The organism is Rhizobium pantanalense, from assembly GCF_030182525.1.
Lineage (GTDB): Bacteria > Pseudomonadota > Alphaproteobacteria > Rhizobiales > Rhizobiaceae > Rhizobium.
On sequence record NZ_JAQJCH010000010.1, the window covers coordinates 114,244 to 171,914 of the forward strand.

Genomic DNA, 57,671 nt, shown 5'->3' on the forward strand with positions numbered 1-57,671 from the left:
TATCGGGATGGCCGGTGAGCGCCGTACCGGTGGCGGGTCCGTCGCCGAGAACGACGTTGAAGAGGCCGGCGGGCAATCCGGCCCTCACGGCGAGCTCGGCCAGGTAGACAGTCGAAAATGGCGTCATTTCCGAGGGTTTGAGGACGACGGCATTGCCTGCAGCGAGCGCCGGACCGAGTTTCCAGCCGGCCATGGAGACTGGAAAGTTCCAGGGCGTGATCGCGCCGACGACGCCATAGGGTTCGCTGAGGATCATGCCGAAGGTCTTGTCATCGGTCGGGACGACATCGCTGCCTTCCTTGTCGGCGAATTCGGCAAAGAAACGGATCTGCTCCGCGGTGACCGCTATGTCGCCGGCCGGCAATTGACTGATCAACCGGGTGGAGGACAGAGCCTCTATTCGAGCGAGCGTCTCCGTCTCCGCTTCGATCAGATCTGCCCAGGCATGCATTACGCGGACACGTTCGCGCGGCCGCAGGCCGCTCCAGTTGCTCGCCTTCAATGCCGCCTTGGCCGATTCGACGGCGCGGTCCACCATCTCGGGGCCTGCAATCGGACAACCTGCATAGGGCTTGCCGTCGGAGGGCCTTTTCATGTCGATCTCGCCGGGAACTTCAATGAGCTCCCCGCCGATGAAATGGCCGATCGGCAATGGCAAAGTGTCAGGATTGAAGCTCAAGCTCATGGGAAGCTCTTTCTTAAGGCTTTGCCAAAGCCTAGCGCCGGCTTACGAGCAGCTTGCTCCGTATGCCGGCGGGCGGGCCGACGAATCTTGCGTTTTGGTGAGGGCGAACAGTGATTTCTGTTGCGGCAGCAAGCCGCTTTTATCCCACTGTCACATAGATCTTGCGAACGGTCTCGATCGTCTTCCACCTGCCCACGAAGCCCGGCTTCATCACAAAGCTGTCGCCGGCCCTGTAGACCATCGGCTCCCCGTCATCAGCGGTGATTTCGACGACACCCGAGAGGATGTGGCAGAATTCGAAGGTCTCGCCCTTGATCGACCGGGTCTCGCCGGGCGTTGCTTCCCAGACACCAGTGCGTACCGTACCGTCCTTCGCCTCATCCTGCGCCCAGGTCTTGAACGAGGGATCGCCGGCAATCAGTCTTTCCGGCAGGGCCTTGGATTCACGCGGGGCCGTACCGGGATTGGTTACGACGGTCTTGAGGAGGGTCATGGCGAGCCTTTCATTGCTATGGATTCAATATCCGCGCTGCCGGTCGACGAGCCCGATGGGATCCTGGCCTGCGCGATAACGACGGATGTTTTCGATGACCGCGCGTGCGGCGGTATCGGGCTGTGTCACGCTGGCGATATGCGGAGTGAGCATGATTTTCGGGTGTCGCCATAAAGGGTGATCCGAGGGCAGGGGTTCTGGGTCGGTCACATCGATCACCGCCGCTGCCAGACGGCCGCTATCGAGCGCTTCGATCAGCGCGTGCGCATCGAGCTGTGGGCCGCGACCGGCATGCACGAGCATCGCCCCGGCCGGAAGGCCGTCAAGAAGCGTGTCGTTCAGAAACCCTGTAGTCTCTTGCGTCAGGGGCAGCAGGCAAATGAGAATGTCCGTCGCCGCAACCATGGTTCTGAGGCCGATTTCGCCGTGGTGACATTCGACACCCTCGATCGTCCGTGGCGATCTGCTCCAGCCGGCGAGCGGGAAGCCGAAGGGCTTCAGCCGCTCGAGTACGGCTGTTCCGAGAAGCCCCAATCCCAGAACACCGATCCGTCTTTCATGCGCCTGGCGCTGGGGCAGGCCGCGCCATTCTCCGGCCCGCTGTTGGGCAAGATAGGAAAGAAGGTCACGATGCAGTGCGAGCACCGCCAGCGTCACATATTCCTGCATCATCCTGACGATGCCATCCTCGACCATGCGGACGATCTTCACATGCTCGGGCACGAGATCCGTCTTGAACTGGTCGACGCCGGCACCGATCGAAAACAGGATTTCCAGATTGCGATAGCGGGCGAGGTCGTCCGGCACTGTCCAAGTGATCAGGAAGCGAACCTCGTCCGGATCGACGCTTGCCGCATCCATGGAAAATGCCAGATCAGGGAGTTCCTCGGCGAAGGCCCGAGCAAAGATCGCTCCGCGCTTGGCATCCGAATTGAAGAGAAATGTCATGGCAATCGCTCCCTCAAGACCGTGTGCATCGCGCAGCCAAGGCCAATATCATTTGGCGGCATTCCTCGAGTTCGTCCTCCAGAATGTATTCGTCGGGCTTGTGGGCGCGCTCTATATCGCCAGGCCCGCAGATGATCGCATCGATCCCGGCTGCCTGATATAGGCCAGCCTCGGTCCCGTAGCTGACCGCTGCAAGCGACGGCCTGCCGGTCATTTCTTCCAACAGGGCCGCAAGTGGCGCGTCCTTCGCAAGCGACAGCGCGGGATAGGCGCTGAGCGGCGTCCAATCGACGGAAAAGCCCTGTTCCCTGAGCATGTCAGCGCTATGCCGGATCGGGACAAGCAGTTCCTCAGGGGCCACGTCGGCGATAGCGCGTGCCTCGAGGTCGAGCCGGCAGTTGTCGGGAACGATGTTCAGCGCCAGTCCACCGGACACAATGCCTGCCTGAAGCGTTGAGTACGGAGGCTCGAATACGGGGTCGAACGGACCAAGCGTCAGCCTCCGAGCTTCATCGACCGCCGAATTGAGCACCCGCGACATGGCATGAATGGCGTTGAGTGCCAGATCCGGACGAGACGAATGGCCCGCCCGCCCGCCGACGGTGATGCGAGCCGCCGCTTTCCCCTTATGAGCGCGCACGGCCTGCATGCGGCTGGGCTCGCCGATGATAGCGCCTTGCGGGGGCGCGCAGAGTTCCTTCATCCGCGCCAGTAGATACGGCACCCCCCGGCATCCCGCTTCTTCGTCATAGGAGAATGCGAGATGAATGGGGCGGGCAAGATTTGCCCTGGCAAGTTCCGGCGCCGCGGCAAGCGCTGCGGCAAGAAATCCTTTCATGTCGGTCGTACCGCGCCCGTAGAGCCGGTCTGCTTCCTTTCTGAGCGCGAAAGGTTCCGAGGTCCAGCCCGGCTCTCCAGCGGGAACGACATCCATATGCCCGGACAGGATATAACCTGCGGCATCCCTGGGGCCGATCGTGGCAAAGATGTTGGACCTGTCGCCTTCGGGCCCTGGAAGCACGGTGACGTGGATTCCGAGGCCTTGCAGATACGCCTGGACCCAGCCGACGATCCCGTCATTCGGCGTGCCGACGACGCTCCGAAAGGCGACAAGACGGGCGAGGATTTCAACAGTGTCCATATGCTCCTCGGCGGCTGCGGCAATTTGCCGATATTTCTAATAGCATTGGCGCCCGCTTTCATAATTGCATGCCGAATGTCGAAGTGTTTCAGTCGATTGTTGTGCAGGCACACGCAATTCGAGCTAATTGTATCGGCGGGCGTCGCCTATCCTTGCTGACGGGGAGCGCCTCTGTTTTGGCGTATGGGTATAGGTAGCAAGTTTTGAGGTGGTCCAGTGAAGGTATCTGACAGTTTGCGGGTCGATGCTTTCTCCATGCATGTCGGCGACATCAAAGATGTAGAGCTCGATCAGTTGCACGCGCTGTCGATCTCGGTCCGGTGGCCGCATCGAGCCGAAGACTGGGAATTTCTGCGGCAGACGGGTAGTGGCATCGTCGCACTCGACGAGATCGGTCGCGTCATGGGATCTGCCATGTGGTTTCCGCACGGAGACGAGTTTGCCACCGTCGGCATGGTGATTACCTCTCCGCGCTTGCAGACCAATGGCACCGGCCAATGGCTGATGAGCCGGATCCTCGACAAGGTTGCGGGACGCCGCCTCAGCCTCAGCGCGACACGGGCGGCGCGGCGTCTGTATCTTTCGCTGGATTTCAAGCCGGAAAAGACGGTCTACCAATGTCAGGGGGAGGCGCGGATCGCAAAGGATTTTGCACCGTTGACTTCGGAGGGCACGGTACGGCAGCTTCGCGCCGACGATCTTGCTGCGATCCTACGGCTCGATGCCATCGCCTTCGGTGCCGATCGCTCGGAGCTGGTCAGGCGTCTCAGCGGGCAATCGATCGGTTACGGTCTGTTCCGGGGAGCGGATTTGCAGGCTTTTGCCTTGTGCCGGCCCTTCGGACGCGGCCATGTCGTCGGGCCTGTGGTTGCGTCGAGTGATGCCGATGCGATCGTCGTGGTCGAGCCGCACGTGGCGCATCATGCCGGCCAATTTCTTCGTCTCGACACGCACATGGAGAGCGGCGATTTCGCCTCTTACGTGTCGCAGTGCGGAATGCTTGTCTACGATACCGTCCTGACCATGTCGTTTGGAAATCATCCCTCCAATAGAAACAAGGCGAGCGCCGGTATGGCGGTCACATATGCTCTTGCCAGCCAGGCGCTCGGCTAAAACCTCGGCACGGCCTCACCGCGGCAGGCCTTTCGCGTGTCGGCCAGATGTTATTTAGCCAAACCGAGGAGGTGGCGCGGCGTCATCGTCAGCCGCCTTCCGCCCTCCGGCGTAACGACTACCGTCTCGCTGAATCCAAGTCTGGCGGCTGTCGCGTAGACATGGAAAACCATGCCTTCCTCCAGCGGCCAATTCGCACCCGGCAGAAAAACCCGGGAGAAATCGCTGGTGCGCGGCGTGCGGGTATAGAGACCAAGCGTATAGGCCGTTACATTGTCGTAACGCTGTCTCAGTCCTGACGACAAGAGACCCTGACGGACAATGGCATCCACATCGCAGGCAGTAGCGCCCGGCTTCATGGCTTCGATTTGCCGATCTTGCAATGCGATAATGCGCGAGGCGATATCCTGGAGCCTTGCCGATGCAGTGCCGATGACGATCGGCCGCATGAGACGGGCACCATAGCCGCCCACGCGCGGAATAAGCTCCACGTGCAGAATATCGCCTGCGTCAAGCAATTCACTCTTGAAAGAGCCGTGCAGGAATTGGTGGTCGCCGCTGGCCTTGACGATCGGACCGGTTTCGCCGCTATCAGCACCTTCAAGCAGGAAGGTGGCGGCCGCGGTTGCAGCAGCCGTACGGGTCGAAGAGCCGGCCCGCGTGTTCTGCGCTATCGCCAGCATGGCCCTGTCGGCGATGCCTGCCGCTTGCTTCAGAACGGCAATCTCGCGAGCCGATTTGATCCATCGCAGACTGTCGCTGATACCGGGAAGAGCGACGAATTGCGCTTGGGGCAGGTACGCCCGAAGCTTGGCCGCCGTATCGGCGCTGAAGCTGTAGGAGGCGAAGTCGGCGCCGATGCGCGCGCTGGCGAAACCTCGAGCATGGATGCTGCCGGCGATCGCCTCGTATGGATTGGTCGTATCGCCAAACCCGATGATATCGGAAATCCAGGTTTTTCCCCTGCACGGTGCTTCGTCGAGCTCGCGCAGGACGAACCAGGGCGCACCGTGTCGCGGAAGAAGGGCGGCACGGTACATGGTTTCCGAAACGGTATAGCCGGTAAGCCAGGCAAGGAGCTCACCGCTGTCGATCAGGAGGAGATCGACGGCGGCAGCGTCCATGGCGGCATGTGCCTTGGCGATACGCCAATCATATTCGTCACGAGGAAACATGCGGTCTCAGGCAACCTCGCAAATGTCGAGAATGGTGAGCATGTAGACGCGGATCATGTCGAGATAGTCGACGATGTCGACGCGTTCGTCCGGCATGGTGTTGTACCGACCGCCTGGTCCGCAGACGATGCCTTCCATGCCGAGCTCATGGTAGAGATGGCCGGCATCCGTTCCGTAAAAACGTGTGGGCGTAATGGCGCCCGTCGGCTGCGTCTCGCCGCGGACAGTCTCATAGGCGGCGTTGATCGAGGTCACGATGCGTGAGGTCGGCGAGACTTCGAAAGGAGGCATCAGGGGACGGCCTTCGATCATCTCAGGCACCAGCTTGGCTTTCAGGCCGGGAAAGCGCTTTTCGAGCTCGACCAATTCCGCCGCGAGATCGGCAAGGACGCCATCCTGTGTCTGGCCGGGTGCATAGCGGGCCGAACCTCGGATGCGAACGAAGTCGGAAACCTGCGGCGGGCGCCATTCCTCCAGCTCACGCCCGAGCGCACCGTGGACGACGCCGACATGGCCGCGATTGATCGAGCGGTGCACGTCGCTTCTCGCGCCGTTGAAGGTCATGGCGTTGATACGCGGGATGAGATCGCAGGCGGCGGCGATGGCGTCGACCGATTGTTCGCGTTTGGACAGGTGCCGCGTGTCGCCGGTCAGCTCGATCACGAAGCTTAGCGCGGCGGCATGCATCGTCACGGCGGCAAGATCGCTCGGCTCACTGTTGATGAAATAGTCGGCCTTGACGCCGTTGCGGATGGCGGCAAGCGTTCCGACGCCGCCCTGAAGTTCGCCGACGACATAGGTCAGGATGACGTCGCCCTTCAATTTGACGCGGGCGTCGAGCAAGGTCTTGACCGCGCAGAAATAGGCGGCGTCCCCTGCCTTCATATTGGAGACGCCGATACCGTAGATGAATTTGTCGTCGACGAGGCCGCCCCACGGATCGACGGTCCAGCCCTCGGTGACCGGATTGGTGTCGAGATGGCCGTTGAAGAGCAGGCTCTTGCCGCCGCCGGTTCCCTTCAGGCGTCCGATCGCATTGAAACGCTCGCCATTGTCGAAGGGTTGCAGTTCGGACTGAAGTCCGATCGCCTCCATCTGGCGCGCCATGATGCGCGCAAGCTCGCGTTCACCTTCGGTCTGGGAATGGCTCTTCTGACGAACCATCATCGACAGGAAGTCGAGGCAGCTCTTCTCATCGATTGCTCCGATGAGCGATTTCGGGTCCATTTTTGATGCTCCTTAGAAGTCTCGTTCTGTAGGTGCGGTGCCGGCAGGCGTCGGAACTGCAGCAAGCAGCCGGCGCGTATAGTCGGCCCGCTCGGGGCTGGTGATGTCTTCCGCCGGCACGACTTCGAGGAGATCGCCGCGATACATCACCGCGATGCGGTGGGCGATCTGGCGAATGAGGTTGAGGTCGTGGGTGATGAAGAGAAAGGCGGTGGAATGCTCGCGATGCAGTTCCAGCAGCAGCTCGATGATGGAGGCCTGCACCGAGACGTCGAGCGCGGAGGTGATCTCGTCGCAGATCACCAGCTTCGGTCTGGACGCGAAGGCGCGCGCGATCGCGACGCGCTGCTTTTCGCCGCCGGAGAGCTGATGCGGATAGCGATCGGCATGGCTGCGCGGCAGGCGCACCTGCTCGAGCATGTCGCCGATCCGTTGGGCGATGGCGCCGTTTTCGTCTTCGCCATAGAGTTTCAGCGGCCTCGCCAGGATTTCGCGGATCTTCTGGCGCGGATTGAGCGAGGCATCCGGATGCTGGAAGATCATCTGGACGTTCTTGCGATAGGCCCTGTCCATGTCGGCAAGGCTCGCAATCGTCCGCCCGGCGAACGTCATTTGGCCCTCGAACGGATTGAGCCCGGTCATTGCCTTGGCAAGTGTCGATTTGCCGGAGCCGGATTCGCCGACGATGCCGAGGATCTCCCCCGGCTGCACGCTGAGGCTAACGGCACGATTGCCAGCGAAGCGCTCGAAGGAGCGGCCGGTCAGCGCCGACAGGAACGGCTTGCGGCCGTAGTGCACGCTGACATTCTCGACCTTCATCAACGGCTGGTCCCGATAGGACGGGCGCGTCTGCGTCCGGCGGTCGCTCGGTCGAGGGGCTGCGGCGATCAGCTGACGCGTATAATCATGCTGTGGCGCATTGAAGATGTCATCGACCGTTCCCTCCTCGACGATTTCGCCGTGGCGAATGACGGCAACGCGTTTTGCGGTGCGCGACAGCAAGGCGAGGTCATGCGAGATATAAAGCGAGGCGACGCCGGTTTCGGCCTGCAGATCCAGGAAGAGGTCAAGGATCTGACGGGAGGTGATGACGTCGAGTGCCGTGGTCGGCTCGTCGAAGATGATGCATTCCGGATTGCAGGCAAAGGCGGTGGCGATGACCACGCGCTGCTTCTCACCGCCCGATGCTTCATGCGGCATGCGCTTCATCATCTCCGCGGGGTTCTTGAGGCCGACGCGATCCAGCATGGCTTCGCCCTCACTCCACGCCTGCCTTGCGGTCAGGCCGCGATGGCGCCTCAGCGTTTCCGTGAGCTGCGTGCCGAGCGAGAGCGTCGGGTTGAGCGAGGTGCCGGGGTCCTGGAACACCATGCTGATCCGCTTCCCCCGTATGCGATGGACCTCGGCCGGCAACTTTGCCGTCAAGTCCTCGCCGCGAAGCCGGATGTCGCCGCCGACCTCACGGGCATTTGCCGGCAGATAGCGCATGATCGACCAGGCCATCGAGGTCTTGCCGGAGCCGGACTCGCCGACGAGACCGAGAATTTCGCCGGCACCGACTTGGAGATCGATATTCTTCAGCGCATGAAATACGCCGCCCGCCGTCAGATAGTCGAGTGAATAATTGCGGACCTGTAGGACGGTATTGGTTGCCGTTTCTGTCATCTCAGCCTCCGGTGCGCGGGTTCAGCGCGTCGCGCAGGCCGTCGCCGAGAAGATTGAAGCCGATGGCGACAATGGCGATCGCGAGGCTCGGCCAAATCAGGATGCCGGCGCTGAGGTGCATGTATTGTCTCGCCTCCGAGACCATCAGGCCCCATTCGGTGGCGGGCGGCTGGGCACCGAGCCCAAGGAAGCTCAGCGTCGCGAACAGCATGACGGCGAAGGAAACGCGAATCGTCGTTTCCACCACGATGGGTGCCACGACATTTGGCAGCATTTCACGCAGGATGATGTAACGCGAGCTTTCGCCGCGAGCGATCGCCGCGCTCACATAGTCCTGCTTGCGCACGGCAAGGGCTACGCTGCGAGTGATGCGCGCCATGCCCGGCGCGAAGGCGACGGCAACGGCGACCAGTGCATTGATGCTGCTGGACCCGAGCAGATTGACGATCAGCAGCGCGAACAGGAGGTTCGGGATCGCCATGATCGCGTCGATGGTGCGCATGATGAATTCATCGGCGCGGCCGCCCAGGAAGGCGGATACCGTGCCGATGAAGGCTCCGGCAATGGTGCCGGCAAGCGTGGCGAAGACTGCCATCGTCACGGTCGAGCGCGCACCGAGCAGCAGGCGGCTCAGAATATCGCGGCCATACTGGTCCGTGCCGAGAAGAAAATTCGCGCTCGGCCCCTTATAGCGGGCAAGTATCGACATGGCTTCCGGATCGCGTGGAGCAAGCCACGGACCGAAGACGACGACGATGAAGACGAGGACGACCAGGATAAGGCCGACTGCGCCTTGCGGCGTGCGCAGCAGCCGTTTGAGAAGCTCAATCATACTGGATCCTCTTGTCGAGCCATGCGTAGAGAATGTCGGCGGCGAAATTGACGATGGAATAGGTCGCCGCCATGAGCAGCACGCCGGCCTGAATCGCGGGAAGGTCACGCGTCTGGATCGCGACGATCAACTGCCTGCCGATGCCGGGAAGGGCGAAGATTTCCTCGACGACGATGATGCCGCCAAGGAGATAGCCGACATCGAGCGCGACGACGGTGATGGTCGGCAGCAGGGCGTTGCGCAGCGCATGACCGAACAGCACTCTTGATGTGGAAAGACCCTTGAGCCGTGCCGCGCGGATGTAATCGGTATGCAGCACATCGACGAGTTCGGAACGCACCATGCGGGAAACATGCGCGATGAGGATGATCGACACCACGCAAACCGGCAGTACCAGGTGGGCAAGCCCGTCGAGAAAATTCTCGGTCAGCGGCACATAGCCCGTTGGCGGCAAAAGCTTCGCCCAATCGGCGACGAAGAGCACCGCAAGCGTCGCCGTCACGAATTCCGGCAGCGATACGCCGGCATAGGAGATGAGGCTGACGATCATGTCGGCGAGCTTGCCGCGCCGGATCGCAGCAAGCACACCGAGCGGTATGGCAAGCGCCAGCATCAAGGCGATGGAGAGCACGGCGAGCAGAAGCGAACGGCCGAGCGCCTGGAGCATGGCCGGCCCGACGGGCTGGCCGGTGCGCAGCGACTGGCCGAAATCGCCATGCAGAACACCGCCCAGCCAGTGCAGATATTGCAGCCAGACGGGATCGTTCAACCCCATCTGCTGGCGCAGTGCCTCAAGCGCCTGATCGGTAGCGTTCTCGCCCAGCATCATGACGGCGGCATCCGCCGGCAGGACCTGGGTGATCGCGAAGACGACGAGCGACACGATGAAGAGCGTGTAAACGATCATCAAAAGCCGCTTCAGGAGATAGTTCGGTGACAAGGGCCATTCCCTGGCGTTGGAGCGACCGGTCGCTTCAACATAAGCGCCGATCTTCTTGCTATGGGATGCGCCGCGAAGGTCGTTGGCCTCGCGACGCTCATTCAGCTCGTAGGTGCCGTCAGCTCCGCTTCGGCGCCTTGTCGGTCAAGGAGACGTAATCGAGACGGAAGACGGAAGCGCGCGGATGGACCTCGAAACCGGCGACCCAATCTCGCTTGGCGGCGAGAACATCGAAGAAGACCGGAATGATGGAAGGAACGTCCTCATTCATCAGCTTCTGCGCCTCGGCATAAAGCTCCTTGCGCTTGGCTTCGTCGGTGATGCCGCGGGCTTGGTTGACGACCTTGTCGAAGGCGGCATTGTTCCAGCGCGTTTCATTCCAGGCGGCATCGGAGGTGTAGAGAAGCTTGAAGATCGCATCCGCCGTCGGCTGCATATTGTAGAAACCGACATAGAAGCCACCCTTCTTCCACACCTGTTCCAGATAGGTCGCGTGCGGCATCGTCTGGACGTTGATAGTGATGCCGGCTTCCTTCGCCATCTCGCGCAGGGCAACGGCGAACTGGGTGCGCTGGCTCGGCTTGTCCGATGCAATCAGCGTCGCCTCGAAGCCGTTCGGATAACCCGCCTCGGCGAGCAGCTTCTTGGCTTCCTCGATATTGGCCTGGCGCAGCGGCAGGTCGGCATAGAAGCGATAGGAGGAATTGAGAGCGGTATCGTTGCCCGGCGTGCCGAAGCCTTCGGTGACGAAGTCGACCATCGCCTGCCGGTCGACGGTGAGCGCCAGTGCGCGGCGCACGCGCGCATCGTTGAAGGGCTTTGTGTCGCAGCCGAAATTGATGTTGCAGAACTGGCCGGAAGGGACGCGCAACGGATTGACGCCTTGCGCATCCTTCATCCGCAGATATTCGGTCGGCTGCACGGTCGAAATGATGTCGATATCGCCGGCAAGCAGGGCCGAGGTCTGCGCCGAGGTATCCGGAAAGACCTGGATTTCGACGCGATCGAGATAGGGACGCTTCGGATCGTAATAATCGGGATTGCGCTCGACGACGATCAGACGGTCGGGTTCGTAGGAGACAAGCTTGAACGGGCCGGTGCCAATGGCTGTCGTCGACAGCTTCTTGAAGTCTCCTGTGGCGATGGAGGCCGGGATGATGCGCGCGACTGTATAGGCTGTCGCCACTGGGAAGTCGGCGTAAGGGGTCGAAAGCTTAAAGACGACCGTCAGCGGATCGGCTGCGATCACATCGGCGATGGGGCCGACATTGTTGAGTGCCGGCGAAGCATTTTTCGGATCGCGGATCGCCTTGAAGCTCTGGACGACATCGTTGGCGGTCAGCGGCGACCCGTCATGGAACTTGACGCCGCTGCGAAGCTTGAAGGTCCATTCCGTCAGCGCATCATTGGCGCTCCAGCTTTCTGCGAGATCCGGCTCAACCGACATATCGACCTTCAGCCGGGTCAGATTGCTGTAGAGCAGCTCGGTGACCATGTATTCCGGGTTGACGCGTGTCAGCAGCGGATGGATCACGCTTGCGGCCTGATCGACGGAAATGCGCAATGTGCCGCCCTTGGCTGGAGCGGCGGCTTGAGCAAGGCCGATGGCAGGCGTTGCCAGAATGGCGGCGGTGCTCGCCAGGAAATGACGGCGATTCAGCTTCAGCATTGGAATGTTCCCTTATTTTGATGGTGCGTGTTCTGGAATGAGGCCGGTCTCAAAGTCGCGGGCGAGATAGGCAAGGATGCTCTGTGCCAGCGCGATGATATCCGTGGTCGTCGTATGTTCGTCGGCGCTATGGATGCAGCTCTCCGGACGCCCAAGGCCGCCGAGCAGGACTTCCTGCATCGCACCCGTTTGCTGCACGTAGCCAAAGTCCGAGCAGCTGGCGGCACCCCATTTTCTGAAATCGGAATCCTGATAGCCGAAGCCGAGACTGAGAGCCTTCTGCCAGCGCGGCCAATGCGGACCGTCCGGATCTGAGGTCGGAATGAGATGGCCGACAAGATCGATCTCGACGTGCAGCTCGGGCGATCTTGCCATGACGGTGCGCACGAGCTCTTCGATTTCAGCCCTTGCCGTTTCGTAACTCTCCTCGGGCGCGTAACGACGGCTGACGAGGATCTTCAGCTCCGCAGGAACCTGTCCTCCTGACGTGCCGCCATTGATGGCGGCGATGGAAAGCTGTGGCCGCAGCGGTCCGCTCGCATGCGGCGGCGCCGGCAAGGCGGATGCGAAGGCGGCCACTTGTGGCTTCAGGGCATGCAAGGCATTCAGAAGAGGAAGGGCTCCGTCAATGGCGTTGATGCCCGAGCCGGTGCGATTGCCTTCGCCCGCGTGAACGGCGTGACCGCGAATAGTGATCTGAAGATTGAATACGCCGAAGCAGCCCGCCCAGATGCGCGGTGCCGCCGAACCGTTGAAATTGACGATGTGTCCCTTGAGCATACCCTGTTCGGCGAGATATCGGATTCCCGGATAGAGGCCGCCTTCCTCATCGGTGCAAAGGAGCAGCATCGGATCGTAGGCGAGCTCGACCCCACAAGCATCGGCGGCACGCAGCGCAAGGAGCGTCGCCGCGATGGTACCTTTCATGTCCGCAGCTCCAAGCCCGAAGAGGCGTTCGCCTTCGCGGCGCAGACGAAGTGGATCCTGTTGCCAGGCAGGGGCGGCCGGAACCGTGTCGACGTGGTAGTACAGCCCGCAAACCGGCTTGTTGCCGGATCGCTCGGCGATGAGATTGACCCGCGCCCCTTGGGCTGGGCCATTGCTGACCTGCCACAGCTCTTCCGGCAGGGTGACCTGCCGGCAATGAAAGTCCATGGGTTCCAGCAGGCTCGACATCAGCTCTGCAAAAGCCGGATAGCCGTCGCCGGGCGGAAAAGAGGTGTCGATCGCGATCATTCGTGCGAGGTCGCCGACAGCGCTTTCGACGTTCTCTTCGATAGCTTTCAATGCGCTTGCAAATGGCTCCTCGAAAGATGACAAGATTTGATTGCGCATGATCGAATTCCGAAAAAGACGCGCAGAAACACATGGAGGTCCCGCACTCGCATTTATATAAACTATATAGTAATGATGCTGCCGCTCCGGCTTCGAGTCAACTCCAAATAAGAGGCAAATAATTGCGCGAAATGCCCAAATTTTCAGCAGATGCGCCGCGTGCATCCGAGCTCTCCGTTCCCCTTTACGAAATCGTGAAACGTCAGATTACGGAGGCGATCATGATGGGCAAATGGTCGGCCGGGACCGTGCTGCCGAGCGAGATCGCGCTGTCGCAGAAGTTTGGAGTTGCAGTCGGTACGATCAGGCGTGCCCTCCAGGACTTGACCAATGAGGGCCTGCTCAGCCGCAGGCGCAAGACGGGAACCGTAGTCACCGGCCGCACCCCGCAGCACAGCCTGCGCTTTTTCTTCCAGTATTTTCGGCTGCATGGGCTCGACGGTTCGCTGCAAAACTCGACATCCGACATTCTTTCGCTGAAACGTCGTGGGGCAAACGAAGAAGAGCGAGCCGGACTGCGGCTTGAGGATGAGGCTGAAATCATCTCGATTCACAGGCTGCGCAGCGTCGGAGGCAAACCGGTCATGCATGAAGTCATGGCACTTCCGGCAAGCATGCTGCCGGAGTTTCCCGACAAGAAGGAGGAGATTCCCTCCCTTCTTTATCTCTTCCTTCTCGATCGCTATGGGATTCGCATTTCCGCCGTTAGAGAGCAGATTGCCGCCGATATGGCGACAGAGGAGGATTGCCAGCTGTTGCAGTTGAGCATGCCCAGCGCCGTGCTGACGATCGACGAAGTGGCCTATGATCAATCCGCGGTTCCGGTTCTCGTCGCAAAACATCGCGCGACGACCAGAAGCCATCGCTATGTGCACGAGGTTCAATAGCAGGCAAAAGCGTAGCTCTCCGGCACTGCGTTCCGGAGACCACGCCGCATTATCCCGCTGCGGGTGCACGCCATCTGTGCAAAATCGGAAGGCCCACCTGCGTTCCTGGCTGGAGAATCACTGAAAGACCGGAGTTGCCGGCGGCATCCTAGCGGCCGACGATAGGGCTGCGCTCGGTCGCGGTTTGAGTGTCTTAATGTGCAATTTGCGATTTCAAAGGCATAGGCCTCTTCGCTGGTATTCCCACCTGTCGATCAGCTTCGAAGATTTGCTCGGCATCTTGCAGCTCTTCCGCCAGGGTAGCAGAATAACTTCCGGTTTCTTGTATCACTTGCGGCTCACTGGACGAGTTGCCCAATGATATAGAGTTAATGGTTGTAATGAAGTTTGGCTTGATTACAGCATAGCGATAGTGTGACTAGGTGCGGGGCTATTAAAATCTCGGGGCGTCCTTACGGATTTATTTTATGTTGGGAATGTGATAGCTGACATATATTAAGGCTGCGAGAGTGAGAATGGTAGAATTCAAATTTAGTGAACCACCTGTAGGAAATGGTGCGGACGACATTTCAAGCGAGTGCCAACGCCAATTGCAGCCTATTGTTAGTGAAATCGTTCGGGCCGCAGCGGCAGCTGGATGGAATCAGAAAGATGTTCTTCTCGCGATGGTGGATGTCGCTTGGGACTTATATGAAAAGCGTCGAGGCGATCTTTAACGGTCGCAACGCTCCGCCGCGAACTGCCTCCATATCCTCTACGATCAGGTACCGAAGGCCGCAGGATCCGTTCAACCGGACTAGAAAGTGACGCGCCCTGCCGGCTCATACTTTCTTTACCATCCGCATATCTCCCCTTCCCAACTCGGTAAATTATACTATTTAATCTTGCGCAATAAGCTGGTTTGCGGCGGTATCCGGCAGGCAGTGTTGGGAAAATGAGATCTCAAATGACGTTGGGATCAAGTCTGCTTGTTAGTATTTGCATGATTTCGTTCGGGCGGGGCGATGAAGAATGGACTACGCGGTTGAGGTACGGGAACGTACCGATCGATACGTGTTCGATATAATTCCTGAAAGTGCAGGTCCGAGAAAGGCCACCATGCGCGGGAGCGTTATCAATTCCGTGCGCGAGCCCGGATCACAGACGTTCTTGGCCAAAGAACATGCCGTCGGAATTGTGTTGAGCCCTATGCGCAAGTTGAGAGCCTCTCTCGGCAGCGACAGAATCACGGAATATGATGCACCTGTCGGATGTATCGTGATTAACCCCGCAGGCGTGGACAGCACTCTTGCCTGGTCGGAAACCAGGGAAAATCTGGTCGTCGCAATTCCCCCCCAAATTCTGTCCGAGCTGGCACTGCAGGAGTTTGATCTTGCCAACGTCGAACTCGAGCCTCCAGCATTCGGCACCGTCGATCCTATCGCCCTCGGCATAGCGCAGAGGATTTCCGTCGAGCTAATCGGGAAAGCAACTCCGAATGAACTCTATCTGGATTCATTGGTTACGCTGTTCAGTACACATCTTCTCCGTACCTATGCGAACAATATGAGACAGCTTCCGTCGCCCAGGGGAGGGCTCTCCGCCAAAAGCGCTCGACGCGTGGAAGAGTATCTTCGCGAACATTTCACCGAAAAGGTTCACGTTGCTGAACTTGCGGCGGTCGCTGGCATTTCGCCTAACCATTTCATCGTGAGGTTCGCCAAGACCTTTGGCATGCCTCCACACCGGTATCTGATAAATCTGCGCCTGGATCTTGCGGAAAAGCTGCTCGCCGAAGGTGAAATCGCGATTGCGGAAATTGCCTATATGGCGGGATTTTCGGATCAAAGCCATCTGGCGACCACGATGAAGAGATATCGGGGACGGACGCCGACAGAGCTTCGATACATGCGATAACTGCACGGGTTTGAACGCAAGCCCCGAATCGTCCCAAGCTAACTCGAATATTCCGAGACTTATGGTTTTCCGCGCGCCAACCGAGAGGTGCATCGCGGGGGACCGGTGTTTTTCCGCTCATGCGGCAGAAGAGATTTTTCGAAATGGAAAGAACCGTTTGATGCCGATCATCAGACGGTTCGCCTCTTCTTGCGGAACAGCCTTAGGTTAAGTGTGGCAAAGTGGTTACACCTGCAACCGGCTAAGCAAAAAACCGTAATTTCCTAAAAAAAATCCGGAATTTTCTAAAATACCGTTGTGCTGAAATAAGGCCATGTTCGTGGTGGTAACCATCCGGTGCTCTATGGACATTCAATTCCCTGAATTTGAAATCTTTGCTCCGAAGATCGAGGTAGCCTGGACTGCCTTGCAAGACCGATATGCAAGCCGCCTGAGCGGCGCGGAGGTCGATTATCTATTTGCTTGCCTGGTCTTCGGTTTGACCTCTCCCGCTTATGGGGAAGGCGAGCCGCTATTCCATTTCGATGTCTGCCGCGCCTTGGTGACGATGAAGCTCCCTCCCGATCGGGCCGACGCAGCATTGTATTCCGTTCCGGTATCGACGCAGCCATGGGTCGATACCGTCCGCGAACAGCTCGAAAGCCAGGCGGCGAAAATGGGTCACGCGCTTCAGCAAGCGCACAATTTCAACGACGACGCAGCCGCAGATGCGGGTTCACGCGTGCTCGGTCGTCCAGATAGCAGCGAGGAGAAAGCAGCATGAACGAGTGCGTTGGGGAACATCTGCAGACTAAATCTCGTACCGGATTTGTTGAAAGCTTCGTTTCAGCCGATCGCACCGATCGGTCGCTTCGCCGTCGCCTGATGGCCGTACTGCGGATGGCCTCTCTTATTCTCGGCATGCGCCGCAAGGACATAGGCCTCGGGTTGCTAGGTGCCGGCGGGAGCTTGCGTTCGGCAAGCGTGATCGGCGGCCTCGCCGCGCTCACCGCGTTAAGCCTTTTCTCGCCTGCGCAGGCGCAATATGCCGCCGGCGGCGGAACCGCGACGGGCGGCAACTCCGTCGCCATCGGCAACGCTGCTAAAGCGAATAACCCGAACAGTATAGCGTTGGGCACCTCCAATAGCGCAACGGGCGATGCTTCGATCGCCATCGGCTATTCGATGAGTGTTAATGGTCTCAACGCCATAGGCATGGGCGTCTTCGCGAACGCGACCGGTGTCAATGCCCTTGCCGTGGGCGGGAACGCTCGCGCATTGGCGGACGGAGCTTCGGCTTATGGTGTCAACACCACTGCAAACGGAGCCAACGCGCTTGCTCTCGGCTCGACAGCCACCGCTTCGGGTGGCGCCTCGATAGCAGTTGGGTTGTCCTCTAACGCCTCATCGTCAAACGGTGCCGCCATTGCCATGGGCGTAGGCTCTAAGGCTAACGCTGGAACAGGCGGCGGCTCTCCGATTGCCATCGGTACGAATGCCAATGCAAGCGGCACCGCTCCTTCCGGCTTCACGTTCGAGTCTATTGCGTTAGGCTCCGCTGCGACCGCCACGGGAGCATGGGCGAATGCGGTTGGTTCGAGCTCATCTGCGACAGGGACCGGAGCCAGCGCCTTCGGTACGTCGGCCACTGCGTCGGCCAACCAGTCCACAGCGGTCGGAAACGGGGCAACTGCTTCCGCCTTAAGGGGCTCGGCGATGGGCTATCTCGCCGCCGCCTCGAACACCGATACTATCGCTCTCGGCACGTCCGCCGCTGCATCGGGGACCAACTCAATCGCCATTGGCCCTACCACTGTTGCCTCGGGAGCCTTTGGTGTTGCCTTGGGTAACCAGGCGCAGACGCTCGCTGACGGCGGCGCTGTTGCGATAGGCTCGGGCGCAGTCGTCGCAAGCGGAGCGACCTCTGGCGTTGCTCTCGGTAACAATGCAAATGCCGCCTCCAACTTATCCACCGCGGTCGGTGCCGGGGCGAATGCCTCAGGGACTGGGGCCGCATCCCTGGGATTCAATGCACGGGCGACTGCCATTAATGCGGCGGCGTTCGGTGCGAATGCCGCCGCGAGCCAGTCAAACACCTTGGCTTTGGGCGAGTCTTCCGCCGCTAGTGGTGTGAGCAGCACAGCAATCGGCGGCGGGTCGGTCTCCAGCGGGACTCAAGCGATCGCTTTGGGCATTAATGCGAACGGAGGAGCCGCCAACGCAATGGCGATCGGAACAGCGGCCCAAGCAACCGGCAGCCAATCGACCGCCACAGGCTACCAGGCCGCAGCTTCGGGACCAGCAGCCACGGCTCTCGGCAGCACGGCCAATGCCTCCGGGCAAAACGCAACGGCGCTTGGCGCCGAAACCGTTGCAAGCGGCAACCAATCGGCGGCGGTCGGCCGCAATGCGCAGGCGACCGGCCTTGCTTCCAGTGCATTCGGCAATCTGGCGCAGGCGCAGGGCGATTACACGATTGCGGTAGGATCGGGCGCCGTGGGCGCGGGTCAGGCTTCGGTTTCCGTCGGTCAGGGCGCGGGGTCCGGTTCGACGACAGCTAACGCCAATTCCGTCGCCATGGGCACGGCGGCGGGCGGTCTCGTGAGCGGCGCACAGAACACCGCTATCGGTGGTGGTGTCGCTGGCAGCATGAGGGGCGCCGGCTCCGGCGTTACGGGAACGCGTAACGTTGCGCTCGGAACCGGGGACGGCACCGTTGCCTATGATGCTTCGGTGAATGCGGCCGCGGGTAATTTGGTGACGGGCAACGATAACGTCGCGATCGGCACCAATGCCGGTATCGGCGTTGCCAGCAACAAGACGACCTCGATCGGCTACAACGCCAATGTTACGGGAGACAACGGCATCGCCATCGGTTCGCAGGCAGCAGCCGGCTCTGCAGATGCCATCGCTATGGGCACCAATGCGGCGGCGTCTGGCGGCAAGGCGGTCGCCATCGGCGCGGGCAATTCCGCTTACGGTGACGGCGCGGTCGCGATCGGCGATCCGAGCTATGCGAGCGGCACCGGCGCCTTTACCGGCGGTGCCAACAATATCGCCAATAGCGATGGCACGGCGACCGCCACCAGCGCCAACCAGGCGGCCGGCGCAGTCGCGATCGGCAACAACAACAAGGCGATCGGCCAGGGCTCCGTCGCGCTCGGCAACGGCTCCACCGCAGGCGCTTCCGGCTTTGTCGGCAACGTCGCATTGGGTAACGGTGCAGCGGCGACGGCCAGTTCCGGCGACGTGGCGCTCGGTTCGGGCTCGTCGACCCTCGCGGCGGTCGGTACCGCCAGCGCCACGATCGGCGGTAATACCTACAACTTCGCCGGCACGACACCAAGCTCGACGGTCAGCGTCGGTGCGCTGGGTGCCGAGCGCACCATCACCAATGTCGCGGCGGGCCGGCTCAACAATGGTTCGACGGATGCCGTCAACGGCTCGCAGCTCTTTGCGACCAACCAGCAGGTTGACCTGAACACGACCGCGATCAACAACATCAACGCCGGTGTTGGCATCAAGTATTTCCACGCAAATTCGACGGCGGCGGACTCGTCGGCAACGGGTGCAGAATCCGTTGCGATCGGACCTCTCTCGACTGCGGCGGGGGCAAACGCCATCGCCGCCGGCAACAACGCGACCGCTTCCGGCCTCGATGCAGCGGCGTTGGGATACATATCCAAGGCCACGGGCGACTACAGCACCGCCATCGGCCCCAATGCCAATGCTACGGCCACATCGAGCACTGCGATCGGTCAGAACGCGTTTGCAACCGGCGTTCAGGCGAGCGCTCTCGGCGCAGGCGCGAATGCCGGCGGCGCAAATGCGCTGGCGCTCGGCGCTCTCTCTTCAGCCGGCAATGCAGGCGACGTCGCACTCGGCTCCGGCTCGGTGACCGATGTAGCGGTCGGCACCGCCAGCACCACGATCGGCGGCAATACCTACAACTTCGCCGGCACGACACCGGCCTCGACGGTGAGCGTCGGCGCGGTGGGCGCCGAGCGCACCATCACCAATGTCGCGGCGGGCCGGCTCAACAACGGTTCGACGGATGCTGTTAATGGCTCGCAGCTCTTCGCGACCAACCAGCAGGTTGACCTGAACACGACCGGCATCACCAATCTCAATAATACGATCACCAACATCACCACGGGCGGCGGCATCAAGTATTTCCATGCCAATTCCACTCTGCCGGACTCTCAAGCCCTCGGCACGGATTCGGTTGCCGTTGGTCCGAATGCGGTCGCCAACAATGCCGGTGACGTGGCCATCGGCCTGAATTCTCAGTCTGGTGCGACGACGGCGGTCTCGGGTGCCACCGTGGGCGGTACCGCCTATACCTTCGCAGGCACCACCCCGGCGGGCGCCTTCTCTGTGGGATCCGCCGGTGCGGAGCGTCAGATCCAGAATGTCGCGGCCGGCCAGCTCAATGGCGGCTCGACCGACGCGGTCAACGGCTCGCAGCTCTTTGCCACCAACCAGGCGGTCGACAGTCTCAACACGACGGTGACAACGATCGGCGGCAATCTGACCAATCTCGGCAATACGATCAACAACATCGCCGGTGACACCTCGACGACCTATACCGATGCAAACGGTAAGGGTATCCGGTATGTGCGCACTAATGACAGCACCCTCGCCGTCAGCGATTCCTCGGCTCAGGGCGTCGGTTCCACTGCCGTCGGCTATAACGCCACCTCTGTCGCCGACAATTCGCTCGCACTTGGGATGAATAGCCAGTCGACCATCGTCGGCGGTGTGGCCCTCGGCTCCGGATCGGTGGCCGATCGCGCCCTGGCTCCGGCCACCGGCCAGATCGCTGCTGGACCGACGAACTTCATTCAATACAACACGACGGACAAGACACTCTTGGGTGCTGTCTCGGTCGGTTCGAGCACGTCCTACCGGCAAATCATCAATGTCGCTGATGGTACCAGCGCGCAGGATGCTGTCACCGTTCGCCAGCTCCAGGGAGCCATCGCTTCGGTCGCAACGACACCGAGCAAATACTTCCATGCGAACTCGGCTGCCGGTGATTCTCTTGCTGTCGGTGCCGAATCGGTGGCGGTCGGTCCGACGACCGTCGTCAACGGCGACAACGGCATCGGCATCGGCAATGGCGCGGTCGTCGACCAGGTTGCTCCGGGCGGCACGGCTATCGGCCAGAATGCCCATGTCATGCTGGCTGATGGCGTTGCCCTTGGCACAAACTCGCTGGCTGCGGGCGTCCAATCGGTGGCTCTCGGCGCCGGCGCGCAGGCCAACAACATCAACAGCGTTGCTCTCGGCGCGCAATCCGTAACCACCGTGGGCGCTCAATCCGGCTACGCCGGCTTTGCGCTTACGAGCCCGCAAACCTCCGTCGGTGAAGTGTCGATCGGTTCGGCTGGATCGGAGCGCAAGCTGACCAATCTCGCAGCCGGTTCAGCCGATACGGATGCGGTGAATGTCAGCCAGCTCAAGGGGCTCGGCACCAACGTTACCAACCTGATCGGCGGCAACACGACGGTCAATCCGGATGGGTCGATCACCGGTCCGACCTACAATATCCAGGGCAACAACTACAGCACGGTCTATGATGCCTTCGGTGCAGTCGACAGCACGCTGACCAACATCACCAACGGCGGCGGCATCAAGTATTTCCACGCCAACTCGACGCTGGCGGACTCTCAAGCATCAGGCACCGATAGCGTTGCGATAGGTCCGCAGAGTGTCGCCAGCGGCGTGAGCAGCCTGGCAGCAGGACTTGGATCTACGGCGACAGGGCAGGGCGCGGTTGCCCTCGGCCAGGGGGCCCAGGCCAACAATGCCAATGATGTGGCCTTGGGCTCCGGTTCGTCAACGCAGGCTGCTGTCGGCACGTCCGGCACGGATATTCAGGGTCAGCACTACGACTTTGCTGGTACCACGCCAGTCGGAACAGTGAGTGTGGGTTCTCAAGGGGCTGAGAGAACCATCACCAACGTCGCTGCCGGCCGTATTTCTTCCGACAGCACCGACGCCATCAACGGATCGCAGCTTTATGCGACCAATCAGGCGATCGACAGCCTGCAGACGGGTGTCGGAACGATCACCAAGAACGCCGTCACCTATGACCTCAATCCCGACGGCAGCAAGAAGAACAGCATCACGCTGCAAGGCGGTGACGTGAATGCGCCGGTGGTCATTTCCAACGTCGGCAAGGGTGTCGCTCCCACGGATGCCGTGAACGTCGCTCAATTGGGTGATAGCATCACTCAGGTCAAATCCTATACGGACACGGCCGCCGCCACTACGCTGGCTTCTGCCAACAACTATACGGACCAGAAGTTCGGCCAGCTGAACCAGGAACTTGGGGACGTTCGTTCCGAGGCAAGGCAGGCGGCCGCAATCGGGCTTGCAGCGGCATCGCTTCGTTATGATGACCGTCCGGGCAAGGCGAGCGTGGCTCTCGGTGGCGGTGTCTGGCGAGGCGAGGGCGCGGTGGCCTTCGGCGCCGGTTACACTAGCGAGAACGGCCGCGTCCGGGCGAACTTGTCAGGTACGGCCGCCGGCGGACACGTGGGCGTCGGCGCTGGCGTCAGCTTCACCTTGAATTGAGGCCGTCATGGTCAAAGGAGCGCTCTTCGGCGTCCCGACTTTTATGGCTTGCATGCTCCTGTTCGGCTCGATCGCAGCCGGACAGGATGCGGCCTCTCCCACGTATCGCATAAAGCCTTCCGAAGTCGTTGCTCCTCCGGAAGTGAAGCCTGGCGACTATCAGCGGACCATTCGTCCCTTTGAAAACTGGACGCTGATCTGCGACGAAAATCTCAAAATTCGCCAGCGGGTCTGCAACGTTACGCAAATCATCGAGAACGCTGCCGGACAAATTGCATTCAGCTGGTCGCTTGCCGCGACGAAAAAAGGCGATCCCTATATGATCCTGCGTGCGGCTCCGGTTGCCAAAAGCGACGGCGGCATCCAGTTGCAATTCGAGGGACGGAAAGAACCGATACAGGTCCGGTTCAGCGGCTGCAACAATACGGTTTGCGTCGGCATGCTGCCGGTCGGCCCCGCCATGCGCGAGCAGATTTCCAAAAACACGGCGCCAACAATCTCCTATCCAACCTCGGATGGAAGGACGATCAGCTTGACTGCAAACCTCAAGGGCCTTTCCACAGCCGTTAAGGCGATAAAGTGACGGACGGATTTTCAATGAGCCAACAATCGATCCACGATCGCATCATGTCCCGAAACGCGAGTGAGGCGGTAATTCGGAATTTAGCCGACGAGCCGGCCAGGCCGCGGCGAAGCTGGTGGAAGGTGACTTCCTTATCGGTGCTGGCCATCGCAATCGCCGGCGCTATCGGTTATGCCGCCTTCCGATATGATGTCTTGGGCAATCTTCTCTCCCAGCCGGCGGTTGCGGCGGCGAACGACGCTAATCAGGCGCTGCCCGATACGCCGTTCCTGCAGCATGCCAAGCAGGCCGGCTTGCACTCTTGTTCGACGATTTTCCCGGTTCTCGGACAGCTGCTGACCAATGGCACGCAGTATAATGTCCAATCGGTGTGGAACAAAGAAGCAGCCGACAAGCATGCAGTACAAGCGCTTGTCGGCATGAACTATGCCACTCAGGGCTATAGCGGTCCGGCCGCCGGCATTGTCTTTGCAGCGCCCGTCGCATCCGGCTGCGAAGGATCAATGGTTCGTGTCGCACCGTTCACAATGTCTTGCCCGGAAGTTTCGGCCAAGTTCCCGAACGGAAGCAAGCTCGTCAACAATCTCGACCAGGTCGGTGTCTACCAGCTCGGCAACGATGGTGGTGATGCAATGCTTTTGCCGACAGGAAGCGGCTGCGTCGTCATTTCCGTGGCTTCGGCAGCAGGAAAGCAAGGGAGTTAAAAATGAGACTGAAATCCGCGATTGCCGCGATAGGCATGCTTCTAGTCTCCGCCGCCCATCCGTGGGCAGCCGATCTCTTCCCGACAGAGCAGCCGCCGGCTCCCCCGCCTGACGAGCGCGGCATATGGGCAGCGATCGCCTATTCTGCCCCGGATGAAAAATACGGCTTCTTCTGGGGGGCCGACAAACGCCAGGAAGCCATGGATATCGCGCTCAAGCATTGCGAGCGGGATAAGGGCAAGAGCTGCGTCGTCGTCAGCGTATTTCGCAATCATCGGCATTGGGATGACGACGACAAGACCGGCTTTCCCTACAATCATTGCGGCGCCCTTGCCATCGGCAAGGAAGGCGGGAAGCGCGTTACGCCGTGGGGCTCGAATTCGGCGCCGACACGCCGCGAGGCCGAAGACCTCGCACTCAAGGCATGCGAGGGCTCCGGCTCCCACTGCAAAGTGCGGGAGTGGGTATGCACCTGACCAACCCCGGTCACGGCAATCATAAACAACGAACTTCGTCCCGACGGCGATCATCATTGACCTTATTTCGTTGCCTTCGCTCCCAATGGAACCGACCGCGGAAGGTCGTACTTCAAGTCGAGAGATTTTATCCCTTGTCAAATTTCAAGTTTACTTCATTTCGGATAGTTGGCCGCATATCTTACACGGTGCTCGCCCTTGTCGGTGCGGGCTTTGCTTCTTCGGCCTTTGCCCAATCGGCTCTGCCGAATGGCGCTTCGAGCCTGCAGGAGACATACCAGGACTGGCGCGTTGCCTGCAGCCAGCGCGACAAGACGTCGGCATGCACGATTTCGCAAGATCAAACCCAGCAAAACGGCCAGAGGCTGCTTGCCGTCGAAATGCAAATACGTCCCGACGGCGGCGCGCTCGCAACGCTGCTGCTACCCTTCGGAATTGTCCTCGACTCGGGCGTGACGCCGAATATCGACGATCAGCCGCCTTTGAAGCCGGTGCGTTTTCGCACATGTCTGCCTAACGGCTGCATCGCCTTGCTTCCGGTCGATGCTGCAACACTTGGCAAATTGCGAACCGGATCGCGCCTGAACCTCAAGGTCGTTGCCGATGGCGGCAACCCGCTCGGCTTCCAGATATCCTTGCAAGGTTTTTCGGCGGCCGCCGATCGCGTTGCCTCGTTGGGCGCACGATAGAAGCCGCATCTTCTCACTGCGCGGATGCGCCGTCAGGCCGATTTGTGCGGCAAATCCGGAGGTCCGGCCCAGTAAAGCTGCGGTTTCCAGCATCTTCGGGAGCAGCAATTTGCCGCTCTCGCAATAAGGCTGCCCCTTCGATACCGGATACCTGCGCTAGCGAGGCTCCTTCAAGAGCAGCCCGTGCAAAACAAGGTCGATGTGGGCCGTCAGATAGCTTGCTTTGTCCAGAGTTCGCCGCTCATCGAAAAGCAGCTTGAAGAACAGAAAGGCGATTGCGGGCGCAACGATGGCATCGGCGAACGCGGCCGGCGCCGCTCGAAACTCTCCGAGCTTTACCCCCTCATCAATAAGCGACTGCATTTGACGCTCGAGAGGATCGATGAATATGTCGTGATGCCTGTCGACGATATGTGGAAACCGCGAACCTTCGGCAATGACGAACCTCATCAATTCGCGCAACTTGCGATCATGAATTATGAGATCGTAGATCAGCTCGATATTTTTCCGAAGCCGCTCCGTAGCGGTTCCCTTCAGCTCATTTCCGCTTATCAATAAATCTTCGAGGGGCGTCGAAATGTGCCGGATCATTGCTTCGAAAAGCTGCTCCTTGGTCTCGAAGTAGACGTAGATGGTTCCCTTCGTAACTCCAATCCTGGTGGCTATATCTTCGACGCGAGTCGCGACGTAACCGCGTTCGACGAACTCCTCAAACGCAGCATCCAGGATCTGAACGGGGCGGCGGGCTTTCTGCTCCGCGCGCGTCAGCTTTTTCGTATCAGGCATATCGCACCTTGAGCGTTATTCGTCGTTTGGCGTCAAGACAATTTCCATTGACTTCCTAGTCAGTCAATAATATTCGTCTGCCGAACGGATGCAAGAGGTCAAATTCATGAAAACTGTCCTTGTCGTCGCCTGGCTCGGTGTCAGCGCCGTCGCGCTTGCCTCATGCGAAAAGCAAGGTGCGAGTGAGGCCAAGCCGAAGAACGTGGAGACCGTCGTGGCCAAGCTCACGCCGGTCGTCGAAAATAACAGCATCACCGGCGAAGTCAGTGCCCGGGTCGAGAGCGATCTTTCCTTCAGGGTCAGTGGGCGCATTGTCGAACGCCTCGTCGATGTCGGCTCGTCGGTGAAGGCGGGGCAGGTGCTTGCGCGCATGGATGCCGAAGAACAGAAGGCCGATCTGGGCGTAGCCACGGCGAACCTGCAGTCGGCGCTCGCCCAGCAGACCCAAGCCCAGTTGGCCTTCGACCGGCAGCAGAACCTCTTCAAAACACAGGTTACGACCCGCGCCGCGCTTGACCAGGCCCAGGAAACCCTTCTGACGGCCCAGGGAAGTGTGAAATCGGCGCAAGCGCAGCTCGACACCGCCCAGGACGCGCTTTCCTATACGGAACTGCGCGCTGATGCCGACGGTGTGATCACCGCCAGAAACGCCGAGGTGGGTCAGGTCGCGCAAGCGGCGCAGCTGGTCTTCACCCTTGCGCATGACGGTCCGCGCGACGCGGTCTTCAACGTCTTTGAATCCCTTTATCTGGGCCGCAATCTTGAAAACAAGGTCGCCGTCAGCCTCCTTTCGGCGCCGTCTCACAGGATAGAGGCCTCCGTCCGGGAAATCTCGCCCACGATCGACTCGTCGACCGGGACAATCAGGGTCAAGGTGGCGCTCGAAGGGGCGCCGGACATGCCGCTCGGCGCTCCGGTAGTCGGGCTGTTTCGATCCGCAGCGCGGGACGCAATCGAACTGCCGTGGTCGGCGATGGCGTCGAAGGGCGGCAAGCCGGCGGTCTGGATCGTCGATCCCGCCTCATCGAGCGTCTCTCTTCGCCAGGTCGATGTCTCCGGCTATGAAACCGGCCGTTTTGCGGTGCGGGCGGGCGTATCGCCGGGCGAGACCGTCGTCGCTGACGGCGCGAAATTCCTGCGATCGGGCCAGGCCGTCACATATGATAACGGAGCTGCAAAATGAATATCCGCATCACAGCCGGCCTGGCGATCCTCGGGTCATTGCTGCTGACTTCTTGCGAAAAACAGGACGAAGCCCATTACGAGCCGCCGCGTCCCGTACTTTCCGTCGTCGCCCAGTCCACCGCTGCCTCCGCGCTGACCCTTCCGGGGACGGTCGAGGCCAGGATCGAGACCCAGCTTGCATTTCGGGTCCTGGGACGGGTCATCGCGCGCAAGGTCAGCGTCGGCGATATCGTCAGGAAAGGCGATGTCGTTGCCGCCATCGATCCGCTTTCGCTCGAGCTTGCGGTCAAGAGTTCCCAGTCCGAGCTTTCGAATGCTCAGGCGCAGTTGGCAAATGCCGCATCCACGGAAGAACGCCAACGGTCCTTGCTCGAGAGCCGGTCGGGAAGCGAAGCGGCCTACGAAGAGGCCGAACTTGGCCGCAAGAGCGCGAGTGCGGCGGTTGCCAAGGCGCAGGCCAATCTGGACAAGGCCGAGGAACAGCTGGGCTATGCGCAGCTACGCGCGGAATTCGATGGTGTCGTGACCGCAACTTCCGCCGAAGTGGGCCAGGTCGTCTCCGCCGGCCAAAGCATCGCCACCGTTGCGCGTCCCGATCAACGCGATGCGATCATCGACATACCGGTGGCAAGCTTCGACGGTCTCAAGGTGGGCTCGCCCTTTGAAGTGGCGCTCCAGCTCGACCCGACCATCCGTGCGAGCGGTGTGGTCCGAGAGATTGCTCCGGAAGCCGAGGCCACCACCCGCACGCGGCGCACGAAAATCACGCTCATCAATCCGCCCGCGGCATTTCGCCTTGGCTCCGTTGTTACCGCGACCGCGACCGTTGTCGCGGATCCGATGATCCTGCTGCCGTCCTCATCCGTGTTGGTGAAAGACGGAAAGCCGAACGTCTGGGTGGTCGATACCGCGGCTCGCAAAGTCTCCATTCGCACGATCAAGATTGATGGGGACCTCGTCGAAGGCGGTTCGGTGAGGATCACCGAAGGCATCAGCCCCGGCGAACGCATCGTCGTTGCCGGAGTTCACAAGCTTGCGGACGGCCAGGCCGTCAGGGTAGACTAAGGAAAGATTCCCGTGAAAAAATTCAATCTGTCCGACTGGGCGCTCGAACATCGTTCGCTCGTCTGGTACTTCATGATCGTCTTCATTCTGGCCGGCGCCTTTTCCTATATCGGTCTCGGTCGCGAAGAAGATCCCGCCTTCACCATCAAGACCATGATCATTCAGGCCCAATGGCCTGGCGCATCGGCCGAGGAGGTGACCAAACAGGTCACCGACCGCATAGAAAAGAAGCTGGAGGAGCTGGATTCTCTCGACTATACGAAGAGCGAGACGGTTGCCGGCCAGACCACCATTTTCGTCGAGCTTCTGCCGACGACCAAGGCCAAGGATGTCAACGCCATCTGGATGCGTGTCCGCAATATGGTCGGCGACATCAAGGGAGATTTTCCAAGCGGCGTCGTCGGGCCGTTTTTCAACGATAACTTCGGCGACGTCTATGGCAATATCTATGCCTTCACCGGTGATGGGCTGACACAGCGCCAGCTTCGTGATCTGGTCGAGGATGCGCGCGCGAAAGTGCTGACGGTCCCCAATGTCGGCAAGGTCGATATCATCGGCGCGCAGGACGAGGCCGTCTATCTCGAATTTTCCACGCGAAAGATCGCCGCTCTCGGCCTTAACCAGCAATCCGTCATCGACACGCTTCAGGCACAGAACGCCGTGACGCAGTCCGGTTTCGTCGATGCCGGCCCCGAGCGCATCGCCTTGCGCGTCAGCGGCCAGTTCACATCCGAAGACAGCCTCAGATCGATCAATCTTCGCGTCAACGATCGCTTCTTTCCGCTGACCGACGTTGCGACGATCAAACGCGGCTATGTCGATCCTCCTTCATCGCTGTTCAGATTTAACGGGCAGCCGGCCATCGGGCTTGCCATAGGCATGAAGACCGGGGCAAATCTGCTTGAGTTCGGCAAGGCGCTCGACAAGGAGATCGAGCAGGTCACGGCCGATCTTCCCATTGGGGTCGACGTTCAGCGCGTGTCCGATCAGCCCGCCGTCGTCGACGAGGCCGTATCGGGCTTCACACGCGCGCTGTTCGAGGCGATCGTCATCGTGCTTGCGATCAGCTTCATCAGCCTTGGCGTCCGGGCGGGACTCGTGGTCGCCATTTCCATTCCGCTCGTACTGGCGATCACCTTTCTCGTTATGGCATATACCGGCATTTCCATGCAGCGTATTTCGCTTGGAGCGCTGATCATCGCTCTCGGCCTTCTCGTTGACGATGCCATGATCGCCGTCGAGATGATGGTAGCCCGGCTGGAAGTGGGCGACGACCTGAGAAAGGCGGCGACCTACGTCTACACCTCGACGGCCTTTCCGATGTTGACGGGTACGCTTGTGACGGTGGCGGGCTTCATCCCAGTCGGCCTCAACACCAGTGCGGCCGGCGAATTCACCTTCACTCTCTTCGTGGTCATCGCCGTTTCGCTCCTGGTTTCATGGATCGTTGCGGTGTTGTTCACGCCGCTTCTGGGCGTGACGATCCTTCCGAAGACCATGAAATCGCACCATGATCAGAAAGGCCGTTTTGCGCGCGTCTTCGCCTGGCTCCTGGGCCTCGCCCTGCGTTGGCGCTGGATAACCATCGGTGCGACCGTGGCCGCGTTCGCCCTTTCCATCGGCGGAATGGGCTTGGTGCAGCAACAGTTCTTTCCTTCCTCCGATAGACCCGAACTGATCGTCGATTGGAACCTGCCACAGAACAGCTCGATTTCCGAGACGAACAAGCAGATGGCCAAGTTCGAACGCGAGATGCTGGCGAACAACAAGGATATCGATCATTGGACGAGCTATGTCGGACAGGGCGCTCCCCGCTTTATTCTGTCCTTCGATGTGCAAACACCCGACGTCTCGTTCGGCCAGACCGTGATCGTCACCAAGGGGCTCGACGTTCGCGACAAGGTCAAAGCCGAACTGCAGGATTACCTGACGAAGACCTTCCCTGGAACCGACGCATTCGTGAAGCTGCTCGACATCGGCCCTCCGGTCGGCAAGCCGGTACAGTATCGGATCAGCGGACCCGATATCCAGAAGGTCCGGGACATCGCCCAGCAATTTGCAGGCATCGTCGGTCAGCATCCCTTGCTGTCCAACATGACCTTCGATTGGAACGAACCTTCGCGTGTCGTCAAGGTCGACGTTCTGCAGGATAAGGCACGGCAATTGGGCGTCTCGTCTCAAGATATCGCAACGGCTCTAAACGGCATCGTCGAGGGAACGGCCGCAACGAACATTCGTGACGACATCTATCTGATCGATGTGATCGGTAGAGCCCAGACGACCGAACGCGGCTCGATCGAGACGCTGCAGAACCTTCAACTGGGCGGCTCAAATGGCAAATCCGTGCCCCTCTCGGCGGTTGCGAATTTCCATTACGAGCTGGAGCAACCGACGATCTGGCGGCGGACGCGCATACCGACCATCACCATCAAGGCTGCGGTGGTCGGATCGACGCAACCGGCGACGATCGTCAGCGAACTGCAGCCGAAAGTCGACGAATTCCGCAAGACGCTTCCAAGCGGCTATCATATCGTAGATGGCGGCTCGGTCGAGGAAAGTGCCAAGGCGCAGGGGCCGATCGTGGCGGTAGCGCCGCTGATGCTGTTCGTCATGGCGACGATCCTGATGATCCAGCTGCAAAGTTTCAGCCGGCTCTTTCTGGTGTTCGCTGTCGCTCCTACAGCGCTTATCGGCGTCGTTATCGCACTTCTCTTCAGCAACGCGCCTATGGGGTTCGTCGCAATCCTTGGCGTACTTGCTCTCATAGGTATCCTGATCCGCAACTCGGTGATCCTTGTCGTGCAGATCGAGCATCTTCGAAGCGAGGGCGTGCCGGCCTGGCAAGCCGTCATCGAGGCGACGGAGCATCGAATGCGGCCCATCATGCTGACGGCCGCTGCGGCAACGCTTGCGCTTATACCGATCTCCAGAGAGATATTCTGGGGTCCGATGGCCTATGCGATGATGGGCGGCATCGTCGTCGGCACGGCTTTGACGTTGCTTTTCCTTCCCGCCTTGTACGTCGCCTGGTTTCGCATTCCCCGTGATGGCGCGCAGCACGAGGTGATCTGATGTCTGGCGTTCGAAAGGCGACCTGTGCTCCTAGGCGGTCATGTCTTTCTGTCCTGATGGCCCTATCGATATTGGCCGGATGCGCGGGGCGGCTGGAGAATGTTCTCCAGCCGGTCGCCACGGCGGGACCAGGCACCAGCACCGTGGACATGATGGTGGCGACGACACGCCAGCCGACGGACAAGCCCGGCGAGCTTTACTCCGGCGAACGTGGAACGGCGATTTCTCTCAACGATATCGTCGTTTCCATTCCTCCCGATCGAAATCGCAAGATTGGCGAAGTGCAATGGCCATCGCATGTGCCGGCCAATCCCGAAAAGGAGTTCGCTGTCCTCAAGGTCGGCAGGGTGGCGTCCGAGCGCAATATTTTCGAATGGTTCAGCAAGAACCGCAATGCCAAGCGCCAGGTCGTCATCTTCGTGCACGGCTTCAACAATACCTATTCCGACTCGGTCTTTCGCTTCGCGCAGATCATTCATGATTCCGGAACCGACGCCGCGCCGATCCTCTTCACCTGGCCCTCGCGCGGCAATGTCTTCGATTATCTCTACGACAAGGAGAGCACGAATTTCTCCCGCCGGGCATTGGAGGATCTGATCCTGCAATCTGCCAGAAGCCCTGACGTCGGGGAGGTGACCATTCTTGCCCATTCCATGGGATCCTGGCTGACTGCCGAGGCACTGCGCGGCGTCGCGATGCGCAACAAGACCATTCCGTCGAAGGTAAAGGATGTCATCCTGGCATCGCCCGACATCGATATCGACGTATTTCGTCGGCAGATGATCGAAATGGGGCCGCAGCACCCGCATTTCACGATCTTTTCATCGACAAGGGACAAGGCATTGCAGGTTTCGCGATGGCTCTCCGGCGGCGTCAACCGTGTCGGCGGCTTCGATTCGACACCCTATGCCGCCGATTTGGCCAAGCTCGGTATCACGGTGGTCGATACGAGTTCCGTTAAACCCGAAGATGCGCTGGGCCACAATACGTTTGCGGACAATCGCGATATGGTCCAATTGCTTGGACGGCGGCTGGCAGGACAGTCGTTGGACACCGGGCAAACTTCGCTTGCGGATCGAGTCGGCATGGCGGCGGTGCGAACCGCGGACCTGGCGGGCTCTGCAGCGAAAGTTGTGGTCGCCGCTCCCATGTCTATTGTCAGCGACGATGCGAGGCAGGTCTTGAAGCAGCAGCTTTCATCTGGCTCCTCGCCCATCGTCGATGGACGTATTTCCTACTGAACTACGGTCGTGAAGCCGTTGTTCACGAGTGGATCAAGTCAAACCTGTCGATATTGAAGGACGCGGCCGCATGTCGCGGCCGGTCCAAGCAGCAATCAAACTCCAATAGCAGCCGAAACGTGGTGAGATTAAACACGCGCACGCTCGGTAGGATCGCGAGAGACTTAATCGCCTACAGAGTTGACGACACGGCAGAGATTGTCGCTCATGTTGGGAGCAACTTGGCCCTGCGGCACCATGAAAAGCGCATCAACTCGGCTGCCCTTGCCGCTTTTTCTGACGACGACGCGCAGGGTCTGAGGCCGACCCGAACCGGTCGTTTCCTGCTGCGCGGTTAGCGTGCCGAGCTGCTTCTCGACATTCACATCCACAAAACCTTCGGCCAGCACCGCCCGCGAAACCTTATCAAAGGCGACAGCTGGGCTGATTGACGGAAATTCCATCCAGGTCTTATAGGTCACGCCGGTTACAAGCGGAACACCGGTGCTTTGATAATGTTGCGAGCATGGGCTGGCAGCGGCGGAGCCGAGAGAAATAGTGGCGAACGCAAAAGCGTAGAAAGCTGTCTTATACAAAGCGAAAACGTCCTCTGTTGATGATACGATAAAAGATCTATTGGGCAGGGATAGGACAGTCGCGGTGGCCGACCTCGCGTGCCGTGCTGCGGCTCGATTCGTGGCGAAGCTGGCGATTAAGTTCATCTTTTCACCGATTCTATTGCCGACAGCATATTGGTGCGGCCTGGATCATCGGCCGGCGTCAATGCAAGCGCCTTCTGAAAATCGGCCAACGCGGATTTGAAGTTCGATTTGCTTCGATAAACCTCGCCTCGCACGAAATAGGTCGAGTTTGATTGATCGTTGAGTTCGATAGCCTTGTCGAGGTCGCTAAGCGCCTGATCGGTCCTGCCGATCTTCAAATAGGAAAGGCCACGGTTGCTGTAGGCGTAGGGATAGGATGGATCGCTTTCTATGGCTTTCGTGAAGTCCGCAATGGCCCTGCCGAAATCGCCGGTCATGTTGTAGGCGTCACCCCGATCATTGAACGCTCTTATATTTGAGGGGTTCAGGCGCAACGCACGGGTATAGTCGTCGATCGCCGCACCGTAGTTGCCGTCTTTTACATACAAGCCGCCCCGCTCGACATAGGTAACCTCGAACGTCTGGTGCAGCATGGCTGACAGCTCAGGCTTAAGGGCGACGGCCTTGTCGAAGTCGGCCAAGGCCAAATCGTATTTGCTTTCGGCAAGATAGCCGTTGCCCCGTCCGGCATAGGCTTCCGCAAAGTCGGGCGCAAGTGCAATAGCCTTGTTCATATAGCCGATCCTTGCCTCGTGATCACCATTACGATCGGCTAGGGTGCCGAGGATGAGATACACCTCCGGATGACCATCCGGCTTCAATTCTGCCGTCTTTTTGGCGTCGGCGATGGCCTTCTCATAATCCCCTTTCGCAAACTCGGCATCGCTTCGCCCCGCATAGGCGAGAGCCGATTTTGCATCGAGCTCGAGTGCCCTGCTGAAATACTCCTCAGCCAGATCCAGTTCGTTGCCGTCAATCTTGATATAACCAGCGCTGCTATAGGCAAGCGATCGATCTGCGTTTGTTTGCCTGTCGTCCTGGGCAATGGTGAGGCAAGTCGATAAGGACTTGCATATGGATGTATCGTCGTTTCGCGCCGTCGCTGAGCGGGCGGACGCAGACTGTTGTGTCCCTGTGTACCCAGTTGTTTGCACATCGCTTGCATCAGCGTGTGACGTCGTCGCCAGCTGCACTCCAAGAAGAGCACAGCACAGAAAGCCCGACAACTGCATTGGAACGCGCACGTGACTACTCCGCCAGGGCCTTGTCCAACGCGGTCTTCTGTGCTGCGGAAGGATTGCCCAAATAGAGCTTTGGACTCTTCTCGTCCTGGACCTCCGCCCATGCCTGCGTGCCATCCACTTTAAAGAGGATTGCTGCCTGGCCGTCGTTTGTCGCATGCTGCTTGGCAAGGAGGCTGATCGAGTAGTCCACCGAACCGATGGAGACGGTCTTGACCGGCTCCGCGATGAACCTGTTTTCGTCGCGTACCCAGGCAGGCGTTCCCTTGGCGGATGACAGCATGGCCTTCCATGACCGGGCATGAACCGGGTCCTTCAGAAGATCAAAAAAGTTGATGTCCTCTGCGTGGGCGATGCCCGCAGTGCCGGCAATCGCGAGAATGAATGGGAGCTTACGCATGAATCCGTGTTTGTCCTCTCACGACAGCGGATCACAAAGGGAAGCTCGGCGCCTCGAACGGCACCTCTGTCGCAGTCGCGATATCCGCATAGCCTGACAGCGTGACCGATGACAGCCGATTTCCGAAATCTGAACGCAAGTGCACTTGTTATGGATGATCCTGCACTGCGCCGACGCTGAATGCGAAAACGGCTTTGGCAGATTTGCGACGCGGCCGGCAATGTCCAGCTACCTCCTGGGAAAAGCGATTGTCGCGAAATGAATCGGTGCGAACTCGCAATTCTGGACGCATGTGCACTTGAGATGGAGGGGAGTAGACCTCACTCAAGTCCGCACGTCTTGAACGGTACACAGCCGTTGAATAGACATCCCTATATTTTTGCTGATGTCCACGTCTTTGAGGCCCTCTTGATCATTCATAAGCGTATTCTCCAACGCTCCGCCGGTCGCGCTTTGCTCGTACTGGCCTTTCTTTTGGGTGGCGGTCCGATCGCGGTGGGCCAGGGTGCGGAGGTTGCACCGAGCATACGATCGCGGGTTCCGGGGCTCGAAATCGCGCTTCTATCGCAATTGCCCAAAGCGCCTGCCTCGGCCCAATCCCGGGAGGAATGCGAGGCGCTGGTCGTTCCGAAAAGCGTGGGCGGAAAGGCGGCCAATGCTCTCGGCTGGGGAGTGACGGGGGAAGCAAAGCTCGGATCCTATGACGCGGTGAGCTTTGCTGGGGAATTCGAGCCTTCGACAGCCGGCGCCTGCGAAATCAGTCAGGGCAATATTGCGCTCTTTAGCGGCACGCGGCTTTTCGTCATCATCTATGCAAATAAGAGCAGCAAGCTATCGATCGGCAGGATCATCGCGGCAAGGGATAGCCTGCGCATTGTCGATGGCGACCTTGTTCAAACGCCTATTGGCGATGTCCGGCTCGTTGACGGCCGTGCGATTGAAGTCGAGCCTCTCGCGAAAGAACAATCCGTCTGCGGCGGACAGGCCATGGTGCCGGATGTTTACGGCAAGCCCGTCGCCGAGGCTCGCGCGGCGATCATTGCCGAAGGGTGGGAGCCGTTTCGCAGCCCAGCCCCCGCCTATCAGGATTTCGTCGGCGACAATATTCGCAAGAGCGGGATCATCGAGGCGACCGATTGCTCGGGCACGGATCTCGCATCCTGCAGCTACTATTACCACAAGGGCGACATGGAATTGAGTCTCACCAGTTTTGGCGACGGCAAGCCAACGGTTTCGGACTTTCAAGCCACCTGCGAGCGCTCCAAATGGCATAAGGCGAATTGACAACCGCACATGGAAGCTCCCGGCCTTCTTTCCGCCTCCGGTCTGAAACGAACTCATCGTTCATCGGGGAAATGCGGGGAGCTTTCGATGACGGTAACGATCGACGAGATTGCGATATCACCCAGCCGGATCATCCGGCGGAAGAAGTAAAGGAACGGAAGCCACCATGTGTCGTCATCAATCCGTGGCAGGAGTTCGGCTGACGATCGCCACCTTTCTGGCGATCATTGGAGTGAGTGCTGCAACTCCTTCCTGGGCAATTGATTGCACCAAGGCGAGCGATCCGATCGATAAGAGGATCTGCGGCAACGCCGGCCTCAAGGCAGCCGACGCCGCCATGGGGCAAGCCTATGCCGCACTCCTCAAATCGGCGCCAGATCCCGAAATCCGCTCGATGCTGGTGAATAGCCAGCGTCGCTGGATCGCTGCGCGCGATGAGGGGCTGAAGACCGGCTTGGACGGCTCGGCCATGCCCGCCGGAAAGCTGCGCCAGGTGATTGCAGAACGCACCGCACAGCTCGGTGATCAATCGGAGAAAGGGTTGGTCATGCAGGCTCAGGCGCAGCGCCGCTTTCTCGCGAAATACAGCGGAGGCGCCTTTGCCGGCTTCGATACGAGTTGCGAGTTCATTCCCAACGACAGGGATGGGTCGAGCTATTCCTATCAATGCAGCGGCGCCATGCATGTCCAGAACAAGACCCGCCTTTGCAGCGCCAGCACGGAATGGGCCAGCTGGTCACTCTATGAATATCACGCCGTCAGCACCATCGAAGGCGACAATGCGAAGCCCGCCGCTCTGTGCAGCGATCAATCGGGCGATATTTGCGGCGGCGGCAAGGATGTGACCTGGACGTCGAATCCCGACGCGGATCAACATTTTCCATCGCCGAAGACAGGCCTTGCCAAACTCGATGTCGAAGGTATCTGGCCGCTGGAAACGGCGGATGCAGACTGGTTCGACCAGTGCCTGACGAGCTCAATCTATCCGCCGGCACAATGAAGGCAGCTCGATGCTAAGGACAGAGCCGGCGCGAACATGCCGCGCCCGGAGCCCAAGCAGGCGACATAATGGCCCGTCCGTCTCGATCACAAGGAGAAACAATGGCTGTTGTTTTACCAGATGAACCCGTGACCAAGACGGCGAGTGCCCGGCGATCGATCCGTGTCGGTCCGCCGATCGCCGCAGCTTGCGTATTTCTTATCGCCAACGCGGCGCTTGCGAGTGGATCTCTGCCGCCCGAACCTCTCGCGGCCGGCCCCTTTTCGACCTTCGCCGTATGCTTGGCCTATCTAATGGAGAAACATCGGGAGCAGACGGCCTTGGCCATGCCGAAGCCTGTGATAATGCAGGAGGGCGGCACACATCAAACCCTGGTCTCGACGAAGGGTGTCTCTCAAGACTCTGGTGAGCGGGCCGTCTATGAGGCGGAGATTGACTATCAAAACCGGGCCATGGACGTGCAAACGCAGCGGATCGTCACCAACATTTCTTGGGAACGCTATTCCTTAAGTTGTCAAGGTGCGGCCTTTAGAGGGACGGTTCAACGCGGCTACTACCTTCCGGCGCTGGAGCCAGCCCCCTAAAGGGCCGGCGTCCAGGAATAATTTTGAGCTTGGCCATCAGGGAAGCCGACCTTCCAGCTCGGTGGCCCGCTTGGATGTCGTTTGCACCAAACAATCGTCGGCAACGACCAAAGCAGCCGTGCCGCCGTCTTTGTCTACGGCACATTGTTGGTCGCGTTCGGCAATCCAGCCCCGTTGTTCATCACGCAGCTGCATGGCACTGGGTTGCTTCAGCTTTACCCGCAGGGTGCGATAGGCTCGATTGAGGCGATCGTCTTGATATTCAAGTTCCGCACCTGCGCAGTCCCGCATGGCGACGGTAACGCCTCCGGATTTGTCGAGGCAGGCCTTATAAGAGGGGCGCACCGCGTCGGCCTGCTTCTGCACCGTGGTTAATTTTGGCGTTCCGACTTTTTCGGCGGGTGCCTTCTCGTCGGCCCGACGATAGACCCGGGAAAAACTTACGTTGACGCCGCCGCACATATGATTGTCGCCGACGACAAGATAGCGTCCCAGTTGGGTCATCCTGACCTGGCAGAGGCCTGGGATATTCTTATCCTGGTAGGGGAGAAGTTTCTCCGGCCGACCGTCATCGCCCGGCTCATAGCCAAATGCAACTTGGGACTGCCTGCCATCGATCAGAGCTGCAAACGCGCCTCCCTGTTCACCGTTGCCGAATTGTAGCTTCGCCGTGGCGTCGATGCGGATCTTGTCGCCCTGAGCTTTGGCAACGATTGTTGTATCGCTGTCTCCCCACCGCCCGAGCCAATTTGGCGCAGGCGATATTTGGGCGAGCCGCGCCAATGGCAACCATCCCGCGGTTTTGTCATCATACGACTGTTTTGCGGGGCTCAGATATTCGGCGCAGGCGCGATTGCCATCGACTCTGCTCACGGCCACCTGATCTCCAGGTAGGAGAAACGCGCCTTTCTTGCAGTACACGGATTTTTCAGGGCACTGAAACTCTACTTTGCCTCCCGGCTTGATCTCATAAAGCTGAACTGTGAGCGGATTGTCGTCCATTGCCTCGAAGCCATAGCAATCCGTCCTTTGCTCGGCCGCGCCAACAAGTGTCGGACTAAGCAACACCAGAGTAGACAGTAGGAGATGAAATGAAGCGCCACGCCAGATGTTCATGCTGGTATCCTTTCAACGAGATAGAACGTTGATGGGGCTAGGCCTCGCCGCGATTTGTTGCGCTTGCGGAGCAATGTTTCGCCCCAGCTAAAATACTGATCATCCATATTCATGAAGAGTGACAGGCTCCCTCGTTCGCCCGCGGATGAATACGATCTTCGGGCCTCGACGCGTTTCATGGCGCTTTCAATCTGCCAGAATTTTTATCAGCGGATCGTCTGCATAAGCGGATCGAAAGAGCTGGATATAAAATCCCGCTCAGCAATTCGCTTCGGCACCCTTACGACACGCAGGAGTTGCCGGCCAGCCGCGTGGATAGGGATTTGAAAATATAGACGGATGTACACTTATAACGGACGCAGGGATATCGGTGCAACGCAGGCGTTCTGATAATTGCCGACCGAACCGAGGTGATCCGGCAGGCAACGGCCCTTGAGAATGGGCCTGGAGATATCCGGCGTGTGATGATTGAAACCATTATTGGACGTTGGATTCGCATGCTCGAGCCGATGAGGAATGCGCACCTCCGGCAACCGCGGCTCACAGCTGCGATATCCGTCATCAGTATCTGCCTGGCGCCGCCGATCGCAAGAATAATCCTGACACTCCGGCCAACCCCAAAGAACCGGCTTAGCGGAACCTTCTTCTGAAAGATCTAGCAATGCGTTTTATTCCCCTTGCCCTTGGCGCCTTGATACTCTTTTCCACCCATGCCCTCGCAGACGACAGTTCGGCCACGCTGGGGACCGGTGGCTTGATCCTTCAGAAAACCGACAAGATCGCGCTCCTCTCCGAGGATCTCTACCTTTCTGCCGCCGGCATTCGCATTTCCTACCGCTTCCGCAATCTGACGAACGCGGACTATACGACCACCATCGCCTTTCCGATGCCCGCGTTTCCGGGCGGCGGATCCAACTCCACGACCGTCGTTCCCGATCCGGTGCGCGACAATTTCATGAAATTTCAAACCGCGGTCGATGGGCAGCCTGTTGCCTCGCAGCTTGAACAGCGAGCTTTCCTCGTCGTGGACGGTCAGCCAGACGAGGAGATTACGGATAAACTCAAGGCGCTGCACATATCCCTGGTGCCGACAGCAGAAGCCACCGAGGCGGCAATCGGCCGCCTGACGAACGCGCAGCGCAAGGAGTTGGTGGATGCCGGTATCTTCGATACCGGCGAGGGCGATTATAACGGACAGCCAGCCACTCTCTATCCGCTATGGACACTGCGATCCAAATATTGGCGGAATCAGACCTTTCCGAAAGGGAGTGAGATTGTCGTACAGCAGACCTATGTGCCCGTCGTCGGCAGTCAGTCGACGCTATCGCTTGGCGCACCGGACATGGACGCAGATCAGCTCAAATCCTATCGCGAGAAGTTCTGCACCGACGAAACCTTCTTGAAGTCGGCCCGCTCTCTCTACAAGCGGATATCTGATGATAGTGCCAAAGGCGTTCAGGCTTTCGAGCAATATCTTTCCTATGTCATCACTTCGGGGGGCAATTGGGCCGGGCCGATCGGAGAGTTCAAGCTGATCGTCGACAAGGGCGATCCCAAAACGCTGGTCTCCTTTTGCGGCAACGGCGTGAAGAAGATCTCTCCGACGCAATTCGAGATGGATATCAAGAATTATGCGCCGGAACGCGACATCGACGTGTTGCTGCTGCGAACCGTCTCCGGACAATGATTTTCCGGCATGTACAAGCGCCTTCTCATGTCAAAAACACTCCATTTTACGACATCCCATCCAGAGAGCCGGAGCTCGCCCATGATGAATTTCGCCCTGAGATTTTGCTGCTCCAGGAAAATCTTCTTCGTCCTGGCTCTTCTCCTGACCTTTCCGTTCTCCGCATCGATCCAGCCTGCCTTGGCGCAATCTTCAAACCAGGATGCCTCCCGGCCGGATCTCGAAAGCACCGATTCGATCGAAGATGCTTTGAACATTTGGGAGAGGCGGCTCACGCAGGAAGGGCTCATTCTGCTCGGCTACTATAACGGCTTTGCCGACGGCTCCTTCGGACCGAGTGGCCGCAACGCGATTGCAAGCTATCAACGTGATCATAACCGTCCAGCCACGGGCAAGCTTTCCGCCCCGGACGCGCTTGAACTGGGCAGAACGGCCCTCGATCTGCGCAAGCAATTGCAATGGCGCGCACTGGACAATTCCCTGACGGGCATGACGATCTCCTATCCTGCGGGCCTGTTGACCCAAAGGCAGGGCAACAAGATTGGTGGTGAGACCCTGCAGACGGAGGATGGCGCCGTCGCGCTGAAGACGGCGCGTTTTGCCAATAGTGGCCCGGGCGATATCGATGCAGTCTATCAAAACCTTGCCAGCGAGCAGGGCAGTACGATCACCTACCAGCTCAAGCGCCGAAACTGGTTCATCATCTCGGGCACGACCGGCGATCGAAAATTCTATTCGCGCTTCGAACAAAGAGGCAATGAGATCCGCGGCTATGATCTCAGCTGGAACGCCGACAAGAACAGCAAGATCGTCGAAAACATCTCCGTGTTGATCTCGAACGGCTTTTATCCGTTCGGAGAAAATCCGGCTGATGGCGATCCGAGCTACCCGACAATGGCGAAACTTGCGGACCTCGCAAGCGCCAGCAGCCGTGGATCTGCGACAAATGGCAATGGCTCGCAGGACAGTTCGACCGGCGGTCAGACGCAATCGGAGCAGAGCAATGGTTCCGCAGACAGCCAGACAGCGCAGGCTGGCGGCGATGACGGGCTTACGGAACAGAAGGAGGGCGCACTGCCACCACCTTCAGACGGCTCGTTGGTGACATCGGACGGCAAGGGATTGCGCTTCGTCTATCACTATTTTCCGCCGGAAGATCCAAAGCTGAATTACGCTTACAAATGGGCCGTCGATACCCGTCTCTTTTTGAATATTCCCGAAATCGACGGTCTCGACGGGCTTTTCGTGACGCCGCGGCCGTTACACTACGTCACGCGGCAATGCGATACGATCAATGCGTTCTACAACAAGAAGAACGGCGCGGTTTTTCTCTGCTATGAGATGATCGACAGTCTCCTGCAGATGGGCAAGGCGCTCTCGAAAGGCGCATCGGATCCGGAGGCGTTGACGATCGAGTTCGTCAAGGACAATCTCCGCTTTATCCTGCTGCACGAATCCGGCCACGCGTTGATTGACCTGCTGGATATTCCTGCAGTCGGCCGCGAAGAGGATTCCGTCGATCAGCTCGCGGCGGTCCTGTTACTTTCGCATGTCGACGACAACGAAACCAAGAACGATATTGCGCGCGTTCTCCAGCTCGCATCCGTCTGGTTCAAGGTCAACAGCCAGTCGTCGGGCACGCCGGATACAGCCTCATTTGCAGACGAGCATTCGCTCGACGCACAGCGCTACTTCAATCTGCTTTGCATGGTCTATGGCCTTGACCCGGCAAACAACAGCCCCATCGTCGACAATGGCATGCTGCCGAAAGAACGGGCTGCCCGCTGCCCCGACGAAGCTTCCAAGATCAATCGATCCTGGGCACGGTTGATGCTCCCGCATTTCTCACCGAGATTCCAACCAAAGTCCGATGACAGCAGTGGCAGCCAGCAGAACGCGGCTGCCTCGCAACAGCCGACAGGCGGCAATCCGCTCGAATGGGATGGAAAGGCCAATCCGTTCGGCAAATAAGCATTGGTGACGTCGACGCCACCGCACGCGAAGAAATGACAGGTGGTGTCGGCTGTCGCCTGGCAGATATTTTCAGTTGCCGGGTACGCCGAAAGGCAAGGTCCAACCGGAAGGCCGAGTATCGTGCTCTCGACGGCGATGAGAAGCGGCGTGTTTCAGCGAGGAACCGGCGCGTATATTTTCCAAGGTGTCGCCGGGAGTATGGCCGAATTCGGCTTTGAAGAGGCGGTAGAAATATTTCTCGTTGGAGAAACCATGCCGCCAGGCGATCTCGGCGATATGGGGCTGCGGCCGACTGGGATCTGCCAGCATTTGGTAGGCGCGGTGCAATCTCCTGCGCTGTATTTGCCGCATGACGCCGCCGCTGCCTTCAAACAGCTGATAGAGTTTTGCGCGCGACAGGCCGACGTCCCGGCAAATGCGATCGGGCGTAAGATGGGCATCCAGCAAATGTGCATCAACGTAGCGCAGGATCCGATTGAAGAGCGCGTCTCTTATCGGACTGGCCGCTTCAACGATCGCATCCGGCGTCAGCGAAACCGCGGCAGTCAGAAGCTGCAAGGTCGATTGAACGACATAGGGGACTTCGTGCTCGCCCAGGCTTTCGAGGTTCCGCGACAATGAAAGGAGATGGTCTCCAAGGAGACGGCCGACGCCACCCGCGAGAGTCATCCCGTGCAAAAGCTGGGTGCGGCTCGGCAGGAGATCTCTCGGCACCACCAAAGAGATCACTTCACCGGCTGCAACCATGCCTTGGTTCACTTGAGCAGCATCAAGAACGAAAAGATCACCAGCTGATTTTACGGGTTGATCCGTGGTCCATCGGCACAGGAATTGGCCGCTCACCATCAAGGTGAAACGAAAGAAATCCTGACCGTCGCTCCGTATATGTCGTTCTGTTCGATTGATCTCATAGGAAGAAGGGCGGACCTGATTGAGCCACCGCCTCGTGGATAGGATAAGAGGGCCGAGCGCCGCGCCGCTTGCTTCAGCGTCGAACGCGATGGGAGCATCGTCACGCAATGTGCAATCGCAGTGGTTGTCGCTGACCCAAGCATGAAACCGATCTTTTTCGGGAAAGTCGAGCGTTGAGAAATTGAACATGAAGGTCGAATGCATCTGGGCCACAAGAACTGTCTACTTCCAGGCCTGCGGCCTTTGAGCGATAGGTAGAGCAACCGGAGAATGTGACAATAGGTGCCCAATCAAACGTTATGCGTGCTCGCGCAGAATCTCGTCCGGCAGCCTTGCGGCAGGGAAATGCGACGAGATGGCTCCTCATTACATTCATGGAATACCGCGAACTTAGGAGGCGCCGCCAGCGCCGATTGACTATTTAGATAGAACGGTCAGTATAGAAAGTCCATACGGGAATTGCTGGACAACGAGGCATAATCTGTCCATTGCAGGGTGAACTTCGCTTGAGGCATCGATGAGCCCGAAAAAAGAGCAACTTATCCTCGTTGCGACCGACCTGTTTTCAAGGCACGGCTTTCATCCTGTCGGCATAGACCGCATTCTGACCGAAGCCGGCGTCGCCCGCATGACGCTCTATAATCATTTCCCCGGCAAGGATGACCTGATTGCCGCCGTGCTGGATCGTCGCTATCACGACATCATGGCCGGTCTTCGGGCATGTGTTGAGCCCATGGCGTCGGCGAAGGAACAATTGAGGGCTATTTTTGCCTGGCATGAGACATGGTTCGGCACTCCGCAATTTTCCGGCTGCCTTTTCGAGCGTGCACTTGCCGAATTCGGTACCGATTATGCGAACATCTCTGCCGTCGCGATTCGATACAAAAAGACCATGACGGCATGGATGGCCGACATGCTGAAGGCGCTTGTGCCGGAACCTGCCGCCGCGCGCATCGCTTCAATCCTGATGATACTTCTCGACGGCGCGACGATCGATGCGCGCGCATTTCACGATCCGACCATCGCGACAAAGGCATGGAATGCCGCCGAGGCCGTCATCGAGCAGGAAATACTAGCTTCGAAGAAGCCGATGTGAGGTCGAGATATCGAATTTAGCTGGCTGATGTTTCTCGTCAGGCAGCTTGCAGCGACCAAAATTGCTTCCCGACAGGAGAACTCACCGCCCGTTCGGTCGGCGTCGGGGTGCAGGCTAGCATGCCATCCTGGCTAAATGATAGATCGACATGGATTTGCTGACGGCCTTGAGTTCCGCCTCGTTTCTTGAGAGCGAATAGGGCGCAATAATTTCCGCCGCAGTTTGGAGGCGGAAGCGGGTTCTCGCCCATTTAAACGGAATTCCGTTCGGTTGCTACACCGTCTCGATGGTCCGTTCAACACAATACGCCCGACTGATCTTTTCGACCTCCTTGCGAGAACCAAAAATTACCGGAACCCGCTGATGCAATGAGGTTGGTTCGATGTCGAGGATCGCGGTCTTCCCGGCAATGGCGGAACCACCTGCCGCTTCGACGAGAAAGCCGATCGGATTTGCCTCGTAAAGTAGACGCAGGCGGCCGCCGGAAGCGGGCTTGCTTCGATCGGCGGGATAGAGGAAGATTCCGCCGCGGTTGAAGATGCGATGTGTGTCGGCAACCATCGAACCGACCCAGCGCATATTGTACCCAGGAGTTCTGATGGACCTGTCGACATATTCGGTAATGATGTCGTCCCAAGACGGGCGACGTGCCGCGTTGATCGCAAACTCCTTGGTTTCCGGAGCGATCTTGGCATCCGCAGTCGTCATTGCGTAGACGCCGTGTTGGTCGAGCGTGAAAATCTGTACGCCATCTCCGATCGCAAGCACCAGATTGGTTTGCGGTCCGTAAGCTGCGTATCCCGCAACCAGCTGACTGCGGCCGCTTTTCAGGATCTCAGCCGCGGAGCTAGCCTCGACGATGGAAAAGATCGTTCCGACCGTTACGTTGACATCGAGATTGGAGGATCCATCGAGCGGATCGAAGATCATCGCATATCGGCCAGCGGGATGAATGAGCACTTCGGCATCGAGTTCTTCCGATACCGCGAAAGCAATCGCCGGCGATTTACGGCATGCCTCGAGCATGATCTCGTTGGAAAGTATATCGAGCGGCTTCTGCGTCTCGCCCTGGACGTTGATAGCGTCGGTTGCGCCCGTCAGGCCTGACAATGACGAGCTCCTGAGCTTATCCGAAATCTGCCGGGTAGCCTCGGCAATATTGCGGAGGATGGCGACCATGTCCTCATTCAACAATGTTCCCTTATGGGCATCGAGATAGGCTTCGAATGTCGTCATCAATGTCTTTCTCCTGCGGGAGGTGTATCGTTACGGAATCAAACAATGCCTGGCGGATGCCGAGGCTGGTGGGCGCACAACGCGGCCTGCGCCGAGGTCAGGTTTCGGACACCCACACTCGAAACAAGCTCAACGGAGGAACGATCAGGTCTACCACGCGGTCCGGGCGGTGCTGAGCGCATATGAAAGGCACGACGAAACGTGCGCGGCGAGGGGTTTGACAGTGATGGCGCAGTTTCCTGGACAGAACAGCTTATGCGCGTTCAGGTGCTTCAGCAGCTCATCGACAGTACGTTTGTCTGTAAGCGGAAATGAAATCGTCATTGCGCGTTTCCTGAGAACGGACAGAACAGCCTGAGGCAATTAGGGGTGATTTTCTTCGCGTCGCAACAAGAATTTTTTAATATGCAAATTAAAATCGATTAGCTTTTCATCTCGCTTTTTTTAAAATCGATTTAAAAACTGCGTGGTCGGATTTTGATCTCCGCACGGAACTCATGATGCGTGTTGTCGACTCAATATCCACAAGCAAGGAGCCTTCTTGCTGTATTGCGGAGCCCGGTTTCATGCGCGATATCGATCGACAAGCGAAACGAGCCGCTCTACGGCAGCTACCGCGGAAGCATGGTCCTGCGAGAAGTTCAGACGCACACTGCTGTCGCAGAAGGGGCTGAACTCGGTGCCGGGCGTTACGATGACGCTTGCCTGCAACCGGAGGATCCGCACGAAATCCTTGCCGCCGACGGCAAGGGGAGGCAATTGCGGGAAGATATAGCTTCCTGCCTCGGTGGTGCGAACCTTGATATCCTTGCCCGCGCGAAATAGCCTGAGGAGATCGTCCCGAATGGCCTCATGTTCGCGCACGCGCTGATCCATCCAGCCTTGCGGTTCGTTGAACCAAGTGCGGAAAACCGCCTGACTATAGCCCCCGGCGCGCAAAGATACGATCGCCTGTAGCTTTTCCATCCGGTTGATGATCTCCTTCGAGCCGAAGGCGACGCCCAAACGGTAGCCGCTCAGCGACTCTGTCTTCGACGGCCCCATGATGGTGATGACGTTTTCCGCGTCGATGGCTTCCGCGCGCAGATGCGCATAATCGATGCCGGAATAGAGCAGCCGCGAATAAAGCTGGTCGACGATAACCGTTGCGCCATAACGGCTGGCCAGCGATGCGATCGTCTTGATCTCCTCACGCGAATAAACGACGCCAGCGGGGTTGTTCGGATTGGAAAACAGGAAAACTTTCGCCCCATCAGCGAAGGCATCTTCCAGCTGACCGAGGTCGAGACCCGCGCGCCCTTCGACATTCAGGTAGTCCATCTGAATGGGCATCATATGGCCCTCGCAGAATTCCACCAGCTTGCGGTTGGCAAAATAATCCGGCTGAACCACCGCAACCTTGTCGCCATGGGCGACGGTGGAGGCGACGGCGAGGAACAGTGCGCCCTGCGTACCGGGCGTCAGAATCATGCCATCGGCGGCGTCGACCGGGGCGCCCGTGAAGCTCGCAAGACTAGACGCAAGCTGCTCGCGGATCGAGAGATCACCGCGGTATTCGGTATAGGCCTGCTTGCCGCCGGCCTCCACCCCAGCGGTGAAGACTTCGAAAGAGCCTGGTGTCGGCGTAAACGCATCAACGTCACCATGGGAAAAATCGACCTGACGTCCCGCAATCCGTTCGCCGCGCAGCAGCGCTTCGATACCTTCGACCTGCTGCCGCACTTCCTGGCCTGGCGCGGCGTCGGTGCCCATGCGCTCGAATTTGGCTTGAATGGTCATTGAAACTCCTTTTTTCGGCGAGGGTGATCGGCAAGGGCGTAAGACTAGAAAGCTAGGATAGCTTGGATCTAAAGCAATAAAATATGCTTGCCAGTTTCTTCAGAAGATAGAAAATATATCTTATGGACACGAAATTCCTCGAAAGCTTCCTCATCGTCGCCGAATGCGGATCGGTCGCCGAAGCCGCGCGGCGCTTGAATATGACGCCGGCGGCGGTCGCTCAGCGTATGAGGGCGCTGGAGACGGAGCTCGGGCAGGTATTGGTTTCTCGCGTGGGGCGCACGGTCCGACCCACTGCAGCGGGACTTGCCGTGCAGCGCCACGGACCGGCACTTGTGCGCATGGCAAGGGACCTGCGAGCAATAGCTGCGGGCGATCTCCCGAGCGGGCAGCTTCGCCTCGGTGCGACGGCGACGGCCATGACGGGCCTCATCCCTCAGATTACCGCGGCCCTCAGCGAGCGATTTCGGCAGATCGACTATTTCCTGCAGCCGGGTTCTTCTGTGAACCTCTACCATGCGGTTTTGTCAGGTGAGCTGGACGCCGCTCTCATCATCGAGCCACAATTTCCGATTCCGAAAGCATTCGGCTGGTCGACCATCCGGCGCGAGCCCCTGGTCTTGCTGGCGCCCGCGGAGCTGGAAATTCACGATTTTCATCTGGCGCTTACGCAGCAGCCCTTCATTCGTTATGACCGCAATCAGTGGGGAGGCCAGATCGTCGACCGTTATCTCCGCCGTCATGCCATCAGCGTGCGCGAATGGGCGGAACTGGACGCGCTGGATGCCATTGCGGCATTGGTCGACCGCGGACTGGGCGTCGCGCTTGTTCCCGACTGGGCTCCGCCGTGGCCGGAGGGACTGCGGCTGCAAAAACATCGCATGGAAGATGGCGAGCTTCGCAATATGGGAGTGCTGTGGGCGAATTCCGGCCCACGGATTGCAGCCATTCGCGCATTTGTCGAGGCCTGTGAAGGGATCTCCAAAACTTGATAAGGCGAAAACTTGATAAGAGTTGGGTCGAGGCTTCGCTCGGTGCCCGAGATCCAGAAGATATCGAGACGTTGAACCGAAATCGCCGAAGCGTTGCGACGAACGTCGAGACCGCTAGCTCAGAAATCCATGTGGGGGGAATGATGAAATACAGAACCATAGGAATTATCGGCGCAGGCATGATTGGCAGAAGCCTGTTCGACTATGTCGGCAGCCTCGATGGGGTCGAGGTCGCTTATATTCTCGTATCCGACAAGAACAAATATGCGCAGAATGCCGCCATGGCTGCGCTCGTCACGGATGACGCCCGAGCATGCGCTCGACCGGAAGGCGGACCTTGTGCTCGAATGCGCGATGCCGGCTCTTCTGGGTACGCTTGGGCCGGATATCCTTGCCCATTCGGACCTCTGCGGATTCAGTTGCTCCGCGTTGGCGGATCGCACTGTGGAGGCGGCGATGCATGCAGCTGCGAGCAAGAGCGGTCGACGCCTCTTCGTTCCGCACGGCGCCGTTCTCGGTCTCGATGGTCTGCGCGATGGCCGTGAGCAAATCGAAAAAGTGGTGATAACCACGACGAAAAGCGGCGCAAGTCTCGGCCAGCCGGACGACGCCAAGGGAACGCTCTTCGATGGCTCGGCCCGCGAGGCCTGCATGCGGTTTCCGCGCAACGTTAATGTCCATGCCGCCGTTGCCTTTGCGGGCATCGGTTTCGACCATACCCGCAGCATCGTTGTCGCCGATCCCGATACGAAAACGATGCGGCACCATATAGCGGTCTCCGGCAGGGATCTCGAATGGGATATTTCGGTGAGTTCGCAGTCGCTCGGCGGTGTGACCGGCTCCTATACCCCGGCCTCGGCCATCGGATCGCTGAAGAGAATTCTCGGCACCGATGTTTTCGCCAACGCCTGACATCGTACGGCAACCGGGAACCGCTGCGATAATGTATCGCCGACGCGGCTGCAGCCGCTAAGAACGTATTCTCTACGGTCTTGATACGATGATCGGAAACGTCCCGCCACTGTGTAAAATTGACTTTGAGTACCTTGCTGGAAGATTGTGAATTCAAGGGAAACCTGCGAACATGAAAGCAGTTTCTCTTCTGGCGGTTCCCTCATGGACAAAAAAACCGATGCAATCGATGTCGAGGTTGGATTACGCATCCGATTGCGTCGGGAGGAATTGTCAATTGCGCAGGATGTACTGGCCGAGAAGCTTCGCATAAGCCCTCTGCAGCTCGACAGATGCGAACGCGGCATCGAAAAAATCAGCGCTGGCCGCCTTCTGCGCATTTCAGAACTCCTCGCTGTACCGGTCATATTTTTCTTCGAAAGTGCATCGGACGACGCTTTTCCCTCCAAGGAGGCGCTGGCCGATTTTCGACTTGCGAAGCATCATAAGGCCGTTCTGCGCACGGCCTTGTCCGGGATCGAGGACAAGCGTTTGCGGGCGAAGATCCTCGCTTTCGTGCAATCATCCGAACCCGACAACGAGCGCTGACTTGGCAAGATGACATTTCATTTAACCACACTCGGCAGCTGCGCCCTTTATGATGAGATGGGCGATCGCGTGAACGTGCCGAGGCAGGCTCTGGTCATGCTGGCCTATCTTTACGACTGCCGGCAACCCATGCCACGGAAAGATCTGGCGGCTTTTCTTTGGTCCAGCAATCTTCAGGCCGCCGGCGCCAATTTAAGGTCGACCCTGCTGCGTTTGGCGACTGCGACGTCCAAATCCCCCCAGCCGCTGATCGGCGGTGTCACGACGGACATCACCTTGAACTTCAACGCGTTGCGGTGCGATCTGGATAGCATCGAAAATGCGCCTGGCGTTGCCAGGCTCAGCGTCCTCGCCGATGCCGTCGCCAAGACGTTTCTACCGGCTTATGGCAATGGCTCCGGAGCTGTGGCTGTCTGGGTGCGCGATGTTCGGGCACGGTTTGCAAAGGAGCTACGAGCAGAATTCTTCAAGGCGATGAGCCAACCGTCCTCGTTTCAAAATCGCGGTGAATTGAAGCGTGCGGCCATGCTTCTGCTGGACTGGGACCAGACCGATGATGAAGTCAGGGTCGCGCTCGGTGAAAAAATCACCTCTTACAGTCAGTTGATTAGCGTAACGAGAGATCCGAATTCAGGCCGGTCGGCTCAGGATATGATTGCGATCGCCGACAACGGAGTGCCGCGCATCGCTCTGCTTCCTCCCGAGACCCTGGAGGATTCAGAGCGTGCCGGATCGGTCGCCAATGCAGTCATCGAAGATCTGACGATTAGTCTTTGTGTCGATCGAAGCGTATCCGTCGTCGCGCCCTACACCGCTGAACAGATTCGCTCCTCAAACGACAAGGCGGGACTTCTCAAACAACATAATGTCGTCTACGCGCTCGATACGAAGAGGACGGGCGACAGTCTTTTCGCGCAGCTGATTTTCATGCCGCGCGACGAAATTGTCTGGGCGACGCGCGTCCAGCTGGACAATGCGGCCATAACGAAACAGCGCAACGCGATCGCCACTGCGATCCAGCACTCCATCATCGAGCGTGTGGGAGCCTTCCACCATATAGTTTCTGACTTTAGCTGCAAGCCAGAAGCCTATTTTGCCTATCTCGAGGGCGTACAATGCCTGTCCCGCCTGAGCCTTCAGAATGTCCGCCGCGCGCGCAAGCATTTTAAGGAGGCGCTCGAGCACGAGCGAGGTTTTGCAGCGGCACTTGCGGGCATTGCCAGAACCTTGACGATGGAATGGGTTCTGACGGCGCGCGGCGATGGCGATCTGTTGCATCAAGCGGAAAAAATGGCGGCCGATGCAATCCGGGATGACAACCAGTTTGCCGGAGGCTTCAAGGAAATCGGCGTTGCCCGGCTCTACCGCGGCAATATCGACGGCAGCCTCGAGGCCTTGTCGAATGCCGAGGGCCTGAGCCCGCACTATGCCGATGTCATTTGCAGCCACGCCGACAGTCTCACCCATGGCGCCAATCCGAAAGCGGCATTGGAGAAGGTTGTGACTGCTCTCGATCTTAATCCGCTTGCTCCGGACTACTATTACTGGACCGCAGCAGGAGCGAGTTATCTCCTTGGGGAATATACAGAAGCATTAACCTATCTGGACAGCATGAGAGATCCGGTACCGGCAAGCAGGCTTGCTGCGGCAAGCTGGGCAATGCTTGGCGATCCTGCCAAGGCGAAGACCCATCGACTGCGCGCCTTGCGCGACAATCCGAATTTCGATCTTGAGGCATGGCTTGCCATGGTTCCACTCAAGGAAAAGTGGCAGACAGATCGTTACAGGGAAGGCCTGCAGAAGGCCGGTTTTTGAGGGGAAGAGATTATGGCAGGCGCAGTTCTGATTGGAATCAAGGGTGAAAAGGGACTTTGGCTGGCTGACCTCGAAAAGGGGACTGTCGTTCGATATACGCGGCGGTTGTCGGGCGATCTGGCGAAGGCTGAAGCTTGGCGGGCCAAAGGGGTCAGAGTTGAGAAAGACGTCGATTTCGCTGTGGCGCTGACGTCGGCAAACGTCGTGGCGTCGGGCCTCCTTGAAGGCTAGGCACTCGTCGATCGGTGTCAAACAACTTTAGAGCATTCCCTCCTGGCGAAACCTTGTCGAGGGTTTGGCCCTATCTGGGACGACTTGGCATAACCCGTGTTGGCCGCCAAACCGAGCTCGATCGCATAGGTATTCCCGTTTGGTGCGCCTACGCCCCGAATTCCAGGGCAATCGTCATCGCTCAGGGAAAAGGTCTGGACGACGTCTCCGCGAAGACATCCGCGGTGATGGAAGCGATCGAGCGATCGGTCGCGACCCAACCCTATTGTTCAGCGCTCACGGCAAGTCTGGATGATCTTGCCGCAAGCGGTCATGCCACGGATTGCCTGGAAGATCTGCTGGCGATCGGCGCGCAACCGATAGAGACCACGGAACAGATCAGATGGTCTCAAGCCCACGATCTGGCAAAGAACGCCTCGATATTCGTACCTTTCGACGCCATTCATCTTGACCGGACGCATATCAGCCCGCGATTTTGGGTATCATCGGATGGATTGGCGTCGGGGAATACTTGGCACGAGGCAGTCCTGCACGGGTTGCTGGAGCGGGTAGAGCGGGATGCTTGTGTCCTCTGGAATATTGGCGATCCGGCGTGCCGGCATGCGCGCCGGATCGATCCGCATAGCATCGAAGATGAGGGTATTTGCGAGATGCTGGAGAAGATTTTCTCGGCAGACTTCGATCTCGCCCTTTTCGATGTGACGAGCGATCTGGCCGTTGCCTCCATCGTCGCCTTGCTGCGGCCGAAAGGCGATGACGGCTCGCTCAGATATGTCGACTTGACCATGGGGGCAGGGGCATCCTTGTCCCCCGATGTGGCAGCAGCTCGCGCCATTTCCGAGGCCGTACAATCGCGGATGACCTTCATTGCCGGTGCCAGAGACGATCTTATCCCGGAGCTGTTCTCACGCCGCGCCGATCCCGCCCATCTGCAGTCGTTTCAGGCGCGATGCACGACGAACCTGAACGAATTGCCGACGATGTCGGCCGGGTCTGCGCAAGATGCGCTCGACCAGCTTGTCGAGATTTTGCTGGGAGGCGGCATTGACCAGCTTTACGCCGTCGAGCTGGCACCCGAATGGCTGCCGGCATCGGTCGCAAAGGTTTTCGCGCCGCAACTCGAACATCCGGACGGGGATCGCCGCATTCGTCTCGGCAGCCGCGCATTGTCAAAGGGTTTCCTGTGAAAGTGATTTTCGTGGGGCCGAGCCTGCCCGATGCTAAAGCGTATATCGACAATACGATGGTCATACGACCGCCGGCGTGCCAAGGCGACGTCGTCAGAGCTCTTGACGATGGCGCGGTTGCCATCGGTCTTATCGACGGCCAGTTCGAGTTCGTCGCACCGGTCTGGCACAAAGAGTTGCTCTTTGCCCTATCCCGGGGCGTTCCCATATTTGGAGCAGCCAGCATGGGAGCGCTCCGCGCGATGGAGTGCCAGGCCTACGGCATGGTCGGCATCGGGAGGATATTCGGTGACTATGCCTCCGGGCTCCGGGAGGAGGATGCGGATGTCGCTCTCCTTCATGGCCCAGCGGAATTGGGCTACCCCCCTTTGTCGGTGCCATTGGTCAATGTCGATGCGACAATAGAGACTGCGATCGACCAGGCCATCATCGGCAAGGAAGAGGCTCTGCAGCTCTCCCGGGCGGCACGGCGTCTATTCTTCAAGGATCGGACCTGGAGACGTCTTGCCGAAGCCGCCGATATGGACATAGGGCAGGTGCGGGCTCTCGTCGCAAAAGCATGGACCGATCAAAAGCGCAACGATGCCATAGAGCTTATATGCGCTATTGCCGAGGCACCGTTGCTGGCACCTATGACGGACTGGTCTTTCAATGCAACTCCGCTGTGGCGCAAACTGTTTCCACAATTTTAGCGTAGGTAATTGATTAAAAATGCAGGCCCTGCGTGTGCAACGCTTTTGCAACGCACCACGTCGATCGAAATATGCCAATCTACCCTAACGATATCATTTGTTGGGGCTTTTAAAGTGACTGATATTGAGGGACAGGAACGCCAGGGAGAGATTTTGGCGCTTGCAAAAATGATGCAGTATGCCGGAGGGGTCGCAAGTGAGCTCAACGCATCGCAGGCCGTATTCCTTATAAAGGCGGCACAAGCTGCTCTTCTTTCGCTTTTGGAAACCGAGTTCCCGATGCTGTCTGGCGAGGATCTGAACGGGCTTGTCGGCGACGCATATGGTCACTGCTAGCAAGCTCTGGTCCTTTTCTTATCAACGATCGCTGTCGCGCTGGCACACGGAAACTTCGAGAGATCCAGCTTGCTGAGAAGAATGCTAACCAGGGTGGGATGGTCCGTGGGAAAAGTGAGCTCCACCGATACGGCAGCCATCGTCGCGGATTTCAAAGAAGGGAATATGAGGATTGCTCTTATAATATTTGGAGCAATCATCGCTGCATGGCTTGCGATTGCCTACAATATCTGCCGTTCGCTGAACTGGCTCTGATCCAAGGCTGAGAATAGGGATCGTGAGGAGACCCGGATCACGCCGGTAAGACAATCGTTTATGGTGCCTATCGCTGTCGCAACCCTATGCTGCTTGATACCGCCAAGTGTACTGGTCCACCCCCAAACTCTATGGGCGGTCAACGGCGGAAAGAACCTAAGGAGAACTCAGCCGGCATACGTGGGGTTGCCGGCAGTCTCGCGGTGGAGACGATGATGGAAAGGTTGAAACGCCTCGCAAAAGGCGCTTTGTCGCAAAGCGAGCTCGAAGTCGTAAAACGGGTATTCGACTTGGCTACGACGCAGAGCTGGTTCGATGACGCTCAATACAGCCGTGAGGGCTTTGCCGTCGCGCTGATCGATTTGTTTCGATGCGGAATGGTCAATCCGACCCAGCTGGAAAAGATCGCATTGTTCTGGGCATTGAGCGATTTTTCCCAGACCATGTCGAACACTCAGCGAGCTAAGCTGAGGTCGCTCTACGGCCGATGCGAGGTGGAGGGGGAGGTTTCCTGTTGACCTGCTTATTGCATTGAAACACGGCCGGCAGCGTCTGCCCGGATGTTTCGGGTCGCGGGGCGCTCGCCATATTGACCGTGACTGGGCTGCGCAGCTCTGGCACGTCTATATGTTCGCGTTGCTGCTCGGCTGCGCCACCCCACCCCTTGCCTCCGTTCGAGACCGGCGCACGGTCCCTCAGTATGCGATCGGTAGGAGGAAATGGTCTTCCTCCCCGTTAGCGCCGCGCTCAAAACTGTTGCTAACAGGTAGCGTTGAAGCAGCAATTCACAGAACGCAAAAAATCACCGACCGGCAGCCTTCGATGCAACCCAGCCAAAGAGCCGCAATAAAATCAAAGAGAAACATATTTATTAGGCTCCAAGTTTTCTCTCTTCTGCGCAGAAGTTTGCACTCATTCTAAATCATTGCGGTTGCAAGGTTTTTTGTCGATGCCGCTCGCCTGGCGCGATGGCAGCCTTATTTTTCGAGAATCAGCCACTTGGAACCGTGCTCAACGAGTTGCGCCGCTATTACGTCGGCACCATCATTGTTGCCAACAGCCGCATCGGCCGGCTGATCGTCACCGGCAATTATCGTCTCGACAGCATTGAAGGCGCTATTCGATCACTGGCGGACGCCGTTGGCGTTGGAATGGCCCGGATTCCTGGTGGAATTATAATCTTGCGATAAGCTTTCAGACTCGTCCCGGCGATACCATTCGCACGAGTAATCAGCTGCTCCTGCTTCACAGGCATCGCGATATATTCTCACTTATCCGGCTGGCCCCGGCATTTCAGCCGACGCCTGCCGAGACGAAAAAAGGGGGACGGCATCCGATCCATATCACAAGATACTTGAGGTGATCAGGGTGGTGGTAGGCGTTGACATGGCTATAGATGGGATCTAAAGAAGGCGCCGGATGAGGAGGATCATGCTATGCTGGCAAAGGGGCTGATTGCGACAACTGTTCAAGTGATGGGCAGCTCGATCGTGAGCGGCGAATGGGAGCCGGGCGCGATTCTTCCAACAGAAGATGTGCTTGCCCAAAAATATGGCATCGGCAGAAATGCACTGCGCGAGGCCGTCAAGGTTTTGGCTGGCAAGGGCTTGGTGCGCACCGCGCGCCGTTATGGCTCGAGGGTCGCGGAGAAATCGAGCTGGAACAACCTCGACACGGACGTCATACGCTGGCGGCTGCATGACCGATCCTCACATGCCCAATTCCGTCGTGAAGTCGCTCAGCTTCGTGAACTGGTAGAGCCGGGCGCAGCGGCAATGGCGGCGACTTCGGCTTCTGCAGAAGAAAAGGAGCGCATCTTGGAGGCTGCCCGCGCTATGCAGGAAATGCCATCCTCAGAGGCCATTGAGCGGGATATCGCCTTCCACCTTCTCATTCTCGATGCGACACACAACAGCCTTATCCAGGCCTTGCGCCAGCCGTTGGAGGTCATGTTGCGCACGTTGTTCCAGGCGGATCTTCAGCTGCACGAAGCCGGGCTGTCATACGACCCGAACCCGATCATCCACCTGGCTCTTGCGAACGCCATTGCAGGCGGTCGAGCCGAAGAGGCACGACATATCGCTACGGCCATTGTCATTCGTGGCGCCGAAGGCGCCGATCTGCTGGAACGCTCCACGAAAATCTAACGAGAGGCAGCCATGAAAATTGAGAGGATCGAGTGCTTCACACCTCGTGTGGGGCATAGGAACCAGCTTCTAGTAAAGGTGACAACGCTAGATGGGATCTATGGCTGGGGTGAGTCTGGGCTCACGGGCCGGGAACATGCTGTCATTGGGGCCATCCGGCACTATGAGCAGTTCTTGATCGGAAGAGACGTGCGCCAGGCCGGCGCCCTCTGGCAGGAAATGTATCGCAGCCAGTATTTTGAGGGCGGCCGTGTCCTGACAGCCGCGATCGGCGCGCTGGACATAGCCTTCCATGACATCCGGGCCAAAGCCTTAGGAGTGCCCGTTTATGAGCTGCTTGGTGGCAAGCACCGGGATCGAGTGCCGGCTTTCGCGACAGCGCCCGCCGATCCAGGCCCGGAAATGATCGAACAAGCGAAGGTGCTAATCGAGGCTGGCTGGACCTGCATCCGTTTTGTGCCCTGGGGTCAGCACTCGACCGATATTTTCGAGCCCCGGCAGTCAATCGCCCATACCGCGCCTTGGATGATCAAGGCGCGAGAAGAGCTAGGCCCCGAAGCGGTTCTCGGGATCGACTACCACCACAGACTGAGTGTGGCGGAGGCGGCGTCCTTCTGTCAGAAGATGCCCTCGGGAACACTGGACTTCCTTGAAGAGCCTATACGGGATGAAACCCCGGAGGCCTATGAAGCCCTGCGGCGTATGACAGATGTGCCCTTCGCTATCGGGGAGGAATTTTCATCCAAATGGCAGTTTCTGCCTTACATTGAACGCGACATCCATCAGTTCAATCGGCTGGACATCTGCAATGTCGGCGGCTTCACGGAGGCGATGAAAGTTGCCGGCTGGAGCGAAGCTCATTACGTCGACTTGATGCCGCACAACCCATTGGGTCCGATCTGTACGACGGCCACTGTCCACCTTGCGGCCGCTGTTGCGAACTTTTCCTGGCTCGAATGCCGCGCATCACCAGTGGAGCAGCTTGGCTTCGATTCAAGGGAGCTTTTCCCGGAACAGGCATCACTCATTGGCAGCGCCTATGAGGTTCCGGATCGGCCTGGTCTTGGTCTGGAGGTGAATGAGGACGCCCTGACCAAGCTGGATTTTCAGTATTTCGAGCCACCGCATCTGCGTCGCCGCGATGGCAGTTTCACCAATTGGTGATGCCCTTTCTTTTGGAGGAGGAAATTTATGGCAATAACCGCGACTTTTGCCGCGCCGAGCCGCACACGCTACGTGGTTACAGCTCTCCTGTTCA

General features: G+C 58.8%; 52 protein-coding genes and 1 pseudogene (2 of these 53 only partly in view). 34 read left to right on the forward strand and 19 right to left on the reverse strand.

Translation table 11 applies throughout. From position 1 onward, the window contains the following. From PH558_RS24040 to argE, 4 genes are all read right to left on the reverse strand, one after another. Positions 1-685, reverse strand: the 5' end (the start) of a protein-coding gene (locus tag PH558_RS24040; RefSeq protein WP_285207007.1) for an aldehyde dehydrogenase family protein. Its footprint begins 779 nt before the window's first position; only the first 685 of its 1,464 coding nucleotides appear in the window; its start codon is at positions 683-685; the stop codon falls past the left edge of the window. A gap of 139 nt (positions 686-824) precedes the next feature. After that, on the reverse strand, positions 825-1,178 hold the full coding sequence (locus tag PH558_RS24045; RefSeq protein WP_285207008.1) for a cupin domain-containing protein: 354 nt from the start codon (positions 1,176-1,178) through the stop codon (positions 825-827). A gap of 24 nt (positions 1,179-1,202) precedes the next feature. Next, positions 1,203-2,126, reverse strand: a complete 924-nt coding sequence (locus tag PH558_RS24050) for a 2-hydroxyacid dehydrogenase (RefSeq protein ID WP_285207009.1) — start codon at positions 2,124-2,126, stop codon at positions 1,203-1,205. A 13-nt stretch (positions 2,127-2,139) separates the two neighbouring features. Next, positions 2,140-3,267: an acetylornithine deacetylase gene (gene argE / locus PH558_RS24055; RefSeq protein WP_285207011.1), complete on the reverse strand. Its 1,128-nt coding sequence runs from the start codon at positions 3,265-3,267 to the stop codon at positions 2,140-2,142. A gap of 255 nt (positions 3,268-3,522) precedes the next feature. On the opposite strand from argE, the gene PH558_RS24060 reads away from it, so the two are divergent. Beyond that, on the forward strand, positions 3,523-4,380 hold the full coding sequence (locus tag PH558_RS24060) for a GNAT family N-acetyltransferase (protein WP_285207342.1): 858 nt from the start codon (positions 3,523-3,525) through the stop codon (positions 4,378-4,380). Between the two features lie 50 nt (positions 4,381-4,430). On the opposite strand, the gene PH558_RS24065 is transcribed toward PH558_RS24060, so the two are convergent. From PH558_RS24065 to PH558_RS24095, 7 genes are all read right to left on the reverse strand, one after another. Next, entirely contained in the window at positions 4,431-5,555 is a 1,125-nt protein-coding gene (locus tag PH558_RS24065) for a M24 family metallopeptidase (RefSeq protein WP_285207012.1), read from the reverse strand. Between the two features lie 6 nt (positions 5,556-5,561). Next, positions 5,562-6,782: a M20 family metallopeptidase gene (locus tag PH558_RS24070; RefSeq protein ID WP_285207013.1), complete on the reverse strand. Its 1,221-nt coding sequence runs from the start codon at positions 6,780-6,782 to the stop codon at positions 5,562-5,564. A gap of 12 nt (positions 6,783-6,794) precedes the next feature. Next, a complete protein-coding gene (locus tag PH558_RS24075) occupies positions 6,795-8,447 on the reverse strand; it encodes a dipeptide ABC transporter ATP-binding protein (RefSeq protein ID WP_285207014.1) in 1,653 nt (550 codons plus the stop codon). A 1-nt stretch (position 8,448) separates the two neighbouring features. Next, positions 8,449-9,279, reverse strand: a complete 831-nt coding sequence (locus PH558_RS24080) for an ABC transporter permease (protein ID WP_285207015.1) — start codon at positions 9,277-9,279, stop codon at positions 8,449-8,451. Then, entirely contained in the window at positions 9,272-10,219 is a 948-nt protein-coding gene (locus PH558_RS24085; protein ID WP_069614361.1) for an ABC transporter permease, read from the reverse strand. The genes PH558_RS24080 and PH558_RS24085 overlap by 8 nt, the downstream gene beginning before the upstream one ends. A 118-nt stretch (positions 10,220-10,337) precedes the next feature. Then, entirely contained in the window at positions 10,338-11,888 is a 1,551-nt protein-coding gene (locus tag PH558_RS24090; protein ID WP_285207016.1) for an ABC transporter substrate-binding protein, read from the reverse strand. Positions 11,889-11,900: 12 nt separating this feature from the next. Next, positions 11,901-13,223: a M20 family metallopeptidase gene (locus PH558_RS24095; RefSeq protein ID WP_285207017.1), complete on the reverse strand. Its 1,323-nt coding sequence runs from the start codon at positions 13,221-13,223 to the stop codon at positions 11,901-11,903. Between the two features lie 131 nt (positions 13,224-13,354). On the opposite strand from PH558_RS24095, the gene PH558_RS24100 reads away from it, so the two are divergent. The 9 genes from PH558_RS24100 (at position 13,355) to PH558_RS24140 (ending at position 25,019) form a co-directional block, all read left to right on the forward strand. Next, positions 13,355-14,110, forward strand: coding sequence for a GntR family transcriptional regulator (locus PH558_RS24100; protein ID WP_285207018.1), 756 nt, complete (start codon positions 13,355-13,357; stop codon positions 14,108-14,110). 515 nt (positions 14,111-14,625) lie between these two features. Continuing rightward, entirely contained in the window at positions 14,626-14,826 is a 201-nt protein-coding gene (locus PH558_RS24105) for a hypothetical protein (RefSeq protein WP_095438120.1), read from the forward strand. A gap of 295 nt (positions 14,827-15,121) precedes the next feature. Next, positions 15,122-16,006 (forward strand): helix-turn-helix domain-containing protein, encoded by an 885-nt coding sequence (locus tag PH558_RS24110; RefSeq protein WP_285207019.1) that lies wholly within the window; start codon positions 15,122-15,124, stop codon positions 16,004-16,006. Positions 16,007-16,319: 313 nt separating this feature from the next. Beyond that, positions 16,320-16,769, forward strand: a complete 450-nt coding sequence (locus PH558_RS24115; RefSeq protein WP_285207020.1) for a hypothetical protein — start codon at positions 16,320-16,322, stop codon at positions 16,767-16,769. Then, positions 16,766-22,567: a YadA-like family protein gene (locus PH558_RS24120; RefSeq protein WP_285207022.1), complete on the forward strand. Its 5,802-nt coding sequence runs from the start codon at positions 16,766-16,768 to the stop codon at positions 22,565-22,567. Before PH558_RS24115 ends, PH558_RS24120 begins: the two co-directional genes overlap by 4 nt. A gap of 7 nt (positions 22,568-22,574) precedes the next feature. Then, positions 22,575-23,150: an invasion associated locus B family protein gene (locus PH558_RS24125; RefSeq protein WP_285207023.1), complete on the forward strand. Its 576-nt coding sequence runs from the start codon at positions 22,575-22,577 to the stop codon at positions 23,148-23,150. Positions 23,151-23,164: 14 nt separating this feature from the next. Next, positions 23,165-23,854 carry a hypothetical protein gene (locus tag PH558_RS24130; protein WP_285207024.1) on the forward strand — a complete coding sequence of 230 codons (690 nt, stop codon included), beginning with the start codon at positions 23,165-23,167 and terminating at the stop codon, positions 23,852-23,854. Positions 23,855-23,856: 2 nt separating this feature from the next. Continuing rightward, positions 23,857-24,330: a DUF4189 domain-containing protein gene (locus tag PH558_RS24135; protein WP_285207025.1), complete on the forward strand. Its 474-nt coding sequence runs from the start codon at positions 23,857-23,859 to the stop codon at positions 24,328-24,330. A 134-nt stretch (positions 24,331-24,464) separates the two neighbouring features. Continuing rightward, positions 24,465-25,019, forward strand: a complete 555-nt coding sequence (locus PH558_RS24140; RefSeq protein ID WP_483314181.1) for an invasion associated locus B family protein — start codon at positions 24,465-24,467, stop codon at positions 25,017-25,019. Positions 25,020-25,175: 156 nt separating this feature from the next. Here the strand turns inward: PH558_RS24140 and PH558_RS24145 are convergent, their stop codons facing one another. Next, positions 25,176-25,805 carry a TetR/AcrR family transcriptional regulator gene (locus PH558_RS24145; protein WP_095438113.1) on the reverse strand — a complete coding sequence of 210 codons (630 nt, stop codon included), beginning with the start codon at positions 25,803-25,805 and terminating at the stop codon, positions 25,176-25,178. A 106-nt stretch (positions 25,806-25,911) separates the two neighbouring features. Here PH558_RS24145 and PH558_RS24150 point away from each other — a divergent pair, with 106 nt between their 5' ends. From PH558_RS24150 to PH558_RS24165, 4 genes are read left to right on the forward strand one after another with little or no spacing between them, the layout of a single operon-like run. Continuing rightward, on the forward strand, positions 25,912-26,988 hold the full coding sequence (locus PH558_RS24150; RefSeq protein WP_285207026.1) for an efflux RND transporter periplasmic adaptor subunit: 1,077 nt from the start codon (positions 25,912-25,914) through the stop codon (positions 26,986-26,988). Then, positions 26,985-28,055 carry an efflux RND transporter periplasmic adaptor subunit gene (locus tag PH558_RS24155; RefSeq protein ID WP_095438112.1) on the forward strand — a complete coding sequence of 357 codons (1,071 nt, stop codon included), beginning with the start codon at positions 26,985-26,987 and terminating at the stop codon, positions 28,053-28,055. The genes PH558_RS24150 and PH558_RS24155 overlap by 4 nt, the downstream gene beginning before the upstream one ends. 12 nt (positions 28,056-28,067) lie before the next feature. Beyond that, positions 28,068-31,127: an efflux RND transporter permease subunit gene (locus PH558_RS24160; RefSeq protein WP_285207027.1), complete on the forward strand. Its 3,060-nt coding sequence runs from the start codon at positions 28,068-28,070 to the stop codon at positions 31,125-31,127. Next, entirely contained in the window at positions 31,127-32,368 is a 1,242-nt protein-coding gene (locus PH558_RS24165) for an alpha/beta hydrolase (protein WP_285207028.1), read from the forward strand. The genes PH558_RS24160 and PH558_RS24165 overlap by 1 nt, the downstream gene beginning before the upstream one ends. Before the next feature lie 164 nt (positions 32,369-32,532). On the opposite strand, the gene PH558_RS24170 is transcribed toward PH558_RS24165, so the two are convergent. Genes PH558_RS24170 through PH558_RS24180 form a run of 3 tightly spaced genes read right to left on the reverse strand, consistent with a single transcriptional unit; the run spans position 32,533 to position 34,590 of the window. Beyond that, positions 32,533-33,069: a hypothetical protein gene (locus PH558_RS24170; RefSeq protein WP_285207029.1), complete on the reverse strand. Its 537-nt coding sequence runs from the start codon at positions 33,067-33,069 to the stop codon at positions 32,533-32,535. Beyond that, positions 33,066-34,193, reverse strand: coding sequence for a tetratricopeptide repeat protein (locus PH558_RS24175; protein ID WP_285207030.1), 1,128 nt, complete (start codon positions 34,191-34,193; stop codon positions 33,066-33,068). The genes PH558_RS24170 and PH558_RS24175 overlap by 4 nt, the downstream gene beginning before the upstream one ends. A 4-nt stretch (positions 34,194-34,197) precedes the next feature. Continuing rightward, a complete protein-coding gene (locus tag PH558_RS24180; RefSeq protein ID WP_285207031.1) occupies positions 34,198-34,590 on the reverse strand; it encodes an Ivy family c-type lysozyme inhibitor in 393 nt (130 codons plus the stop codon). Positions 34,591-34,998: 408 nt separating this feature from the next. Between PH558_RS24180 and PH558_RS24185 the strand changes: the two genes are divergently transcribed. From PH558_RS24185 to PH558_RS24195, 3 genes are all read left to right on the forward strand, one after another. Further along, complete coding sequence (locus PH558_RS24185; protein WP_285207032.1) at positions 34,999-35,874, forward strand: hypothetical protein; 876 nt, start codon at positions 34,999-35,001, stop codon at positions 35,872-35,874. A gap of 166 nt (positions 35,875-36,040) precedes the next feature. Further along, positions 36,041-36,874, forward strand: coding sequence for a lysozyme inhibitor LprI family protein (locus PH558_RS24190; RefSeq protein WP_285207033.1), 834 nt, complete (start codon positions 36,041-36,043; stop codon positions 36,872-36,874). Positions 36,875-36,975: 101 nt separating this feature from the next. After that, positions 36,976-37,458, forward strand: coding sequence for a hypothetical protein (locus tag PH558_RS24195; RefSeq protein WP_285207034.1), 483 nt, complete (start codon positions 36,976-36,978; stop codon positions 37,456-37,458). Between the two features lie 36 nt (positions 37,459-37,494). Here the strand turns inward: PH558_RS24195 and PH558_RS24200 are convergent, their stop codons facing one another. Beyond that, on the reverse strand, positions 37,495-38,574 hold the full coding sequence (locus PH558_RS24200) for a lysozyme inhibitor LprI family protein (protein ID WP_285207035.1): 1,080 nt from the start codon (positions 38,572-38,574) through the stop codon (positions 37,495-37,497). A gap of 661 nt (positions 38,575-39,235) precedes the next feature. Here PH558_RS24200 and PH558_RS24205 point away from each other — a divergent pair. Both PH558_RS24205 and PH558_RS24210 read left to right on the forward strand, forming a co-directional pair. Next, positions 39,236-40,261: a DUF4424 domain-containing protein gene (locus PH558_RS24205; RefSeq protein ID WP_285207036.1), complete on the forward strand. Its 1,026-nt coding sequence runs from the start codon at positions 39,236-39,238 to the stop codon at positions 40,259-40,261. Positions 40,262-40,342: 81 nt separating this feature from the next. After that, positions 40,343-42,232: a DUF4344 domain-containing metallopeptidase gene (locus PH558_RS24210; RefSeq protein ID WP_285207037.1), complete on the forward strand. Its 1,890-nt coding sequence runs from the start codon at positions 40,343-40,345 to the stop codon at positions 42,230-42,232. 72 nt (positions 42,233-42,304) lie between these two features. Here the strand turns inward: PH558_RS24210 and PH558_RS24215 are convergent, their stop codons facing one another. After that, entirely contained in the window at positions 42,305-43,351 is a 1,047-nt protein-coding gene (locus tag PH558_RS24215; protein WP_285207038.1) for a helix-turn-helix domain-containing protein, read from the reverse strand. A gap of 313 nt (positions 43,352-43,664) precedes the next feature. Here PH558_RS24215 and PH558_RS24220 point away from each other — a divergent pair, with 313 nt between their 5' ends. Then, positions 43,665-44,243: a TetR/AcrR family transcriptional regulator gene (locus PH558_RS24220; protein WP_285207039.1), complete on the forward strand. Its 579-nt coding sequence runs from the start codon at positions 43,665-43,667 to the stop codon at positions 44,241-44,243. 273 nt (positions 44,244-44,516) lie between these two features. Here PH558_RS24220 and PH558_RS24225 read toward each other — a convergent pair whose 3' ends face one another. Both PH558_RS24225 and PH558_RS24230 read right to left on the reverse strand, forming a co-directional pair. Then, the gene (locus PH558_RS24225) at positions 44,517-45,479 is read right to left on the reverse strand and encodes a class 1 fructose-bisphosphatase (protein WP_285207040.1); all 963 of its coding nucleotides are present in this window, start codon (positions 45,477-45,479) and stop codon (positions 44,517-44,519) included. A gap of 564 nt (positions 45,480-46,043) precedes the next feature. Next, positions 46,044-47,258: a pyridoxal phosphate-dependent aminotransferase gene (locus PH558_RS24230; protein ID WP_285207041.1), complete on the reverse strand. Its 1,215-nt coding sequence runs from the start codon at positions 47,256-47,258 to the stop codon at positions 46,044-46,046. A 122-nt stretch (positions 47,259-47,380) separates the two neighbouring features. On the opposite strand from PH558_RS24230, the gene PH558_RS24235 reads away from it, so the two are divergent. From PH558_RS24235 to PH558_RS24295, 14 genes and pseudogenes are all read left to right on the forward strand, one after another. Next, positions 47,381-48,250 (forward strand): LysR family transcriptional regulator, encoded by an 870-nt coding sequence (locus PH558_RS24235; protein ID WP_285207042.1) that lies wholly within the window; start codon positions 47,381-47,383, stop codon positions 48,248-48,250. Positions 48,251-48,616: 366 nt separating this feature from the next. After that, positions 48,617-48,691, forward strand: a pseudogene (locus PH558_RS34270) (hypothetical protein); the annotation flags it as partial. A gap of 15 nt (positions 48,692-48,706) precedes the next feature. Then, positions 48,707-49,162 (forward strand): aspartate dehydrogenase domain-containing protein, encoded by a 456-nt coding sequence (locus tag PH558_RS24240; protein ID WP_285207043.1) that lies wholly within the window; start codon positions 48,707-48,709, stop codon positions 49,160-49,162. A gap of 204 nt (positions 49,163-49,366) precedes the next feature. After that, positions 49,367-49,750, forward strand: a complete 384-nt coding sequence (locus PH558_RS24245; RefSeq protein ID WP_095438096.1) for a helix-turn-helix domain-containing protein — start codon at positions 49,367-49,369, stop codon at positions 49,748-49,750. Positions 49,751-49,759: 9 nt separating this feature from the next. Next, complete coding sequence (locus PH558_RS24250) at positions 49,760-51,565, forward strand: hypothetical protein (protein WP_285207044.1); 1,806 nt, start codon at positions 49,760-49,762, stop codon at positions 51,563-51,565. Positions 51,566-51,577: 12 nt separating this feature from the next. After that, positions 51,578-51,796 (forward strand): hypothetical protein, encoded by a 219-nt coding sequence (locus tag PH558_RS24255; RefSeq protein WP_285207045.1) that lies wholly within the window; start codon positions 51,578-51,580, stop codon positions 51,794-51,796. 53 nt (positions 51,797-51,849) lie between these two features. Next, positions 51,850-52,983: a YcaO-like family protein gene (locus PH558_RS24260; protein ID WP_244575498.1), complete on the forward strand. Its 1,134-nt coding sequence runs from the start codon at positions 51,850-51,852 to the stop codon at positions 52,981-52,983. Further along, positions 52,980-53,675 carry a TfuA-like protein gene (locus PH558_RS24265; RefSeq protein WP_285207046.1) on the forward strand — a complete coding sequence of 232 codons (696 nt, stop codon included), beginning with the start codon at positions 52,980-52,982 and terminating at the stop codon, positions 53,673-53,675. The genes PH558_RS24260 and PH558_RS24265 overlap by 4 nt, the downstream gene beginning before the upstream one ends. A gap of 114 nt (positions 53,676-53,789) precedes the next feature. After that, complete coding sequence (locus PH558_RS24270) at positions 53,790-54,011, forward strand: hypothetical protein (protein ID WP_095438927.1); 222 nt, start codon at positions 53,790-53,792, stop codon at positions 54,009-54,011. A 470-nt stretch (positions 54,012-54,481) separates the two neighbouring features. Next, positions 54,482-54,784, forward strand: coding sequence for a hypothetical protein (locus PH558_RS24275; RefSeq protein ID WP_285207047.1), 303 nt, complete (start codon positions 54,482-54,484; stop codon positions 54,782-54,784). A 450-nt stretch (positions 54,785-55,234) separates the two neighbouring features. Beyond that, positions 55,235-55,456, forward strand: coding sequence for a FecR domain-containing protein (locus PH558_RS24280; RefSeq protein WP_244575497.1), 222 nt, complete (start codon positions 55,235-55,237; stop codon positions 55,454-55,456). A 246-nt stretch (positions 55,457-55,702) separates the two neighbouring features. After that, positions 55,703-56,413 (forward strand): FadR/GntR family transcriptional regulator, encoded by a 711-nt coding sequence (locus PH558_RS24285; RefSeq protein WP_285207048.1) that lies wholly within the window; start codon positions 55,703-55,705, stop codon positions 56,411-56,413. Between the two features lie 12 nt (positions 56,414-56,425). Next, positions 56,426-57,577, forward strand: a complete 1,152-nt coding sequence (locus tag PH558_RS24290; RefSeq protein WP_095438089.1) for a mandelate racemase/muconate lactonizing enzyme family protein — start codon at positions 56,426-56,428, stop codon at positions 57,575-57,577. Between the two features lie 27 nt (positions 57,578-57,604). Continuing rightward, a protein-coding gene (locus tag PH558_RS24295) for an MFS transporter (protein WP_285207049.1) crosses the window boundary here: on the forward strand, positions 57,605-57,671 show its beginning. It continues 1,238 nt past the right edge of the window; only the first 67 of its 1,305 coding nucleotides appear in the window; the start codon lies at positions 57,605-57,607; its stop codon lies beyond the right edge, outside the window.

Coding starts and splice junctions, on each gene's coding strand:
- PH558_RS24220 (WP_285207039.1), top strand. CDS start 43,665: ATGAGCCCGAAAAAAGAGCAACTTATCCTCGTTGCGACCGACCTGTTT.
- PH558_RS24225 (WP_285207040.1), bottom strand. CDS start 45,479: ATGACGACATTCGAAGCCTATCTCGATGCCCATAAGGGAACATTGTTG.
- PH558_RS24255 (WP_285207045.1), top strand. CDS start 51,578: ATGGCAGGCGCAGTTCTGATTGGAATCAAGGGTGAAAAGGGACTTTGG.
- PH558_RS24065 (WP_285207012.1), bottom strand. CDS start 5,555: ATGTTTCCTCGTGACGAATATGATTGGCGTATCGCCAAGGCACATGCC.
- PH558_RS24170 (WP_285207029.1), bottom strand. CDS start 33,069: ATGAACTTAATCGCCAGCTTCGCCACGAATCGAGCCGCAGCACGGCAC.
- PH558_RS24290 (WP_095438089.1), top strand. CDS start 56,426: ATGAAAATTGAGAGGATCGAGTGCTTCACACCTCGTGTGGGGCATAGG.
- PH558_RS24165 (WP_285207028.1), top strand. CDS start 31,127: ATGTCTGGCGTTCGAAAGGCGACCTGTGCTCCTAGGCGGTCATGTCTT.
- PH558_RS24240 (WP_285207043.1), top strand. CDS start 48,707: ATGCATGCAGCTGCGAGCAAGAGCGGTCGACGCCTCTTCGTTCCGCAC.
- PH558_RS24195 (WP_285207034.1), top strand. CDS start 36,976: ATGGCTGTTGTTTTACCAGATGAACCCGTGACCAAGACGGCGAGTGCC.
- PH558_RS24110 (WP_285207019.1), top strand. CDS start 15,122: ATGGACTACGCGGTTGAGGTACGGGAACGTACCGATCGATACGTGTTC.
- PH558_RS24095 (WP_285207017.1), bottom strand. CDS start 13,223: ATGCGCAATCAAATCTTGTCATCTTTCGAGGAGCCATTTGCAAGCGCA.
- PH558_RS24070 (WP_285207013.1), bottom strand. CDS start 6,782: ATGGACCCGAAATCGCTCATCGGAGCAATCGATGAGAAGAGCTGCCTC.
- PH558_RS24115 (WP_285207020.1), top strand. CDS start 16,320: ATGTTCGTGGTGGTAACCATCCGGTGCTCTATGGACATTCAATTCCCT.
- PH558_RS24155 (WP_095438112.1), top strand. CDS start 26,985: ATGAATATCCGCATCACAGCCGGCCTGGCGATCCTCGGGTCATTGCTG.
- PH558_RS24130 (WP_285207024.1), top strand. CDS start 23,165: ATGAGCCAACAATCGATCCACGATCGCATCATGTCCCGAAACGCGAGT.
- PH558_RS24180 (WP_285207031.1), bottom strand. CDS start 34,590: ATGCGTAAGCTCCCATTCATTCTCGCGATTGCCGGCACTGCGGGCATC.
- PH558_RS24135 (WP_285207025.1), top strand. CDS start 23,857: ATGAGACTGAAATCCGCGATTGCCGCGATAGGCATGCTTCTAGTCTCC.
- PH558_RS24215 (WP_285207038.1), bottom strand. CDS start 43,351: ATGCATTCGACCTTCATGTTCAATTTCTCAACGCTCGACTTTCCCGAA.
- PH558_RS24120 (WP_285207022.1), top strand. CDS start 16,766: ATGAACGAGTGCGTTGGGGAACATCTGCAGACTAAATCTCGTACCGGA.
- argE (WP_285207011.1), bottom strand. CDS start 3,267: ATGGACACTGTTGAAATCCTCGCCCGTCTTGTCGCCTTTCGGAGCGTC.
- PH558_RS24060 (WP_285207342.1), top strand. CDS start 3,523: ATGCATGTCGGCGACATCAAAGATGTAGAGCTCGATCAGTTGCACGCG.
- PH558_RS24105 (WP_095438120.1), top strand. CDS start 14,626: ATGGTAGAATTCAAATTTAGTGAACCACCTGTAGGAAATGGTGCGGAC.
- PH558_RS24150 (WP_285207026.1), top strand. CDS start 25,912: ATGAAAACTGTCCTTGTCGTCGCCTGGCTCGGTGTCAGCGCCGTCGCG.
- PH558_RS24245 (WP_095438096.1), top strand. CDS start 49,367: ATGGACAAAAAAACCGATGCAATCGATGTCGAGGTTGGATTACGCATC.
- PH558_RS24090 (WP_285207016.1), bottom strand. CDS start 11,888: ATGCTGAAGCTGAATCGCCGTCATTTCCTGGCGAGCACCGCCGCCATT.
- PH558_RS24075 (WP_285207014.1), bottom strand. CDS start 8,447: ATGACAGAAACGGCAACCAATACCGTCCTACAGGTCCGCAATTATTCA.
- PH558_RS24230 (WP_285207041.1), bottom strand. CDS start 47,258: ATGACCATTCAAGCCAAATTCGAGCGCATGGGCACCGACGCCGCGCCA.
- PH558_RS24200 (WP_285207035.1), bottom strand. CDS start 38,574: ATGAACATCTGGCGTGGCGCTTCATTTCATCTCCTACTGTCTACTCTG.
- PH558_RS24205 (WP_285207036.1), top strand. CDS start 39,236: ATGCGTTTTATTCCCCTTGCCCTTGGCGCCTTGATACTCTTTTCCACC.
- PH558_RS24045 (WP_285207008.1), bottom strand. CDS start 1,178: ATGACCCTCCTCAAGACCGTCGTAACCAATCCCGGTACGGCCCCGCGT.
- PH558_RS24250 (WP_285207044.1), top strand. CDS start 49,760: ATGACATTTCATTTAACCACACTCGGCAGCTGCGCCCTTTATGATGAG.
- PH558_RS24100 (WP_285207018.1), top strand. CDS start 13,355: ATGCCCAAATTTTCAGCAGATGCGCCGCGTGCATCCGAGCTCTCCGTT.
- PH558_RS24280 (WP_244575497.1), top strand. CDS start 55,235: ATGGCAGCCTTATTTTTCGAGAATCAGCCACTTGGAACCGTGCTCAAC.
- PH558_RS24235 (WP_285207042.1), top strand. CDS start 47,381: ATGGACACGAAATTCCTCGAAAGCTTCCTCATCGTCGCCGAATGCGGA.
- PH558_RS24190 (WP_285207033.1), top strand. CDS start 36,041: ATGTGTCGTCATCAATCCGTGGCAGGAGTTCGGCTGACGATCGCCACC.
- PH558_RS24125 (WP_285207023.1), top strand. CDS start 22,575: ATGGTCAAAGGAGCGCTCTTCGGCGTCCCGACTTTTATGGCTTGCATG.
- PH558_RS24080 (WP_285207015.1), bottom strand. CDS start 9,279: ATGATTGAGCTTCTCAAACGGCTGCTGCGCACGCCGCAAGGCGCAGTC.
- PH558_RS24210 (WP_285207037.1), top strand. CDS start 40,343: ATGATGAATTTCGCCCTGAGATTTTGCTGCTCCAGGAAAATCTTCTTC.
- PH558_RS24275 (WP_285207047.1), top strand. CDS start 54,482: ATGGAAAGGTTGAAACGCCTCGCAAAAGGCGCTTTGTCGCAAAGCGAG.
- PH558_RS24050 (WP_285207009.1), bottom strand. CDS start 2,126: ATGACATTTCTCTTCAATTCGGATGCCAAGCGCGGAGCGATCTTTGCT.
- PH558_RS24285 (WP_285207048.1), top strand. CDS start 55,703: ATGCTGGCAAAGGGGCTGATTGCGACAACTGTTCAAGTGATGGGCAGC.
- PH558_RS24145 (WP_095438113.1), bottom strand. CDS start 25,805: ATGCCTGATACGAAAAAGCTGACGCGCGCGGAGCAGAAAGCCCGCCGC.